Source organism: Polaribacter pacificus (assembly GCF_038024035.1).
In the GTDB taxonomy this organism is placed as follows: Bacteria; Bacteroidota; Bacteroidia; order Flavobacteriales; family Flavobacteriaceae; genus Polaribacter; species Polaribacter pacificus.
The window spans coordinates 2305648-2363318 of record NZ_CP150664.1 but is presented as its reverse complement, the minus strand read 5'-3'; the positions used below and the strand labels follow the sequence as shown (position 1 = coordinate 2363318).

55 protein-coding genes, 1 tRNA gene and 1 pseudogene (2 of these 57 only partly in view) are annotated in these 57671 nt (G+C 35.3%); 24 read left to right on the top strand and 33 right to left on the bottom strand.

What is annotated here, in order from left to right; translation table 11 throughout:
• Nucleotides 1-297: the 5' portion of a hypothetical protein gene (locus WHC90_RS10755; protein WP_188598464.1), read on the bottom strand. 369 nt of this gene lie to the left of the window's left edge; 297 of the gene's 666 nt are visible here — the first part of the coding sequence; the start codon lies at nt 295-297; the stop codon falls past the left edge of the window.
• Nucleotides 298-656: 359 nt separating this feature from the next.
• Nucleotides 657-738, bottom strand: a tRNA-Leu gene (locus WHC90_RS10750).
• A gap of 112 nt (nt 739-850) precedes the next feature.
• On the opposite strand from WHC90_RS10750, the gene WHC90_RS10745 reads away from it, so the two are divergent.
• Both WHC90_RS10745 and WHC90_RS10740 read left to right on the top strand, forming a co-directional pair.
• Complete coding sequence (locus tag WHC90_RS10745; protein WP_188598463.1) at nt 851-2242, top strand: dipeptidase; 1392 nt, start codon at nt 851-853, stop codon at nt 2240-2242.
• A gap of 69 nt (nt 2243-2311) precedes the next feature.
• On the top strand, nt 2312-4642 hold the full coding sequence (locus WHC90_RS10740; RefSeq protein WP_188598462.1) for a S9 family peptidase: 2331 nt from the start codon (nt 2312-2314) through the stop codon (nt 4640-4642).
• Between the two features lie 28 nt (nt 4643-4670).
• On the opposite strand, the gene WHC90_RS10735 is transcribed toward WHC90_RS10740, so the two are convergent.
• The gene (locus tag WHC90_RS10735) at nt 4671-5306 is read right to left on the bottom strand and encodes a peptidylprolyl isomerase (RefSeq protein WP_188598461.1); all 636 of its coding nucleotides are present in this window, start codon (nt 5304-5306) and stop codon (nt 4671-4673) included.
• A 121-nt stretch (nt 5307-5427) separates the two neighbouring features.
• On the opposite strand from WHC90_RS10735, the gene WHC90_RS10730 reads away from it, so the two are divergent.
• The 3 genes from WHC90_RS10730 (at nt 5428) to WHC90_RS10720 (ending at nt 9383) form a co-directional block, all read left to right on the top strand.
• Nucleotides 5428-5793, top strand: a complete 366-nt coding sequence (locus WHC90_RS10730; protein ID WP_188598460.1) for a BlaI/MecI/CopY family transcriptional regulator — start codon at nt 5428-5430, stop codon at nt 5791-5793.
• An 82-nt stretch (nt 5794-5875) separates the two neighbouring features.
• Complete coding sequence (locus tag WHC90_RS10725; RefSeq protein WP_188598459.1) at nt 5876-7885, top strand: M56 family metallopeptidase; 2010 nt, start codon at nt 5876-5878, stop codon at nt 7883-7885.
• Between the two features lie 43 nt (nt 7886-7928).
• Entirely contained in the window at nt 7929-9383 is a 1455-nt protein-coding gene (locus WHC90_RS10720) for a TlpA family protein disulfide reductase (protein ID WP_188598458.1), read from the top strand.
• Between the two features lie 134 nt (nt 9384-9517).
• Here the strand turns inward: WHC90_RS10720 and WHC90_RS10715 are convergent, their stop codons facing one another.
• Nucleotides 9518-10108 carry a PhnA domain-containing protein gene (locus WHC90_RS10715; protein ID WP_188598457.1) on the bottom strand — a complete coding sequence of 197 codons (591 nt, stop codon included), beginning with the start codon at nt 10106-10108 and terminating at the stop codon, nt 9518-9520.
• 62 nt (nt 10109-10170) lie between these two features.
• On the opposite strand from WHC90_RS10715, the gene WHC90_RS10710 reads away from it, so the two are divergent.
• A complete protein-coding gene (locus tag WHC90_RS10710) occupies nt 10171-10674 on the top strand; it encodes a GNAT family N-acetyltransferase (protein WP_188598456.1) in 504 nt (167 codons plus the stop codon).
• A gap of 3 nt (nt 10675-10677) precedes the next feature.
• Here WHC90_RS10710 and ade read toward each other — a convergent pair whose 3' ends face one another.
• Complete coding sequence (gene ade, locus WHC90_RS10705) at nt 10678-12300, bottom strand: adenine deaminase (protein WP_188598455.1); 1623 nt, start codon at nt 12298-12300, stop codon at nt 10678-10680.
• Nucleotides 12301-12484: 184 nt separating this feature from the next.
• On the opposite strand from ade, the gene WHC90_RS10700 reads away from it, so the two are divergent.
• The gene (locus tag WHC90_RS10700; protein ID WP_229664909.1) at nt 12485-15550 is read left to right on the top strand and encodes an aminotransferase class III-fold pyridoxal phosphate-dependent enzyme; all 3066 of its coding nucleotides are present in this window, start codon (nt 12485-12487) and stop codon (nt 15548-15550) included.
• 51 nt (nt 15551-15601) lie between these two features.
• Nucleotides 15602-18886, top strand: coding sequence for an amidohydrolase family protein (locus WHC90_RS10695; RefSeq protein WP_188598454.1), 3285 nt, complete (start codon nt 15602-15604; stop codon nt 18884-18886).
• 48 nt (nt 18887-18934) lie between these two features.
• On the opposite strand, the gene WHC90_RS10690 is transcribed toward WHC90_RS10695, so the two are convergent.
• From WHC90_RS10690 to WHC90_RS10665, 6 genes are all read right to left on the bottom strand, one after another.
• The gene (locus tag WHC90_RS10690) at nt 18935-20149 is read right to left on the bottom strand and encodes a M24 family metallopeptidase (protein ID WP_188598453.1); all 1215 of its coding nucleotides are present in this window, start codon (nt 20147-20149) and stop codon (nt 18935-18937) included.
• A 19-nt stretch (nt 20150-20168) separates the two neighbouring features.
• Entirely contained in the window at nt 20169-21416 is a 1248-nt protein-coding gene (locus WHC90_RS10685) for an NAD(P)/FAD-dependent oxidoreductase (RefSeq protein WP_188598452.1), read from the bottom strand.
• 90 nt (nt 21417-21506) lie between these two features.
• On the bottom strand, nt 21507-22517 hold the full coding sequence (locus WHC90_RS10680) for a 4-hydroxyproline epimerase (RefSeq protein ID WP_188598451.1): 1011 nt from the start codon (nt 22515-22517) through the stop codon (nt 21507-21509).
• Entirely contained in the window at nt 22510-24231 is a 1722-nt protein-coding gene (locus tag WHC90_RS10675; protein ID WP_188598450.1) for a DUF885 domain-containing protein, read from the bottom strand. Before WHC90_RS10675 ends, WHC90_RS10680 begins: the two co-directional genes overlap by 8 nt.
• Nucleotides 24232-24235: 4 nt before the next feature.
• Complete coding sequence (locus WHC90_RS10670) at nt 24236-25819, bottom strand: aldehyde dehydrogenase (NADP(+)) (RefSeq protein WP_188598449.1); 1584 nt, start codon at nt 25817-25819, stop codon at nt 24236-24238.
• A 74-nt stretch (nt 25820-25893) separates the two neighbouring features.
• The gene (locus WHC90_RS10665; RefSeq protein WP_188598448.1) at nt 25894-26850 is read right to left on the bottom strand and encodes a dihydrodipicolinate synthase family protein; all 957 of its coding nucleotides are present in this window, start codon (nt 26848-26850) and stop codon (nt 25894-25896) included.
• Nucleotides 26851-26983: 133 nt separating this feature from the next.
• On the opposite strand from WHC90_RS10665, the gene WHC90_RS10660 reads away from it, so the two are divergent.
• A complete protein-coding gene (locus WHC90_RS10660; protein WP_308421293.1) occupies nt 26984-27868 on the top strand; it encodes an AraC family transcriptional regulator in 885 nt (294 codons plus the stop codon).
• A 47-nt stretch (nt 27869-27915) separates the two neighbouring features.
• Here WHC90_RS10660 and WHC90_RS10655 read toward each other — a convergent pair whose 3' ends face one another.
• Entirely contained in the window at nt 27916-28281 is a 366-nt protein-coding gene (locus WHC90_RS10655) for an MmcQ/YjbR family DNA-binding protein (RefSeq protein ID WP_188598447.1), read from the bottom strand.
• Nucleotides 28282-28423: 142 nt separating this feature from the next.
• On the opposite strand from WHC90_RS10655, the gene WHC90_RS10650 reads away from it, so the two are divergent.
• The 3 genes from WHC90_RS10650 to WHC90_RS10640 all read left to right on the top strand — a co-directional run bounded on the left by WHC90_RS10650 (nt 28424) and on the right by WHC90_RS10640 (nt 30125).
• On the top strand, nt 28424-28975 hold the full coding sequence (locus tag WHC90_RS10650) for an RNA polymerase sigma factor (RefSeq protein WP_188598446.1): 552 nt from the start codon (nt 28424-28426) through the stop codon (nt 28973-28975).
• A gap of 80 nt (nt 28976-29055) precedes the next feature.
• Entirely contained in the window at nt 29056-29658 is a 603-nt protein-coding gene (locus tag WHC90_RS10645; protein ID WP_340819321.1) for a YceI family protein, read from the top strand.
• 11 nt (nt 29659-29669) lie between these two features.
• Nucleotides 29670-30125: a DUF6789 family protein gene (locus WHC90_RS10640; protein ID WP_188598445.1), complete on the top strand. Its 456-nt coding sequence runs from the start codon at nt 29670-29672 to the stop codon at nt 30123-30125.
• A gap of 133 nt (nt 30126-30258) precedes the next feature.
• Here the strand turns inward: WHC90_RS10640 and WHC90_RS10635 are convergent, their stop codons facing one another.
• The 6 genes from WHC90_RS10635 to ruvC form a co-directional block, all read right to left on the bottom strand.
• The gene (locus WHC90_RS10635) at nt 30259-31200 is read right to left on the bottom strand and encodes an alpha/beta fold hydrolase (protein WP_188598444.1); all 942 of its coding nucleotides are present in this window, start codon (nt 31198-31200) and stop codon (nt 30259-30261) included.
• A 55-nt stretch (nt 31201-31255) separates the two neighbouring features.
• Nucleotides 31256-31654 carry a GNAT family N-acetyltransferase gene (locus WHC90_RS10630; RefSeq protein ID WP_188598443.1) on the bottom strand — a complete coding sequence of 133 codons (399 nt, stop codon included), beginning with the start codon at nt 31652-31654 and terminating at the stop codon, nt 31256-31258.
• A complete protein-coding gene (locus WHC90_RS10625) occupies nt 31651-32004 on the bottom strand; it encodes a DUF4260 domain-containing protein (protein ID WP_188598442.1) in 354 nt (117 codons plus the stop codon). The genes WHC90_RS10630 and WHC90_RS10625 overlap by 4 nt, the downstream gene beginning before the upstream one ends.
• 5 nt (nt 32005-32009) lie before the next feature.
• Complete coding sequence (locus WHC90_RS10620; protein WP_188598441.1) at nt 32010-32762, bottom strand: cyclase family protein; 753 nt, start codon at nt 32760-32762, stop codon at nt 32010-32012.
• Between the two features lie 159 nt (nt 32763-32921).
• Nucleotides 32922-34049, bottom strand: coding sequence for a radical SAM family heme chaperone HemW (gene hemW / locus WHC90_RS10615; RefSeq protein WP_188598440.1), 1128 nt, complete (start codon nt 34047-34049; stop codon nt 32922-32924).
• Nucleotides 34050-34086: 37 nt separating this feature from the next.
• Nucleotides 34087-34641, bottom strand: coding sequence for a crossover junction endodeoxyribonuclease RuvC (ruvC, locus tag WHC90_RS10610; RefSeq protein WP_188598439.1), 555 nt, complete (start codon nt 34639-34641; stop codon nt 34087-34089).
• Nucleotides 34642-34758: 117 nt separating this feature from the next.
• On the opposite strand from ruvC, the gene WHC90_RS10605 reads away from it, so the two are divergent.
• Nucleotides 34759-35622, top strand: a complete 864-nt coding sequence (locus tag WHC90_RS10605; protein WP_188598438.1) for a hypothetical protein — start codon at nt 34759-34761, stop codon at nt 35620-35622.
• Entirely contained in the window at nt 35619-36731 is a 1113-nt protein-coding gene (locus WHC90_RS10600; RefSeq protein ID WP_188598437.1) for a glycosyltransferase, read from the top strand. The genes WHC90_RS10605 and WHC90_RS10600 overlap by 4 nt, the downstream gene beginning before the upstream one ends.
• Here WHC90_RS10600 and WHC90_RS10595 read toward each other — a convergent pair whose 3' ends face one another.
• The 4 genes from WHC90_RS10595 to WHC90_RS10580 are packed head-to-tail and all read right to left on the bottom strand — an operon-like array spanning nt 36732 to nt 38494.
• Nucleotides 36732-36866 carry a hypothetical protein gene (locus WHC90_RS10595; RefSeq protein WP_262890148.1) on the bottom strand — a complete coding sequence of 45 codons (135 nt, stop codon included), beginning with the start codon at nt 36864-36866 and terminating at the stop codon, nt 36732-36734.
• 34 nt (nt 36867-36900) lie between these two features.
• Nucleotides 36901-37563, bottom strand: a complete 663-nt coding sequence (mnmD, locus tag WHC90_RS10590; protein ID WP_188598436.1) for a tRNA (5-methylaminomethyl-2-thiouridine)(34)-methyltransferase MnmD — start codon at nt 37561-37563, stop codon at nt 36901-36903.
• Nucleotide 37564: 1 nt separating this feature from the next.
• Nucleotides 37565-37987, bottom strand: a complete 423-nt coding sequence (locus WHC90_RS10585; protein ID WP_188598435.1) for a hypothetical protein — start codon at nt 37985-37987, stop codon at nt 37565-37567.
• A 9-nt stretch (nt 37988-37996) separates the two neighbouring features.
• Nucleotides 37997-38494: a DUF4920 domain-containing protein gene (locus tag WHC90_RS10580; RefSeq protein ID WP_188598434.1), complete on the bottom strand. Its 498-nt coding sequence runs from the start codon at nt 38492-38494 to the stop codon at nt 37997-37999.
• Nucleotides 38495-38616: 122 nt separating this feature from the next.
• Between WHC90_RS10580 and WHC90_RS10575 the strand changes: the two genes are divergently transcribed.
• The 6 genes and pseudogenes from WHC90_RS10575 to WHC90_RS10550 all read left to right on the top strand — a co-directional run bounded on the left by WHC90_RS10575 (nt 38617) and on the right by WHC90_RS10550 (nt 45199).
• Complete coding sequence (locus tag WHC90_RS10575; protein ID WP_188598433.1) at nt 38617-39675, top strand: branched-chain amino acid aminotransferase; 1059 nt, start codon at nt 38617-38619, stop codon at nt 39673-39675.
• Nucleotides 39676-39755: 80 nt separating this feature from the next.
• Nucleotides 39756-40709, top strand: a complete 954-nt coding sequence (locus WHC90_RS10570) for an MBL fold metallo-hydrolase (RefSeq protein ID WP_188598432.1) — start codon at nt 39756-39758, stop codon at nt 40707-40709.
• Nucleotides 40710-40888: 179 nt separating this feature from the next.
• Complete coding sequence (locus WHC90_RS10565; protein WP_188598431.1) at nt 40889-43423, top strand: PAS domain-containing protein; 2535 nt, start codon at nt 40889-40891, stop codon at nt 43421-43423.
• Nucleotides 43424-43435: 12 nt separating this feature from the next.
• A pseudogene (locus WHC90_RS10560) lies at nt 43436-43678 on the top strand (PAS domain-containing protein); the annotation flags it as partial.
• A gap of 51 nt (nt 43679-43729) precedes the next feature.
• Entirely contained in the window at nt 43730-44776 is a 1047-nt protein-coding gene (locus WHC90_RS10555) for a PAS domain S-box protein (RefSeq protein WP_308421297.1), read from the top strand.
• 213 nt (nt 44777-44989) lie between these two features.
• Nucleotides 44990-45199 (top strand): hypothetical protein, encoded by a 210-nt coding sequence (locus WHC90_RS10550; protein WP_188598429.1) that lies wholly within the window; start codon nt 44990-44992, stop codon nt 45197-45199.
• Between the two features lie 94 nt (nt 45200-45293).
• On the opposite strand, the gene WHC90_RS10545 is transcribed toward WHC90_RS10550, so the two are convergent.
• A complete protein-coding gene (locus WHC90_RS10545; protein ID WP_188598428.1) occupies nt 45294-46004 on the bottom strand; it encodes a membrane or secreted protein in 711 nt (236 codons plus the stop codon).
• 43 nt (nt 46005-46047) lie between these two features.
• Nucleotides 46048-46434 (bottom strand): nucleoside triphosphate pyrophosphohydrolase family protein, encoded by a 387-nt coding sequence (locus tag WHC90_RS10540; protein ID WP_188598427.1) that lies wholly within the window; start codon nt 46432-46434, stop codon nt 46048-46050.
• Nucleotides 46435-46504: 70 nt separating this feature from the next.
• On the opposite strand from WHC90_RS10540, the gene WHC90_RS10535 reads away from it, so the two are divergent.
• On the top strand, nt 46505-46696 hold the full coding sequence (locus tag WHC90_RS10535) for a hypothetical protein (protein ID WP_188598426.1): 192 nt from the start codon (nt 46505-46507) through the stop codon (nt 46694-46696).
• Here WHC90_RS10535 and WHC90_RS10530 read toward each other — a convergent pair.
• Complete coding sequence (locus WHC90_RS10530; protein ID WP_188598425.1) at nt 46693-47244, bottom strand: DNA-3-methyladenine glycosylase I; 552 nt, start codon at nt 47242-47244, stop codon at nt 46693-46695. The two genes, WHC90_RS10535 and WHC90_RS10530, sit on opposite strands and share 4 nt — an antisense overlap.
• Nucleotides 47245-48594, bottom strand: a complete 1350-nt coding sequence (locus WHC90_RS10525) for a M24 family metallopeptidase (protein WP_188598424.1) — start codon at nt 48592-48594, stop codon at nt 47245-47247.
• Nucleotides 48595-48691: 97 nt separating this feature from the next.
• Here WHC90_RS10525 and WHC90_RS10520 point away from each other — a divergent pair, with 97 nt between their 5' ends.
• Entirely contained in the window at nt 48692-49099 is a 408-nt protein-coding gene (locus WHC90_RS10520; protein ID WP_188598423.1) for a DUF6146 family protein, read from the top strand.
• On the opposite strand, the gene WHC90_RS10515 is transcribed toward WHC90_RS10520, so the two are convergent.
• The 7 genes from WHC90_RS10515 to WHC90_RS10485 form a co-directional block, all read right to left on the bottom strand.
• On the bottom strand, nt 49091-49588 hold the full coding sequence (locus WHC90_RS10515) for a dihydrofolate reductase (RefSeq protein ID WP_188598422.1): 498 nt from the start codon (nt 49586-49588) through the stop codon (nt 49091-49093). The genes WHC90_RS10520 and WHC90_RS10515 overlap by 9 nt on opposite strands.
• Complete coding sequence (locus WHC90_RS10510) at nt 49581-50024, bottom strand: energy transducer TonB (protein ID WP_188598421.1); 444 nt, start codon at nt 50022-50024, stop codon at nt 49581-49583. Before WHC90_RS10510 ends, WHC90_RS10515 begins: the two co-directional genes overlap by 8 nt.
• A 9-nt stretch (nt 50025-50033) precedes the next feature.
• Nucleotides 50034-50858, bottom strand: a complete 825-nt coding sequence (locus WHC90_RS10505) for a thymidylate synthase (RefSeq protein ID WP_188598420.1) — start codon at nt 50856-50858, stop codon at nt 50034-50036.
• A gap of 169 nt (nt 50859-51027) precedes the next feature.
• Nucleotides 51028-52551, bottom strand: a complete 1524-nt coding sequence (locus WHC90_RS10500) for a NupC/NupG family nucleoside CNT transporter (protein ID WP_188598419.1) — start codon at nt 52549-52551, stop codon at nt 51028-51030.
• A 16-nt stretch (nt 52552-52567) separates the two neighbouring features.
• Nucleotides 52568-53176 carry a bifunctional nuclease family protein gene (locus WHC90_RS10495; protein ID WP_188598418.1) on the bottom strand — a complete coding sequence of 203 codons (609 nt, stop codon included), beginning with the start codon at nt 53174-53176 and terminating at the stop codon, nt 52568-52570.
• A 178-nt stretch (nt 53177-53354) separates the two neighbouring features.
• A complete protein-coding gene (locus WHC90_RS10490) occupies nt 53355-54317 on the bottom strand; it encodes an electron transfer flavoprotein subunit alpha/FixB family protein (RefSeq protein WP_188598417.1) in 963 nt (320 codons plus the stop codon).
• Between the two features lie 67 nt (nt 54318-54384).
• Nucleotides 54385-55131, bottom strand: coding sequence for an electron transfer flavoprotein subunit beta/FixA family protein (locus WHC90_RS10485; RefSeq protein WP_188598416.1), 747 nt, complete (start codon nt 55129-55131; stop codon nt 54385-54387).
• Nucleotides 55132-55337: 206 nt separating this feature from the next.
• Here WHC90_RS10485 and WHC90_RS10480 point away from each other — a divergent pair, with 206 nt between their 5' ends.
• Nucleotides 55338-56315, top strand: coding sequence for a pyruvate dehydrogenase complex E1 component subunit beta (locus WHC90_RS10480; protein WP_188598415.1), 978 nt, complete (start codon nt 55338-55340; stop codon nt 56313-56315).
• A 71-nt stretch (nt 56316-56386) separates the two neighbouring features.
• Nucleotides 56387-57671: the 5' portion of a DUF5686 and carboxypeptidase-like regulatory domain-containing protein gene (locus WHC90_RS10475; protein ID WP_188598414.1), read on the top strand. Its footprint extends 1217 nt past the window's final position; the window shows 1285 of its 2502 coding nt (coding positions 1-1285); its start codon is at nt 56387-56389; its stop codon lies beyond the right edge, outside the window.

Genomic DNA, 57671 nt, shown 5'->3' with positions numbered 1-57671 from the left:
GGTTGGGTTCCACAGTTTTGATGTGGCCTGTACAGCCAAAAGTGCATTGAGAGCAAGAATTCGTTCCTTAAAATTCTCAGGAAATGGATCTACAACTTCTCCATCTTTAGTGATGGTAAACGATACGGTCACTTTTCCGTTAGGGACATCAATATCTTTAATACGACTGAGGATGTCTTCACTTAAAAATTTGGCAAGCGATTCATTTTTAAAAGTAGCTGGGGTTTGTTTAATTTGAGCAGTTAAAGGGGACAAAAAAAGCAACACCAAGCATACCATTGCAAGGTTAGTTTTCATAATTTTTTTTTCTAAATATACTAAAAATAAAAAAAGTCCACTAAAGGCCCTTTCAAAATTTAAAATAATCAAAACAGTTTTAGGCACAAAAAAAGCTCTTCGATTATGAAGAGCTTCTTACTAAGTACAGGCGGAGAGACTCACTTCGACTTCGCTCAGCATAAACTTCTCGTCTCTCCCAAGTTTTTATTAAGTTTTAGGCATAAAAAAAGCCCTTCGATTATGAAGAGCTTCTTACAAAGTACAGGCGGAGAGACTCACTTCGACTTCGCTCAGCATAAACTTCTCGTCTCTCCCAAGTTTTCATTAAGTTTTAGGCATAAAAAAAGCCCTTCGATTATGAAGAGCTTCTTACTAAGTACAGGCGGAGAGACTCGAACTCTCACACCTCGCGGCACTAGATCCTAAGTCTAGCGTGTCTACCAATTCCACCACGCCTGCAGGATTACAGAAACTGTTTCTGTAAAAGGTGTGCAAATATAAACAATCTTCATAAAATGCAAAGAAGTTCTTTAGGAATTTTAGTATTTTTGATAAACAACAAGAAAAACCTATGCAAAACATACAAGACTATATCACAAAAAACAAAGAACGTTTTATAAATGAGCTAATCGAACTCTTAAAAATGCCCTCGGTAAGCGCTGATTCTGCCTATAACCAAGATGTTTTAAATACGGCAGATGCTGTAAAAGAAAGTTTAGAAAAAGCCGGTTGTGACTTTGTTGAACTTTGTGAAACCCCAGGGTACCCGATTGTTTATGGAGAAAAAATAATCGACCCTAAATTACCAACCGTTTTAGTTTACGGTCATTACGATGTTCAACCTGCAGATCCTATTAACTTATGGGATTCTCCTCCTTTTGAACCCGTAATTAAAACAACAAAAAACCATCCACAAGGTGCCATTTTTGCACGTGGAGCTTGTGATGACAAAGGCCAGATGTACATGCACGTAAAGGCTTTAGAATACATGACCTCTACAGGAAATCTACCTTGCAATGTAAAGTTTATGATTGAAGGTGAAGAAGAAGTTGGATCAGAAAGTCTAAGTTGGTTTGTGCCTAGAAATATAGAAAAACTAGCCAACGATGTCATTTTAATTTCTGATACAGGAATGATTGCAAATGATATCCCTTCTATTACCACGGGCTTAAGAGGATTGAGCTATGTAGAAGTAGAAGTGACCGGTCCAAACAGAGATTTACATTCTGGTTTGTACGGAGGTGCTGTGGCAAATCCGATTAATATTTTAACAAAAATGATAGCCTCTTTGCACGATGAAAACAATCATATTACCATTCCTGGTTTTTATGACAAGGTAGAGGACTTATCACTAGAAGAACGAGCAGAAATGGCCAAAGCTCCTTTTTCTTTAGAGAAGTATCAAGATGCATTAGATATTCAATCAGTATATGGTGAAAAAGGCTACACCACTAATGAGCGAAACGCTATTAGACCAACTTTAGATGTGAATGGAATTTGGGGAGGCTATACAGGCGAAGGCGCCAAAACCGTAATTGCCTCAAAAGCCTATGCAAAAATATCGATGCGATTGGTACCAAATCAAGATTGGAAAGAAATTACAAACCTCTTTAAAAATCATTTTGAAAGTATTGCACCCTCAGCCGTTAGTGTTAAAGTAACACCTCACCACGGAGGTCAAGGCTATGTAACTCCAATAGATAATGTTGGTTACCAAGCAGCCAGCAAAGCCTATGAGGCTACCTTTGGCAAAACGCCAATTCCACAAAGAAGTGGAGGAAGTATTCCTATTGTTGCCTTGTTTGAAGAGCACTTAAAAAGCAAAATTATCTTAATGGGTTTTGGCTTAGATTCTGATGCAATTCACTCTCCAAACGAGCATTTTGGTGTCTTTAATTATTTAAAAGGAATCGAAACTATTCCGCTGTTTTACAAGCACTTTACTGAACTAAAAACACAATAATTAACGGTTTTTTAACTAAAAAAAACAGGTCTTTATCCTATTTTTATACACTCAACTAAAACAAAACTAATGAAAATCACAAGCTTTAAGGCTCTAGTCTGCTTTGGACTAACCGCAACCCTACTTAGTTGCTCCTCTACCTCAGAGAAAAAACAATTTACCGTAGAAGAATATGAAAAAGCTGCTTCTTTTATGAGCAGAGATTTAAACAGATTGGTCTACAACCAGGTTAGTGCTACAAATTGGGTTGGTCAAAACGCAATGCTCTATACCACCAACACAAAAGAAGGACCTAAATTTGTATTGGCAAATACACAATCAAAAGAGAAAAAAGCGGCCTTTGATCATGAAAAACTAGCTCAAAGCCTCTCTAAATCTACTGGGAGAACTATCAAAGCAAACAACTTACCTATTTCTAATGTAAAACTTTCAGAAGACTTTAAAACCTTAACTTTTAACATTGCAAGAACAGCATATACCTGTAATTTAAGTAACTATAGCGTATCAGAATTAAAAACAAAAGCCAGTGCTCCGAGAAACAGAAATGAATTTATTTCTCCAAATGGAAAATTGGCAGCTTATATATACAATTACAATCTTTGGGTAAGAGACCTCAACACTAATAAAAAAACTCAGTTAACTTTTGATGGTCAAAAAGATTATGGATATGCAACCAACAACGCTGGTTGGACAAAAAATGACGGACCTGTTTTAAAATGGTCTCCAAATTCTGATAAAATTGCAACTTTTCAACAAGATGCTAGAGGTGTCGGTGAAATGTATTTAACTTCTACAGATGTTGGACATCCTAGATTAGAAGCATGGAAACATCCTTTACCGGGAGATAAAACAATCTTTACCATAGAGCGTATCATTATTCACTTAGGAGCAAGACCCAGAACTGTTCGCTTAAAAATGGGCAAAGATTTCCAAAGAGGAACCACCACAGATCATATCGCTGGTAGAGGCGGTGAATTGCTAGATGCACAATGGAAAGAAGATGGATCTGAATTTGCTTTTGTATCATCTTCTAGAGATCATAAAATTGCGCATTTACAGATTGCAAATGCCTATACAGGTGCTGTAAGATCGATTCACAAAGAAGAGGTTGACACCTATTATGAGTCTGGAGTTAGAGCAGAAAACTGGAGAGTCCTTTTTAATTCTAACGAGTTTATCTGGTATTCAGAAAAATCAAACTGGGGACATCTTTACTTGTATGACCTTACTAGCAAAAAGCTAAAAAATCAGATGACCTCTGGTGATTGGCTCGTAAAACAAATCAAGCATTTGGACGAGAAAAACAGAACAGTTTACTTTACCGCAGGTGGAAAAGAAGCTGGTAATCCATACCACGATTACCTATACAAAGTTGGTTTTGACGGTAAAAACTTAAAGAACCTTACTCCAGATGCTGGAGCACACTCAATAAGCTTTTCTCCGTCTATGGATTATTTTGTAGATACTTATTCTACCACAACAACGCCTCCTGTTTCTGTGTTAAGAAATAGCAATGGAGATAAAATCATTGAATTAGAAACTGCAGACATTAGTGATTTAAAAGCTAAAAACTGGCAAGCTCCTGTAGAGTTTACCACAAAGGCTCGAGATGAAACTACAGATTTATACGGTGTATTATTTTTACCTAGTCACTACAACGAATCTAACAAATACCCTGTATTAAATTATATTTATCCTGGTCCACAATCAGGAAGTGTAGGAAACTATAGCTTTAAGGCTGTTTGGAGAGACTTCCAAGCAGTAGCTGAACTTGGTTTTGTTGTTGTTGCTGTTGATGCCATGGGAACACCTGCTAGGTCAAAATCATTCCATGATGCCTATTACGGAAACATGGGAGATAATGGGTTGCCAGATAATATTACAACCATCAAGCAATTGGCTCAAAGATATAAAGGAATGGACACAGAACGTGTTGGAATCTGGGGACACTCTGGAGGAGGTTTTGCTTCTACAAGAGCTGTGTTTGCTTATCCAGATTTTTATGATGTAGCTGTTTCTGGTGCAGGAAACCACGACAACAGAAACTACGAAGCAGACTGGGGTGAAAAATGGCAAGGTTTATTAGTAGAAGGAAACATGGAAGGAAAAGGAGATGGAACAACCAACTATGACAACCAAGCCAATCAATTAATTGCTAAAGACTTAAAAGGTAAATTATTAATTACTCATGGATCTATGGACAATAATGTTCCTCCATCAAACACCATGTTAGTTGTAAAAGCTTTAATCGAAGCAAATAAAGATTTTGATATGATCTTATTCCCAAACCAAAGACATGGCTATGGAAATATGACCAATTATATGACCAGAAAACGCTGGGATTACTTTGTTACACATCTATTAGATGCTGAGCCTGCCAAAGGCTTTAGTTTAGACTAAACCCAACAAAATACTATTAAAAAAAAGCCTATTTAATCAAATAGGCTTTTTTAATATAGTCTACTTTGGGATAGTTTTCTTTAAGAAAAGCATTTCCAAACTTGTTAATAGAATCTTGTTTTAAGGCAAGGTCATTTCCATAATCTCCATAAAACTTGTGTACGGTTTCCATTCCTTTTATCACTTTTGCAATTACAGGAAACCCAGTCACATCATTATAATGAATACTATCTAATCGATGATTATCCTTTAAGTTGATAAACAATTGAGTCGTTCTACTTTGTTGACCATCTCTTGCAAAAGCAATAGTCATAGAATCATTTTTTTGGAGTACGGGCTCATCTTGATACCCATAGCTGTTCCACCCTTGATTAAGTATACTATCATTATTGATACCAAATTGAACCACAAAATTAGGGACAACACGATATACGGCCATATCTGTATAAAACTCATGAGTGATTAGCTGATACAGACGATCAACCGCCAAAGGAGACCAACTGCGTTTGGCTTCAATCTCAAACGATCCTTGTGTTGTTTCAAAACGCGCCTTAAAATACTCAGGTGCCTTCTCTTTGGTCCAGCTTGCTTTAAATTTTTTAGGAGTACAAGCAGAAATCAGCAATAAACTGAAAATCAAATAGAGAGTAGAACGTAAACGCATATTGTTTTTTTATGTGGTGAGCCCCAAAGATACTTAAAGTTCTCAACTTTTTTAACTCTACATTTGTAGAATTAAAATTTTTGTTCTATGTTTGTAGAGCTAACCGTTAAAATAAAGAAGAATGCAACTATCAAAAGCCGAAGAACAAGTAATGCAATTGCTATGGAAACGCAAAAAAGCATTTATGAAAGATTTGCTAGAAGATTTCCCAGCACCGAAACCTGCTACAACAACAGTTGCTACACTATTAAAAAGAATGAATGACAAGGGTTTTATTGATTATACCTTGCACGGAAAAGCGAGAGAATATTATACTCTGGTAACTAAAAAGGATTATTTTTCAAAGCATGTAAATGGATTGATTAAAAACTTCTTTAATGATTCTGCTCCTCAGTTTGCTTCGTTTTTTACCTCAGAAACGAATCTAACAAAAGAAGAATTAGAAGAATTGCGTACAATTATAGATCATCAAATAAAAAATAAATAAGATGTTTTGGTATTTATTTAAATCAATCTGTTGCTTGCTGCTCTTTCTAGGATTTTACTACCTAGTGCTAGAGCGCGAAAAAATGCACCAATTTAATAGATGGTACTTGTTGGGAAGCATCCTTGTTTCTTTTCTAATTCCTAGTTATATAATATATGTTCCAGCTACCGCAGCTGAAAACTTTATAGGTTTAGAACAGCAGCAACCGCAGCAACAACCTGTTACTGATATCGCATTTTTAAATACAGTCAGTATTGATGCTCCTGCTCAAGTAAACACAATCAATTATGAAGTTTACCTTAGTGGTTTGTATATACTAATTAGCAGTATCCTTGCCTTTATCTTTATAAAAAGCATTTATAAAATCATTGCGAAGGTCAGAAAAAATGAGCGACTAAATTACTATAGTGCAACGGTAATTTTACTTAAAGAAGAGATCTTACCTCATACCTTTTTAAGTTATATTTTTCTGAACAAACAAGCTTATGTTAAAGATCAATCTGAACAGCTAATCTTAACCCATGAGCTGGCACATGTAAAGCAAAAACACTCTATTGATATTATTTTTATAGAGTTGCTACATCTCGTTTTTTGGATAGTTCCAATATTTAAATGGTACAAAAAAGCCATCCAGTTAAATCACGAGTTTTTAGCCGATCAAGCCGTACTAAACACCCATAACAATATTTCCGAGTACCAAAACTTATTACTACAGTTAACCACTCAGAACAACAGCAGTTACTTGGCCAGTAATTTAAATTATTCACTCACTAAAAAAAGATTACTCATGATGACAACACCGAGTTCCAAAACAAAAATCTTGATTAAAAAACTATTGGTAGTACCAGTAGTAGCAGGATTTATCTTTGCCTTTGCACAACGTGTAGAAGCAAAACAAAATGAAAAACCACAAGTCAAAGAAATTAAAAAATTGACTACGAATCTTTCAGAAGAAGATCTATATAGAGACTATGTATATAAAAATGTAATTTTAAAATACACAGATAAAAATGGGAACAAAATTGAAAAATCCTATCCTGAAATGACCCCTGAAGAGAAAAAAATGCTAGGGAGTCCTATGCCTTTGTTGTTTAAAAAGAAGATCCCTTCAGAAAAAATAATATCTGACTTAAAAAATTCAGAAAAATATGCAATCTGGATAAATGAAAAAGTTGTTGACAACAGTATTTTAGATACCTATACCAATTCTGATTTTTCGAGCTACTTTATTAGTTTTGTTTATAAAAATGCACGATCAGAACGATTTCCACAAGAATATCAAGCACATTTAACCACAAATGATTTTTTTGAGACTAGAAATAATAAAAGAGTTCGTGATTTTGAAGATTATAAGGAGAAGAGAAAAAAAGATCCAAATTATAGAGGAGAGACCAGTAAAAAGCAACCAATGATTTTTTTTAAATCGCTTAATTCACCTAAAAAAGAAAAAAAGGAGAATGTTGCTACTGTTAAGAAGAATTTACCACCACCAATGGATACTATTTATACGTATAAGCATTTTGTAAAGAAAATACAAGCTGCTCCAAAAACGGGTAAACCCTATATGACTCGCATTAAACAAATGTATAAGGAGATGACTCCTAAACAAAGGGATCAAGTGATTGAACCATCTTTAGTGTTGCCAAAACCAGAAGTAATAAATGTTAATGGTAATAAAGATTCTAATAAACGTCAGCTTGCAATTTCTATATCACCTGAAGGGTTTTTTTCTATTAACACAGATGATACTTTTAAAACTTTTGAGCCAATCTCTTTAGCATCTATTGAGGAACTACTTTCAAAATTGTCTACAAATGAGATTAAAAACACTTTTGTGTTTGCTAAATCTAAAGACTTAAACAAGTTTCGTTCAAAACCATCAAACTCTAAAGAATACCAAGATGATATTGAGATAAATCTATTTAAATCAAAAATCAAAATAATAACATTAAAAGAAAACGGAAATGATTTAATACAGGTTCCCTATATTCAATATGTTTTAGATAATAAAGACACCAAACTAGTAAAACCTCATGTTCAAAAATTGGCTATTATCTTTAAGAAGTATGGAATCACAAACATGACAATTTAAGCTCTTGATCTAAAAGCAAACCTTAATTAATACCATTTTAAATTTGAAAAAAGCACTTTACGCAATTCTTGTTTTCTCTTTATTATCTTGTAAAAAAGACTTTAAAGAGAAAACAATCATTAAAGAAAATATTGAACCTCTAAAAAAGGAACTTCCGAACGAAGTGACCATTACTGTAAATGACAGCATCGAGAATGCATTCTTTAACGTACGCTACGATGAGTTTCAAGCCATGCCAGATCTTCTTTATTTGGGTAAAAAACATAAACGTTCTAGCATCACGCTATTTGTAGAAAATGAGCTACATGTTTTAGGAGGTAGTCCGATTAAGGCTAGTTTTAAATATGATTTTTGTTTTCAAAAAGGAGACAGCGTTCAAATTGATTTTACCCCACTAACGATACTAGATAAAATTAAGGTTTTGTATCCAACCTATCGAGTTACAAATCGAGTTGCAAATTATTATGAGTTAAATTTTGATTATTTACTCTATCAAAAAAATATAGAAACAAGAGCCTTTGTTGTAGACAAAAAAGCTCCTTTTGTTAGAGCTGCATTAGATATTGAAAAAAATAAGCAAAACACACAGTTATTACTCGATAGTTTAACTAAAAAACAACTCATTTCTTCTGACTTTAAAGAGCAAAAAGAAGTTGAAATCCCATTTATTTATGCCACATCAAGAATATATCAGGCGATCAATGACAAAGTAAGTATTGACATCAATGCTTTGGGAATACCGCTAGATAATGAAAAACTGTCAACAAATGAAACCTATATTGCGTTTTTAAAAAGTGTATTTCGATATCGTTACTTTAAAAACACTAAAGCACGTCTAAAACCTTCAGGATATTATGATTATATACTAAAAGAACCAACCTTTTTAACTGGCAGTTTAAAAACGATGGTTCTGAGAGGCTATTTAGAAGGCATTAAAAATTTAGAAAACAGTAAATTTAACAAGTACTTAGAACATTTTAAAACGATTGCTAAAGAAAAAGAAGATCTAGATTTTATTGAGCGAATCACCGCATATCAAGAAAGCACAAAAAGCGCTATAAAAAATCCAACGGGCAGCTTAACAACAATGCTCTCTGAAAAACCCGTTGACTTTAATGAGATTTTAAAAAAAGAAAAAGGAAAGGTTGTATTGGTTGATTTTTGGGCTAGTTGGTGCGCTCCATGCCGAAGAGAAATGCCTTTTTTAAAAGAATTAAAAAAAGAATTTGATGACTCTAAACTTACAGTCATAGAAATATCAACTGACAAAGATATTTTAGCTTGGAAAAGAGCTTCAAAAATGGAAAAAATAGATCAGTATAAACACAGTTATAGAATTTCTAACTGGGAAAAATCATCCTTGTATCAACAATACAAAATAAAGACCATTCCTCGTTATTTACTTTTCGATAAAAATGGCGTAATAATTGATGATAATGCTCCAAGACCAAGTGATCCAGGTTTAAAAAAATTGATTGCTAGCTATATTAGTAAATAAAACAGCTATTAACTTTCTTTTTCTCTCTTACCAAAAAGAGATTAAAAAGTGATTGGAGTACAAACCTATAGATTTATAAAAACGAAAAACCCTTTGTGATTAACAAAGGGTTTTTAAAATTTAAAGCGTTTATATTATTCTTTTTCAGACATTTTCTTAACATAATCTGTAATGATTACAATTTGTGTAGGCCCTACTTTTCCTTCTATATACTTTGCGTTTTCATGATCCAAAGAAATTCTTCTCACTGCTGTACCTTGCTTGGCAACCATACTAGATCCTTTTACTTTTAAGTCTTTGATTAGCACCACAGAATCACCTGCTTGTAAAATGGCTCCGTTAGCGTCTCTGTGAATTATTTTTTCACTCTCGTCTAAATGGTCACCAGACTCTTTTGCCAAACGCAATTCATCATCTTCTAAATACATCATATCCAACAAATCTTGCGGCCATCCTTCTTTTCTCAAACGAGAAAGCATACGCCAAACAGCTATTTTAACTGGGCTGTGCTCACTCCACATACTATCGTTTAAACAGCGCCAGTGATTTGCGTCTGTAGTTTCTGGATTTTCTATTTGAGAAATACAGGTTTCGCAAGCCAATACAGAACCATCAACACCTCCGGTAGATACTGGTTTTAATTCATAAACTGACAATTGGTTTGTTGCGGCACAAAATTCACATTGATTTCCGCTTCTGTTTTCTAGGTCTTGTAATAAACTCATGAGATTTTTTTTTAATAGCGTAAAAGTACATTTTTATAAATTTATCTCCTTATTTTTAACCAATGATTTTACGAGCAGACCGAATCAACCTACAACCGATTAAACCATCCGACGCAGCTTTTTATTACAACTTGCTTACGGACAAAGATTGGATCGCAAACATTCGAGACAGTAAGTTAGAAAATATTGATGCAGTAGAAGCCTATATAAAAAATACGCTTATCCCAAATTTTAATTACAGAGGTCTTGGTTTTTACGTGGTTAGGATTACCAAAACAGGTGAATCTATCGGCGTTAGTACCCTTATCAAAAGAGAGGCTTTAAAAACGGTAGATCTAGGCTATGGGTTTTTACCCAAAGGCAGAGGCAAAGGCTATGCTAGAGAAGCAACCCTACGCTTAATGAAGTATATTTCAGAAGAGCTCCAATACCCAAAAGTTTTGGCCTTTACAAAACCAAGCAATACACCCTCACAAAATCTCTTAATCAAAATTGGCTTTGAGGCCAAAGGCTTAAAAAAAGTATTTGATGCAGAAGAAGCACTATTTGAATATGTTTTTAAATAAGATTTAATCCTGTATTAGATTTGTAAATGCAAAGGCACGACCATCAAACAAGCCTTGGTCTGATAATTTTAATGAAGGAATGACCAACAGTGCCATAAAGGATAAGGTCATGTAAGGAGCTCTTAAAGTGCTACCCATCTTTTTTGCCATCAAATCTAATTGAGCATAGGCTAACCCAACGTCTTTTGCTGATTGATCACTCATGATTCCAGCAACAGGCAAAGGCACAATCAGTTCTTCTGATTCTGTAATTGCACAAACACCTCCTTTGTGTTTTATAATTAAGTTGACCGCTTTGCAAATAGCCTCATCAGAGACCCCTACGGCTATGATATTATGAGAATCATGTCCTACTGAACTTGCAATGGCTCCCGTTTTTAGTCCAATATTTTTTATAAACGCAATAGATGGTTTACTGTCTTTATAGCGATTGACTACCGTCATTTTTAACAAATCTCTATCGGGATCTGAAACCAAATTTCCTTTAATAATTTTTGCTTTTTCTTGTATGGAATTTGTAATGAGCTCACCATCTAATGCCTCTATCACCTGCATGGTAGTAGCCGTTGTCAAAAACTCAAAATCAGCACTGTTTTTGGGGTTTGTATTAAAGTTATTCAACAGATCAAAAGTGACAGATTGCACAAAGGATTCTCCCTGTTTGGCAACCAAATGACCTTCTATATAGGTTTCTAAAACCTTAAATGATTTTAAATCTTCTACCACAATAAAATCAGCTGCATCGTTTAGCTGCAGCAAACCAACATCCATTTTATAATGTTTTACCGGATTTATACAGGCCATCTCTAAAACCTTAAAAACATCAACTCCTTTAGCTACTGCACGCTCACAAAGTTGATTGATGTGTCCGACTAACAAATCATCAGGGTGCTTGTCATCAGAACAAAACATCATGTTTTTATAATGCTCTGGAGCTAGTGCAATTAAAGCTTCAAAATTCTTTGCCGCACTACCCTCTCTAATGAGGACTTTCATTCCTTTTTCTAATTTCTCTAGAGCTTCATCATAGCTAAAACACTCGTGATCAGTAGAGATTCCTGCTGCGATATACTTGCTTACATCAGCACCTCTCAATCCAGGTGCATGTCCATCGATGGGTTTGTTATTATCTTTTGCATGCTTTATTTTTGCCATCACTTCTGCATCGTCAAAAAGCACCCCAGGATAGTTCATCATTTCTGCCAAATAGTTGATATCTGGATTCTCCATCATTTTTTTTATATCCTCAGAATCAATCACAGCACCAGCACTTTCAAAAGAGGTGGCAGGCACACAACTTGGAGCTCCAAAATGAAATTTTAAAGGCACTTGTTTTCCGTTGGCGATCATAAAATCAACACCTTCTACTCCTAACACATTGGCTATTTCATGCGGATCAGAAACAGTGGCAACGGTACCGTGCAAAACTGCTACTTTAGCAAACTCTGAGGGTACTAGCATTGAACTTTCTATATGAATATGCGCATCAACAAATCCAGGAATGATATAGTTTTCAACCTTATGATTAGACGCTTGTATGCTTTTTATTTTTCCGTTTTCAACGAGTATCTCACCCTTAAAAATTTGTTTGTTTACAATGTCTACTATGTTTCCTTGGATCTTCATAAGTTTCTATTTAGGAACTGTAAAATTACAAAGAATTCTACGGACTCTATTCGCAAGGTTACTTGCATTGCTAATACAATACTAACCAAGATTAGGCTAATCTTAACGAAAAGCAAATTAGACCCTAATTATACTCAAAGATTTAAGTATTTTTAAAGCGTTTATTTTATACATCAGTTGACAGATGTATAAAAAACTAATCGCAACAATGGATATGAATTCGTCTTCTAAAAAAATAACCATAGAACTAGCAGAAAAACTCTTGTTAGAACACTACAACAGTATAGGGTCTGCTAGCAAACTCCCAGGAGAAGTTGATCATAATTTTAAAATAGTGACTACTGAAAACAACTCATATATTTTAAAAATTTCTCATGAAAATGAAGCACTTGATAACCTTGATTTTCAACAAAAACTATTGCAATATGCTAGGGATGCCAATCCAGAAATCTGCATTCCTAAGATTATTTTAGATGTAAAAGGGCAGGCAATTACATCCTTTGTTCATAGTGATGGAACACAAAGATACTTGCGTCTTTTAACATGGATTCCCGGTAGACTTTGGTCTGAGGCAAACCCTCAGTTAGACGAGCTGCGTTTTGGTCTTGGGCAACTATGTGGTCAATTAACAAAATCATTAAAGGGCTTTGAACACCCAAAAGCCAACAGAATATTTGATTGGGATCTTGCACAGGCTCTATGGGTAAAAGAACATTTAGCTGCCTTTACTCCCAAAGAAAAAGACCTAGTCACCTTTTTTTTATCTGATTTTGAAGCTCATCAAAAAACCTATAACCTCTTGCCAAAATCTGTCATTCACAACGATGCCAATGACAATAACATTTTGGTCTCTGATGATTTATTTGCCCCAAAAGTAGTCGCACTTATTGATTATGGTGATGCGGTCTATAGCCAGGTTATCAATGATGTTGCCGTTAGCTGTGCCTATGCAATCATGAATCATAAAGATCCTTTAACAGCAGCACTCCCGATAGTAGCAGGGTATCACAAGAGCTTACCGCTTCTAGAAAAAGAATTGGAATTCCTCTACAACTTAATTGGCATGAGATTGGTGATTTCGGTGTGCAAATCTGCCATCAACAAAATAAAAAACCCAGACAACGAGTATCTTTTAATTAGTGAAAAACCCGCTTGGGAGCTGTTAAAAAAATGGAGAAGCACCCATAAAGATTTTGCGCATTATTGCTTTCGAGCTGCCTGTGGATTTGCTTCACATCCCAACGAAAATGCTTTTAAAGACTGGGCAGCATCTATTCATTTTTCATTGACTGATTTGTTTCCAAGCATTCAAAAGAGCAGCACCTATCCGCTAGACTTAAGCGTGGCTAGTTCATGGATCGGGCATCAGCAAGATTTTAATGACTTGGATTTATTTGCCTACAAACTACAAAAACTACAAAAAACACAGCCTAAATCCATCCTTGCTGGAGGCTATCTTGAGCCAAGACCTTTATATACCTCTACTGATTTTGATGCTATTGGCAATAATGGTAGAATGAGCAGAACCATCCATTTGGGTGTTGACTATTGGCTTCCTAAGAGCACAGCAATTCATGCAATCCTCGATGGAGAAATTGTGGTTGCTACCTATTGTAAAGGTTTTAAAAATTACGGAGGACTTATCATCCTAAAGCATCAAACAGACAGCTTTGACTTTTATTCGCTTTATGGGCATTTATCCAAAGAAAGCATTGACAATCAATCACTTACTGAAAAATTAAAGAAAGGCGATGCCATCGGGTATTTGGGTACTCCCGAAGAAAATGGATCTTGGGCCCCACACCTTCATTTTCAGTTGATGCTGTCTTTATTGGATTTTAAAGATGATTTTCCTGGAGTTGCTTTTTATGAACAAAAAGCTGTTTGGGAGAGTATTTGCCCTGATCCATCCCTGCTTTTTAAAACCAAAGAATCGGTAAAAGAATCTAATAGCACTAATGACAAACTCATAGAGTTTAGGACTGAACACCTCGGGAAAAGCTTAAGTTTACAATACAAAATACCTCTTAAAATGGTCCGTGGTTCTGGTCAGTATTTAATGGATCAAAACGGAAAAAAATACCTTGACACCGTAAATAATGTAGCCCATGTAGGGCATGAGCATTACGCCGTTGTAAAAGCAGGGCAAGAGCAAATGGCCTTGATTAATACCAATACGCGCTATTTACACAAAAACATAAACACACTTGCAAAAGAACTGCTAAAAACCTTACCTAAAGAATTAAGTGTTTTACACTTTGTTAATTCTGGCAGTGAAGCCAATGAGTTGGCACTGAGAATGGCAAAAGCTGCAACAGGACAAAGAGATATCATAGCCAGTGAGTATGGCTACCATGGCAATACCAATGCCTGTATAGACATTAGCTCATACAAATTTGACGGCAAAGGAGGATCAGGAGCACCAGAGCACACCCATATATTTCCACTTCCTGATTCTTTTAGAGGGACATACAAAGGTAAAAATACAGCTACCGCCTATGCCCAAGAAGTTCAAAACTGTATCGATAGAATCTCCAAAAAAGGGAGAGGCGTTGCGGCACTTATCTTAGAACCAATTATTAGTTGTGGTGGGCAAATTGAGCTCCCTCAAGGATTTTTAGAAATTGCCTATCAAAAAACCAGAGCAGCAGGAGGTGTTTGTATTTCTGATGAAGTACAAACAGGTTGTGGTCGAATGGGGAAAACGTTTTGGGGATTCCAACTTCATCAAGTATGTCCAGATATTGTTACCATTGGGAAGCCGCTTGGCAATGGGCATCCTATTGCCGCAGTTGCTTGTACAGCCGAAATTGCAGAAAAGTTTGCCAACGGCATGGAGTACTTTAATACGTTTGGAGGAAATCCTGTTTCTTGTGCCATTGCCACCGAAGTATTACAAACGGTTAGTCGAGAAAAGCTTCAAGAAAATGCTTTTACTGTTGGGGAGTTCTTAAAATCTGAACTCAGAAAACTAGCATTGCGATTCCCTATTATAGGAGATATCAGAGGTGAAGGTTTATTTTTAGGCATTGAATTGGTGGATGCAAAGCTGCGTCCGCTAAGTGAGCAAACAGCTTATCTTATTAACCGAATGAAAGACCACGGCATTCTAATGAGCTCTGATGGACCAGATAACAATGTCTTAAAAATTAAACCTCCATTGGTTTTTTCACAACAAAACGCCGAAGAACTCATAGCTTGTCTAGAGGACATACTTGCTGAAGACCCTTTAAAGCTCTCATTTAAATAGCTTATATTTATACACCTAAAAATTATCAATCAACCATTAAATCATAGCATCATGCGTACTATTTTATCATTGATCTTTGCAATTTTAATTTCTTTTAGTTCTTTTGCTCAAAAGAAAACAGCTGAAAAACCAGAAAAGTGGGATGTAAACAACCCTTATAAAGACTGGAAATACAAATCTTTTCGTTTAAAAACCTCAGAAGGTACTTGGATGAACTTAGATGTAAGCCCGGATGAAAAAACCATCGTTTTTGATTTATTAGGAGACATCTACACCATGCCTATCACAGGTGGAAAAGCAACTCCTTTAAGAACTGGTTTGGCCTATGAAGTGCAACCGCGTTTTAGTCCAAATGGTCAGTATATTTCATTTACCAGTGATGCAGAAGGCGGTAACAATATCTGGATTATGACTGCCGATGGTAAAAATGCAAAATCTTTAACCAAAGAAAAATTTAGACTGCTTAACAATGCCGTTTGGACTCCAGACGGAAAATCAGTAGTAGCGAGAAAACACTATACCTCTACTCGTTCTGTAGGTGCTGGAGAAATGTGGCAATACCCATTATCTGGAGCTGCAGGCCTTAAGTTGACAAGTAGAAAGAACGACCAGCAAGATGTCAATGACCCTTCTATATCATCTGACGGAAGGTATCTTTATTTTGCAGAAGACATGTATCCTGGAGGCGCTTTTAACTACAACAAAGACCCTAACAATCAGATCTATGTCATTAAACAATATGATTTTACTACCGGTAAAATAAAACAGATTACTGGTGGTCCAGGTGGTGCTGCAAGACCCGTTATTTCTAAAGATGGAAAACTTCTCGCTTTTGTTAAGCGGGTAAGAACCAAATCTGTTTTATACATCCACAACTTAGAAACTGGAGAAGAATGGCCTGTGTATTTTGACCTAAACAAAGACCAGCAAGAAGCTTGGGCTGTGTTTGGTGTCTATCCTCATTTTACTTGGCTTAAAAACAACAAAGACTTGATTATTTGGTCTGGTGGAAAAATAAACAAATTAAATATTGATACTAAAAAGCTAACAGAAATCCCTTTTGAAGTGGATGAGAAAATTAAGCTGGCAGAGACCCAAAAAGTAAAAAGACAGGTCTTTAGTAAAAGCTTTACCTCTAAAATGATTAAAGATGCCAAGACCTCTGCAGATGGTAAAACACTCATCTTTACTTCGCTTGGACATATCTACAGAAAAAGTTTACCAAACGGAACCCCACAAAGAATCACCAACCTAACTGATTTTGAAGGAGACCCAAGTTTTTCTTCGGATGGAAAATCAGTGGTATTTGTTACGTGGAACGATGAAAACTTGGGTGCAGTTCATAAAATTGACATCAACGGAAGTAATCATCAACAATTAACCAAAGAAAAAGGGATCTATAGAATGCCTTCATTTGCACCTAACAATCAAAAAATTGTCTATAAAAAAGAAGGAGGAAACGGAGATCAAGGCTATGATTTTACTAAAAAAACTGGAATTTATTTAATGAATGCCAATGGAAGCGAAGCTAAAAAAATTGCAGACGGAGGTGATTTTCCAATCTTTAACGCCAAAGGAGATCGCATTTTTGTTCAAACCGGTGGCTCGTTTATGGGAGGACTAACCAAAACCTTAGTCAGTTTTGATTTAGAAGGTCAAAAAAGACAAAGTCATTTTAGTTCTAAACATGCAAATAGATTGGTCCCTAGCCCTGACAATAAATGGATTTCATTTATTCATTTGCACAAATTGTATGTGGCTCCTTTTGTTCATAACGGAAGTACCATTAACTTAGACACCAATAGCAGTTCTTTTAAAGTCGAAAGCTTATCAGAAAATGCGGGAATCAACTTGCATTGGTCTAACAATAGTAAGCAGGTTCATTGGACTTTAGGTGATGAATACTTTACTAAAAACATCACTGACAATACGCAGAACCCTTTTGCCAACACTAATTTGATTAGCAATGCTCCAGCAGGAATAAAAGTTGGACTCGAGGTTAAAACCGATGTACCACAAGGCAGAATCGCCTTTACCAATGCGCGTTTGATTACTATGGAAAACGATAAAATTATCGAAAGTGGAACCATCATTGTGAATCAAAATGAGATAGAAAAAATAGGAAAATCATCAAGCGTTAAGATTCCGTCAGGAACAAAAATTTATGATATGAAGGGCAAAACCATCATGCCAGGAATGGTAGATGTACATGCCCATGTAGGTGCTTTTAGAAACGGGCTAAGCACTCAAAAACACTGGCAGTTTTACACAAACTTAGCCTTTGGAGTAACCACCTCTCATGACCCTTCTGTAAATACTGCGGCAGCTTTTACACTTGAAGAATTACAACGTAGTGGAGAAATTGTTGGGCCTAGAATGTTTTCTACTGGCTTTATCTTATATGGTGCCGAAGGTGATTTTAAAGCAGTGGTTAACAGCTTAGACGATGCGCGCTTTGCCATTGCAAGAACCAAAGCTTTTGGGGCAAAATCAGTAAAAAGTTACAACCAACCAAGAAGAGAACAACGTCAGCAAATTATGCAAGCAGCAAAAGAACTGGGTGTAAATGTCGTTCCTGAAGGGGGCTCTAACTTCTATTCAAATATGAGTATGATCTTTGATGGTCATACCGGAATTGAGCACAACATACCGGTAGCTCCAGTATATAAAGATGTATTGACGCTCTGGAAAAATAGCGCAACTGGCTATACGCCTACTTTGATTGTAAATTATGCAGGAATGAGTGGTGAATATTACTGGTATCAAAAAAGCAATGTATGGGAAAACAAAACACTCCTTAAGTACACGCCTCGTTATGTGGTTGATACCCGATCGCGTCACAGAACAATGATTCCGGACGAAGAATATGAAAATGGCCATATTTTGACTTCTAAAACAGTAACAGATCTTTCTAAACTTGGTGTCAAAGTAAATTTAGGAGCTCATGGTCAATTACAAGGTTTGGGAGCTCACTGGGAGCTGTGGATGCTACAACAAGGTGGGCTAAGCAATTTAGAAGCCCTAAAAGCTGCCACCATTAATGGTGCAGAATACATAGGTGTTGGAGATGAGTTAGGCTCTTTAAAAGTTGGAAAATTAGCCGATTTAATTGTACTCGACAAAAACCCTTTAGAAGACATACAAAATTCGAACTCTGTTCATTATACTATGGTTAATGGTCGTTTGTATGACATTAACACCATGAATGAAATTGGCAATTACAATAAGCCACGCACAAAGTTTTATTGGGAAAATGGCAAATACAATCAAGGGGTTCCTTTGAATGCAGCCACCAACAGTTTTACCATACCAACCTGTAGCTGTCACGCTAACTAAGTAAACACAAAAAAACCTTAGGCAAACACCTAAGGTTTTTTTATATAATTAAGACGAGTACCCAAACGGGTCTTCGATGGTCTTCATGGGTTCAGTAAACCATTTTGGCCCTGTGCTAGTCATATAAATATGGTCTTCAAATCGAATTCCAAACTCATTAGGGACACAAATCATTGGCTCATTACTAAAGGTCATTCCTGCTTCTAAAATAGTCTGATCGCTGCTAACCAAATATGGCCACTCGTGAATGTCTAAGCCGATTCCATGACCTGTTCTGTGAGGCAGCCCTGGCAATTTGTAATCAGGTCCTAACTTATGTGATTCTAATACACGTCTAGATGCTGCATCTACCATTGCGCAAGTCCCTCCAAGCTGTGCAGCATCAAAAGCTGCCTGTTGGGTTTCTTTTTCGATGTTCCAAATTTTTCGTTGTAAGTCATTAGCTTCTCCAAAAACATAGGTTCTTGTAAGATCAGAAATATAGTGGTGTAGCATACAACCTGTATCAATTAAGACTACTTCATTTTCTTCTAAATTTTTTGGTGATTTTACACCATGAGGAAATGACGAATCTACACCAAATAGTACGATACAAAAATAAGAGCCCGAAGGAATTCCGTATCTAATATGAGCTTGATGAATAAAATCAGTTACTTCTTTGGCAGAAATACCGACCCTTAAAATTCTTGCAGCTGCTTTTTGCACCTCTAAGGTAATGTTCATGGCCTGTTGCATGATGGCAATTTCTGCATCAGACTTTACCATCCTACAGGTTGCTGTAATGCTTTTCGCATTGATAAAATCAAAACGACCTTTGCAGTGCTCAAGACCATCAACAATAAAAAATGGCGTACTCTCATCTAGAGCGATTACTCCCTCTGTCAATGACTTTGAAGTAAGTATATCCATACAGAGTTGATATGGAGACTCATGCTCTTCCCAACAATGAATCTCTCCTTCTATAAGCATAAAATCTAGGATGGTGCCTTTTTCAAATTCTGGAGCTATAAAATGAAGTGATCCGTCTTGAAATAAAAGCGCTCCTACCATTCGTTCACTAGAATTCCATTTCATTCCTGTAAAATAATACAAGTTGGTCCCTGCATTTAAATACAGAACCTTAATGTTTTTAGTTTTCATCAAAGCACAAGCTTTCTGAATTCTCGCTTGATATTCTTCCTTTTTAATGGGCTCAACAAGATGAGCACTGGGTACTATAGCCTTTAATTCTTGATCAATAGTTGATCCTCCTATTCCTATCATTTTTAATGAATTTACTTTTTTAAAATTTTCTATCTGGATGAAACGGAGCTAGGTTTAAAGAACTCTTTTGTCCTGTAATAATCTCTGAAACCATTTTACCTGTTGCGGGCCCTAAGCTCCAGCCCATCATTGCATGTCCTGTTGCAATGGTTAGATTGTTGGCCTTGGATGATTTTCCGATATATGGAATCCCATCTGGTGAACAGGGTCTCAAACCACAAACTGCTGCTGCCTTTTCTTGGGTAGTAATATTAATATCTGGATAATAGCGAGCTGCTGCAGCGGCAATAGCAGCAACGCGAGCTGGATTTATATTGTGGTTGATTCCACCAATTTCCATGGTCCCAGCAAAACGGGTAAATCCATTCATAGGAGTTACTGCTACTTTTGCCTCCGCTAAAATCGCAGGAATATTGATATTCGTTTCTCTTTTTACATTAATTGCGTAGCCTTTACCCGCTTGAATCGGGATTTTTAAACCCAGTTTTTTTGTGAGTAAAGGGCTCCAACTACCAGCTGCCAAAACGTATTCATCAGCTGTTAGCGTTCTTTTATTTGTGATTACTTTGCGAATGCCCTTAGCATCTATCTCTAAGTCTTTAACCTCTTCATTTTCAAAAATCTGCACTCCTTTAGACTTGAGATTCGCCAAGAGCTGTGGCATAAATTCTGTTGGAGTCATATGGGCATCTGAATGAAAATACACAGCGCCTTTAATATCTAGGTTTAGATTGGGTTGTAGTGTTTCTACTTGAGCCTTGCTTAGCAACTCAACTTGTAGACCTTCTTTAATTCCTTGTTGACCGATTGACCATTCTTCTTCTCCAACCTTATCAGATTGATAATACATTAACAAGCCTTTTTTATCAAAACTAAAATCAAATTCATTAGAAGTTTTCATTGCTTGATACAAGTCTCGTCCAAAAAGGTTAATGTCTTTTATAACAGGTATGGCTTGTGCTACTTTCTCTGCTGTTGCTGATTTTTTAAAGGCCCAGGACCATTGCAAAAAATCTGAATCCAAACGTGGCTTTACATAAAAAGGACTCGATGAATTAAACATCCATTTTAGTCCTTTGCTAATCATTCCTGGCGCTGCCAATGGAATAAAATGACTAGGTGTAATATAGCCCGCATTGACATAAGAGGCTCCACTACTAAAATTAGATTTATCAATTATGGTTACCTTACAGCCTTCCTTTTGAAGGTAGTAGGCGGTACACAATCCAATGATACCTCCACCGATAATTACAACACTTTTACTCATTTTGGTTCCAATTAAAATTCCAAATAGGTTTTTGTCTAATTTCCAAAAACACGTTCATTCTTAATGCTAATTTACACTACACTTATGTTGTTAAATTACCTGAAACCCATGTGCATACGGATCATCTTCTTCATCAATAATAATATTGTTATAGCCATATACTTTGGCCCAACCTTCAATGCTTGGAATAATAGCTGGTTTTCCTGCCAAACTTGTTGCTTCTTCTACGCGTCCGATAAATTTGCTCCCGATAAAACTTTCATGTACAAAGGCCTCACCTAGCTGCAACTTTCCTTTTGCGTATAGCTGCGCTAATCTTGCTGATGTTCCTGTGCCACAAGGGCTTCTATCAATGGCTTTATCGCCATAAAAAACAGCATTTCTCCCAGATGATGTTGGGTCAATTGGATTTCCTGTCCAGAGCATATGGGTTACATCTCTAATGGTATCATTTTCTGGATGGATAAATTGATTTGGATATTTTTCATTGATTCTTTGTCTAACTACCTGAGAGTACTGAATAATTTTAGACGCAGTAAAATCATGGACTCCCGAAAAGTTTTTCTGAGGATCTACTATGGCATAGTAATTTCCTCCATATGCCACATCAAAGCTAACCTCTCCTAATTCTGGACAATCAATACTTAGATTTTCTGCCGCCAAATAACTTTTGACATTGGTCAATCGAACCCAATCAACTTTGTTTCCTGTTTGACCATAAGCGATGTCTACTAAACCAGCTGGAGCTTCCATTCTTATTTTTCCTGGCACTTTTGGTGTAATTAAACCCTCTTCTATTGCAATGGTAATGGTTCCGATGGTTCCGTGTCCACACATGGGCAAACAACCCGATGTTTCTATAAACAAAATTGCAAAATCATTGGCTGGATCATGGGGTGGAAACAGAATGCTACCACTCATCATATCGTGACCTCGGGGCTCAAACATTAACCCCTTGCGAATCCAATCATAGTCTTTTAAAAAATGTTGGCGTTTTTCACTCATGGTGTTCCCAACCAAATTTGGACCACCTCCTGCAACTACTCGGACAGGATTTCCACAGGTATGTGCATCAACACAAAAAAAAGTTTTCTTACTCATTTTTTATCTGCTCTATATAACTATTTACTCGTTTCTCTATGATGGATAAGGTAACGGTTCCTTCTCCTAAAATTACTTCGTGAAAGTCTCTAATATTAAATTTCTCACCCAAAGCAGCTTCAGCTTTTTTGCGCATTTCTCGAATCTTAATCTCACCCATCTTATACGATAAGGCTTGTCCTGGCCAAGAGATGTATCGGTCTGTTTCTGTGGTTACTTCATGCATAGACAAAGCCGTATTGGCAGCCATATAATCAATCATTTGCTGACGGGTCCAACCTTTTGCATGTACTCCTGTATCTACAACTAGTCTACAGGCTCTCCACATTTCATAAGTTAGCTGACCAAACTTTTCATAGGGAGTGGTATAAATATTCATTTCATCTGCTAGATATTCTGAGTACAATCCCCAACCTTCTCCAAAAGCAGAAAGATATAAACCTCTTCTAAATCTAGGAAATGTGTCTGGCAACTCATTGTTTAATGAAATTTGCAAGTGATGTCCAGGGACAGCTTCATGCGCAGTTAATGCAGGAATGGTATATAAGGTTCTACTAGGTAAATTATAGGTGTTTACCCAATAAAAACCGGCAGTTGTCTCACCTCTAGATCCTGAATAGCGCCCACTTGTATAATTAGGTGCAATGGCTGCTGGCACAGGAACAACTCCATAAGGTTTTCTTGGGAGGGTTTTAAAAAACTTCGGCAATTCTGCATCAATTCTTTTTGCAATATCACGTGCATACATCAACAGCTCTTTAGGCGTTTTTGCATAAAACTGTTTATCTGTTCTTAAGAATTTTAAAAAATCTGAAAAGCTCCCTTTAAAGCCTAAATCAGTGATAATTTGCTGCATCTCTGCCTTAATTCTAGCCACTTCTTTTAAGCCAATCTGATGAATATCCTCTGCAGTATACTCCTTGCTAGTAGTATAAAAATCAATTCTGTTTTGATAAAATTCTTTACCATTTGGAATTGTACTTACTCCTAATCCTTTTCTGGTATTCGGAAAATATTCTTCCTCAAAAAATGCCTTAATTTTTTTGTATTGATCTATGGCATTGCTTTGCACACTCTTCTTTGCTTCTACAACTAAAGAGTCCTTTAAGCTTTCAGAAAAAGTCTTTGGCAAATTTATAAAAGGCTTGTAAAATTCACTTTGAGTAACATCAGAAACAATATGCTTATCGTAGGTGTTTTCATAGTTGTAAAACACTGCTTTTGGCTGAGAAATCCCTTCTTTAACACCTGCACTTAACAAATTTAGATTATAATCAATTCGTTTTGGCAAATCAGACAGTTGCTTTAGATAAGACAGCGCCTGCTTTTTGTCTTTAAAATTCCTATTTGCCATATTGCTCAAATTTAAATGGAAAGCCGACTCATTAGTAATAGGATTTAGATACATTTTATAGGTGTGTGTATCTACCTTATCTTGTAAGGTAAAGGCTAACAACTCTAAAGAAATTTGATCAGTTTTAGACAAACCAGCAGCGTCAATTTTTGAAAGTTTCTCCAACAATTGCACAGCAAAATCAGATTCCTTTTGATAATACGCTATGGTATTTTCTACTGATTCACTTCTTTTAAAATCATAGGTCCGCTCGGTTTCGTATTCTTTAATCGCCTGTGTTAATAAATCTTTTGAAGATTCTTTTTTACATGCAAAAATGCTCAATATTAAAATGAGCATTCCTAAGATTTTATTTTTCATCTTTTTAAATTTTATCGGTTGTTTTCTGATTATTGACCAAGCGTAAAATACCCAATGGGTTTTCATTTTTCAATTCTAAAGGTAATAATTTATTTGGCCAATCTTGATAGCTAAATGGTCGAACCCATCGAGCAATAGAACTAACACCTACTGCAGTAAATCTAGAATCTGTTGATGCAGGGTAAGGTCCTCCGTGTACCATTGATGGACAAACCTCTACACCTGTCGGAACGCCATTAAAAATAATTCGTCCTACTCTGTTTTGAACTGCTGCAATAACACCTGGATAGTTTGCAGTTTCATTATCGTCTGCGATTACCGTTCCGGTTAATTGTCCTTCTAGTTGCAAAATAAGTTCTTCTAGCTGATTTGCATCATCGCATTGTACCACAATAGAATAGGGTCCAAAAACTTCTTGATGTAATTGTGGATTGGCTAAAAAAGTGGCTCCATTAACAGTGGCAATTGCTTGTTTTGCAAAATTGGTTGCCACATCATTTTGGTAATGAGCAGCAAGTGTTAAACCTTCTTGCGAAATAGCTTTTTCTTTGTTTGCTTCATAAGCTCCCAAAATATTAGGATGCAACATACATCCAGGATCTATGGTCACAATCTCAGATGCTAATACATTTATAAATTCTGTGAGTGCAGCTCCTTTGATTCCTAAAATTAAGCCTGGATTAGTACAAAATTGCCCTGTACCTAAAGTAATCGATTGTGCATAGGTTTTTGCTAAAGCTGCAGCTCTATTTTCTAAAGCTTTTGGCAGTACAACAACAGGGTTTACACTTCCCATTTCTGCAAAAACAGGGATAGGCTCTGGTCTTTTGGCAGCCAAATCATACAAGGCTCTACCTCCTCTAATGCTTCCTGTAAAACCTACAGCTTTTACCTTTGGATGATTGACCAATTGCTGTCCGACTTCGATACCACTACTGTTAAGATTTGAAAAAACACCATTTGGCATTCCTGTGTCTTTTGCTGCTTTGATAATAGCCGAGGAAATTAACTCTCCAGTACCTGCATGCATTGGATGTGATTTGACCAATACCGGACAACCAGCTGCTAAAGCTGCTGCTGTATCTCCTCCTGCGGTAGAGTATGCCAACGGAAAATTACTGGCTCCAAAAACAACGACAGGTCCTAATGGAATATTCATTTTTCGAACGTCGGGTTTTGGCATTGGAGCTCTGTCTGGTTGAGCTGTGTCTATGCTAGCTTCTACCCAAGAACCTTCTAAAACCAACTCAGCAAAACTACGCAACTGCCCCATGGTTCTTCCTCGTTCTCCCATGGCTCTTCCTTGAGGCAATCCAGATTCTGAACAATAGGTTTCTAACAGCTCATCTCCCAAAGCTAAAATCTCATCTGCAATGGCATTTAAAAAGGCTGCTTTTTGCTCTTTAGAAGTGTTTCTAAAACTTGCAAAAGCCTCTGTTGCTAAAAGAACGGCTTGGTCTATTTCTTCTGAAGTTGCTTCTGTAAAAACAACTTTGTTTTCTTGATTGGTTTGCGGATTGAATGTTGTATATGTTTTATTTCCGTTTGCAGAAAGTTGATTTCCGATATAATTTTTTCCTGTAATCATCCTTACTTATTTTTTAAATGTTTTTTTTTCAAATTTACTGGTTTGTAAGCTAGTATTTTTAAGTCTTGAAAAACTTAACCTATTAAGTCCAGAACTTCAAGTCTTTCTTTTGCCAAAATATATCTTGCACGGACATCATCAATTTGCTGTTGGGTTAATTTCTTACCAAAGGTACGCAGCCCTCCAGCAACATCATTATGATGAATTCCCATAGCAAGTTTAAGATATTCCATAAGCAGCGGCTGAGCATCCAGATACGATAAGGAATTTAAAGCCTGAGAAATTTTGTTTGCCTCAGCCCATTCTCCATTTAAAACATACTCCTGCATAGTAACACTTGCTTTTGGAAAGATAGTACCTACACCTGTAACTCCACCGCTTGCTCCAGCGAGTCCTGCATATACAGTGACTGTGTCTACTCCTGCCAAAATTTTTAAATCTTTGTTCTCTAACATCAGCGTTTCAATAATTGAGACATCTATAGTCGATATTTTAAGAGCAGTTACCTTAGGAAGAACTGAAAGTCTTAAAAGAAGGTCGGTTGAGAGTGCATGATAACCGGCTGCATCAGGATTGTTATAAGGCATAATTGTTAGGCCTACATCTTTTGCAGTTGCTTCAGCAAGTGCATAATACTCATACATTTCTTTTTCAGAAGGAACCGCCTTAGTTTTGGGTGGCATGACCATGACTGTATCAACTCCAACTGTTGCAAGCCCTTCAACAATTTTGGCAAGTTCTTCCTTACTTTCTGCAGCTGCTCCGCTAATCAACGGGACATTGTATTCTTTAGCAACCTCAGAAAGGGATCTAAGTAAGGAAAGACGCTGCTTGGTGCTCAGGTAGCTATTTTCACCCAGAGTTCCAGAGCCGACAAGTCCGCTCATTCTGCTTCCGCCCTTTCCTTGAGTTTTTAAAATACCTACTGCCTGTTTTTGTGTTGCATCAAGGTCAATTTCAAGAGCACCTGATTTTGACTCTTTTAACCATGTAAACACGGCTGGCATTACGCCATTCCATTGTATACTCATTATAAATGTTTTTTTTACAAATTTAAACGAGATTTAAGTTTTTCCCATCCTAAATTCTATCTAGTCTTGATACTTTATTAACTCATTTTTCACTTAAAGAAGAATTATAACGAGTATTTTAGCATATATTTGTATGAAATGTACATTAGAATTGGATGCTGAAACAAGTTTTATAGCAATGAAAGTTTTACCCTTTAAAATACCTAAATCTAAAAATATTGCTCTGATATATCAGGAAGACAAAGGAGCTATTTTCTATGACAAACTGCATCAACATGAAGAAATTCAGATTTGCGCCATTGTTAAGGGAGAAGGCACATTGGTAGTTGGAGATACCGTAAACGACTATAAAAGCGGTGATGTTTTAGTGATTGGCAGCAATTTACCGCATGTGTTTAAAAGTGATGTTTCTAGTGAAAAAAAATCACACATGATTTCCTTATTTTTTACAAAAACTTCATTTGGTGATGCATTTTTTTCGTTGGGCGATTTTTCTAAAATTGATACTTTTTTTAAATTAAGTAATACGGGCTGCACGGTCCTATCGCATAAAAAGGAGTTATTAGCCTTATTTGTATCACTAAAAAAAGCCAGTTCTTTTGAGCGATTTATCATCTTTCTAAAAATTATCAATCTTATTTTAAAAGCAGAAACAGCTTCACTTTCTACTTTCGTGTATCAAAAAAAATACACGGATAATGAAGGAAAAAGAATGAGTACCATTATGGATTATACCATGAATCATTTTGACAGTGATATTGATTTGCAAAGCATAGCAGACCTAGCAAACATGACCCCCAATGCATTTTGTCGTTATTTTAAACAGCGAACCAACAAAACTTATTTTCAGTTTCTTATCGAAGTCAAGATAGAACAGGCCTGTCGTTTGTTAAAAAATCAAGAACTATTAATTGCCGAAATTTCAGAAAAAGCCGGATTTAAAAACATTTCTAATTTTAATCGGAAGTTTAAAGAAGTCAAAGGAATCACACCGACTGCCTTTAGACGTTTGCATTAAACACTTTTAAGAGTTCTGGCAATGCGTTCCTTTTTCCAGAATGAGGTTTAAAGATTCTCTAATTCTGCTTTTAACTTTTTTGTGAGTCCACTTACCACCAAATTGTACGAGTGATCTATCAACTCAAAAGCAAAAGCATCAGAAACATCCTTGTTTAAGCTAACGGTATTCCAATGTTTTTTACTCATATGCCAACCTGCGTTGATACTTTCATATTCACCACGCAATTCTTCAGCCCAATCTGGATCGCATTTTAAATTGATTTTGGTTTCTCCTTGTTCCCATTTATTTAAACCAACCAAAGCAAACATCTTTCCCATCACTTTAAAAACCAAGGTAACCTCATCAAACGGAAAATGTTCAGTTACTCCTTTTTTACTGATGCAATACTCTCTAAGTTGTTCTATGTGCATATGTTAAACTTTGCGTTAAAGATAAGATAGTTTTAAAAATTATTTCTGGTAATTTAATTTCTTACCTCATTTATTTTAGAACTAAAGCACTGAATACCATAAAATTTGTAGGCAATTAAAAAAAATTACGACCAATGAGTACATGAATACTATTTTAACCGATTTAAAGACTGACAACAACTTTGCTTTTGGAAAATTGTATCAAGACAATTATGTGAAAATTACAAAGTTTGTAAAAAACAATAGCGGAAATCAATCAGATGCAGAAGATTTATTTCAAGATGCTATGATGGTACTTGTAGAAAAACTTCGCCAAGACGATTTTCAGCTCACAGCTTCTATAGACACCTACGTCTATGCCATTTGCAAAAACTTATGGTTTAAAAAACTACGAAATAAAAACTTTGAGTTATCTGTTGAAGAACTACAATCTTTTGATTTTTTGAATTCAATTAATGAGGCTATTGAGGATGAAAAAACATATTTAGAAAAGCTTAAAGGATACTTACTCAATATTACCGAACATTGTAACAGGCTTATTCAAGACATTTTTTTTAAAGAAAAAGCGATTGAGCAAATTCAGAAAGATTACGGTTACTCCACACGTCATAATGCTCAAAATCAAAAACATAAGTGCGTTGAGCAAATCCGAAAAATCAAAGAAAAAGAAGAAACTTTAAAAAAAATCTATTGACTTGGGTGATTTTTTGAAACCATTGGTATAAAGGTATAGATAGTTCATATTGGCTATCACAACTATAAAATTTAAACAACATGGTTTCAATAATCAAAACAATGGTTTTAGCAGTAGCAATTACTGCGATGAGTACACTTACTACAAATGCACAAACTGCAACAAAATGGAAAATTGACAAAGCACACACTTCAGTCAATTTTTCAATAAATCACTTCTTTTCTGCAGTTACTGGAAAGTTTTCTGACTTTGACGGAACAATACATTTTGACCCAAACAACTTAAACGGAAGCAAGGCCGATTTCTCGGTATCAATCAAAAGTGTAAACACTGATGATGCAAAAAGAGATAGACATTTAAAATCTAAAGATTTTTTTGATGCAAAGACCTACCCTAAAATGGCTTTTAAATCAAGTAAAATTGAAAAAAAATCTGACAAGGAATATTTAATCTACGGTAAACTCACCATTAGAAATAAAACAAAAGACGTTGTCTTGCCTATGAAAATTACAGGTGAAATGGAACACCCAATGATGAAGCGAACTCTTATTTTAGGAGTTGTTATTGATACGACAATTGATAGAACAGAATACGGAGTTGGGACAGGTGACTGGGCTGCTACTATGGTGGTAGGTGATAAGGTTAAGATCCATATTCCAATAGAACTAAATCGTAAAAAGTAAAAGAATAAGTTATGAATACAAAAATTAAAAAATCAATTTTAGCGGGAATTATAGGTACAGCCATAATGACCTTGGTGATAATGATTGCACCCTTGATGGGAATGCCTAAAATGTCTCCACCAAAAATGCTCTCAGAAATGCTAGGCATACCTATTTTTTTAGGTTGGGTAATGCACTTTATGACTGGAATATTATTTGCGTTTGTTTACACCTATTTGTGCATTTTTAAACACAAGATCAAAAACAGTTGGGTAAAAGGTGCCGTATTTGGAATTATTGCCTTTGTTTTTGCGCAAATTATGATGGGAGTAATGGGAATGATGCTTCCGATGCCTAAAATGGAAGGATCTATGGCACTAACTGCAATGGGTAGTTTAGTAGGTCATATCATTTTTGGAATGGTCGTGGCAAAAATCGTTGGTGATACTTATTGTGCTAATGGAACATGTAAAACAAAAACAGCATAAAAAAACAACGTACATCAATGCATAAACGCAATTGCGGTTCTGGTAAAAACTAAAGCCGCAATTGTTTTTATTACTATTTTTTAAATCTCAAAACTGGCCATTTTAAATCCGCAACTGCGCTTATCCCAAGCCCTTAACGATTCTCTAGGAATGCCTTAAAAATTACCAAACTTTCTACCGGATTTTCTTCCATCGACACATGCCCTGAGTTTTTTAAAACCACTAATTTAGAATTTGGCAGTAAAGAATCCATTCGCCTTCCATTGTCTAAGGGAATCCAAGTATCGTTTTCTCCCCAAATCAATAAGGTGGGTGCTTTTATGCTTTTTAACTTCTCGCTGTATTTAGATTCATCAAATTTAAAATCGATTTTTGCTCTATCAATAAAGGCTTGTCTATTACCTGCTCTCAATGCCATATCATGATACCGAGTAACCAATTGATCTGTAATTTTTACATCATCATCATACACCTGCTTTATATTGTCTTTAATGACCATTCTTGGAGTTAGGTATAAAAAAACAGTGCTTAACACTGGTGTTTTTGCCAACTTAAAAATCCAAGGTTGTGGGTTGTTTGTTGGCAAACCGCTTGCATCAACAAGCACTAATTTTTTAATTTTCTGTGGATATTTTGCAGCATACTCCCAAGCGATATTCCCTCCTAAAGAACTTCCGCCTAAATGAAAATCATCCAGCTTAATCTTGGAGGTAAATTGATCTAAAAACTGCACATAATTTTTTATGGAATAATCACCATTTTTATTGGCTCCAGTTAAACCAAAAGCTGGTAAATCCAAACGGATTACTCGGTAATTCTGGGCAAGTTCTTTTGTCCAATCATCCCAAGTATGCAAAGAAGAAGCTGTACCGTGAATCAACAGAATAGGAATTCCTTTGCCCTCATCTCTATAATGCACTTGCATGCCATCTATCTCTAGAAACTTAGAGTATTCATTGGCATATTTTTCCTTTAATTGGGCTACTGGAATATCAGAATACATTCCACCAACTATTAAAAGAACAACCACTAACAAAGCGGCATAAATACTGTACTTAATTTTTTTGTTTTTCATAGGATAGAATTAGACATCTGGTAACAACTTTTTTTAAACCAGTGTTTATTTTTTCTTACAGGAGGCGCTCCATGACTTTGGTCGGATTTTTTAAGTCCGTAAACCCAAATTGCTCATACAACCCATGAGCATCAGAAGTTTTTAACATCCAAACAGTACAGGTCTCTAACTCAGCATCATTGATCAGTGTCTGCATTAGTTGTTTAGAGTAGCCTTTGCCTTGAAATTTTGGCAGAATAAAAACGTCCATTAAATAGGCAAATACGGTATAATCAGTTGCAATTCTTGCAAAACCAATTTGCTTGCCTTCTAGATACACTCCATAACACAAACAGTGGTCAATAGTTTTCTGAACAGCCTCTATACTTCTGCCTTTTCCCCAATAACTTTCTGTTAAATACTGATGAATTACAGCTATTTGAAGCTTGGATTTGTCTTTAGAAATAGTGATCATTCTTTTTTTATTAATCCCAAATGGGTATGATTAAAACTATCGGAGTATTTTAAACCATAACCCAATACTCTATCAAAGGATGAATGACCAAACAAGACGAGTCCGGCAAACTGTAGGGGCTCATTTAAAAAATAAATCCCCAAGAAATAAACAACAATTGCAACCGCTTTGTGATGCAAAAGGTTATAGAAAAATGCTCCAATTTTTGGATTGATGGCGTAGGCAACAAAACTAATATCTGGTGCTAAAAAAAAGATGGCGTACCACCACCAATCATAGCTTAGTAGGTTAAACAAATAAATTGCCAAAAAAAGTGAAGCTAGTTCTTCGAGTTTTAAAAGCAGTTTCATAAGTATTAATTTTTTATAATTTCATACAAGATAGGTTTACTAGGTGTAGCATCGTTTTCAAAAGGGGCAATCATCAAATTTAAAAAGTATGTGCCGTCAAGTACGGTATTGGGTACATAAATAAATTCTGTGATGGTTGCAGATTTACGAAGCTTTCCGTTTGTATTCCAAAAAGCATTGTGAGAAAGCAATAAGCCTTCGTCTTCTTCTCGATCAACAGAAGGCAAGTCTATAAGCAGGTGCTCAATCCCTGCTTCTCTTAAAAACACAGCAGCCTCTTCTAAAAGATATGGTGGATTGCTATGCGAGTAACGAGTCGATTTTTTATCAGCTAAATTAGGCAAGGTTCTAATAACCACAGCATCTCTCTTTTTGGCTCCCAAAGCAAATTGAAGCTGTTTTTTTGTAATTACAAAATCATCATCTACCAAAGCTGGCGCAATGGTAATAAGCTCTGCATAAAAGAAAAACTGATTTAAATTTTTATTGACAGAGTGTACTTTTTTGCTAATATGACCTACACATTCTGTATGAGTAATATGAGAATGTGGATTAAATTCTATCATATTGAAATTGATAGAAGCCCCCTTAGCAACTGTTGCAATCCAATCTTCTATAACAACAGGATAAATTTTAGGATCATCGATATACCAGGCATTAACACCCTTTTTAGCGGGGTCAATAGGTATAGAAATGTCTATAGGCTTTGACAGATCTATTTGATGATTTTTTGAACTGTATTTAATTGTAGCAAGCATGTATACTAAACTTATTTAAGTAAATGACTATTGAAATACGCTAAGTTCAAATATACCTTTTTTATTTGAGGCTTTTATGCATTTATTAAAATCTAGCTCCTTTTTAAAAGCAAATTTATCAACTACAATCCTTACAAATGCATTAAAAAAATAATGAAACTAGTTTAGAATAAAGAGCTCACTAGCTAGGCCATCAGCTAAGAACTTGCCTTTGGCTGTGGTTGTAATTTTACCATCTTTGAGCACAAGCAGCTCTTGATCTATAAATTTTTCTGACATCGCTAGCAATTGTGAGACATAAGAACTACCAAAATTAGCTTCCACAAAATCCAAAGAAATGCCCCAAATGGTTCTCATTCCAGTCATAATGTACTCATTAAATTGATCTGAGACACTCAAGAGTTCTAGTTCTGATGGCAACTTGTTTTGTTTAAGCGCTGCTATGTATTTACCATTATTAGCTACGTTCCAACTTCTATGCGTTTTGTTATAGGAATGTGCAGAAGGTCCAATCCCTAGATATTTTTTTCCTTGCCAATAACTAGTGTTGTGTTTTGAAAAATATGCTGGTTTTCCAAAATTTGAGATCTCATAATGCACAAAACCATTTTTAGAGGTTTCGTCTACCAAGACATCAAAGTGTTCCTTGGCCAAGGCCTCGTCCAAAGTTGGATATTTGCCATTTTTTATAAATGAATCTAGTGCCGTATTTGGCTCTACCGTTAAGGCATAACTTGAGATATGATGAATCCCAAAATCAAAAACTGTTTGTAAATTCTGTTTCCATTTTTCTACAGACATGTTAGGTATTCCGTAAATTAAATCTACGGTAATATTGTCAAAATGTTCCGTAGCCAATGACAAACAATTCATGGCTTCTTTTGCATTGTGCGCGCGATTCATTTGTTTTAAATCATCTTCAAAAAAAGATTGCACACCTATGCTCAACCTATTGACTGGACTTTTTGCCAGTTCTAAAATCACAGCTTCTGAGAGATCATCAGGGTTTGCCTCTAGCGTAATTTCTGGATGCTCTGCCACTTTGTAATGTTGATAAATACTTTTAATAATGCTTTGAAGTTCAGAAATAGTAAGCAAACTTGGTGTTCCACCTCCAAAATAGATGGTCTCGATTAGCGTATCTTGAAGCTCTTCCTTTCTGATTTCAATTTCTTTTATCAAGCAGGCGATTAAGGCTGCTTTCTTTTTTAAAGTTGTAGAAAAATGAAAGTCGCAATAAAAGCAAGCTTGTTTACAAAAAGGGATATGGATGTAAATTCCAGACATAATTCAATGATCATTTATCAATGCTAATTGACAATTGTTAAGATTTAACTTTTTTAGGATTCTGCTTGACAAAACTATCCCAACCTGAATAATTTTTTGAACCTTCAACCTTTCCTGCATTGTAAAAATGACAAACAGCAGCGGCTAATCCATCGGTTGCATCGAGGTTTTTTGGCAAGGTTTTTAAGTTTAACAAAGATTTTAGCATCAATGCAACTTGCTCCTTACTGGCATTTCCGTTTCCGGTGATAGCCATCTTAATTTTTTTAGGCAGGTACTCCGTAATTGGAATCTCTCTAGACAAGCCGGCTGCCATAGCCACTCCTTGAGCTCTACCCAATTTTAACATACTCTGAACGTTTTTACCAAAGAAAGGAGCCTCAATGGCAATCTCATCTGGATGATAGGTTTCTATAAGTTCTATAGTCCTTTCAAAGATAAGTTTAAGCTTTATATAATGGTCATCATATTTTTGCAAGAGCAGCTCGTTCATTTGAATAAACTCCATTTTTTTGCCAACAATCTTAATCAATCCAAAGCCCATAATTGTGGTTCCTGGATCGATTCCTAATATGATTTTTTCTGTGCTCAAATTTTATCGTTCTTTGTACTTATGATTCTCGGTGATTTACACAAAACTAAGCAATTCTTTTGGTTGATACTTAAATTGACCCTTGTAATTGGCTGTGTATATTTTATCTATTTAAGATTGACACAAAATGAGAACTTTAGCCTAAACGAATTTTGGAATACACTTCTAGGGAAACAGTTTTTTTCTATTAAAAACCTAAGCATCTTAATCGGCTTTAGTCTGATCAATTGGATTTTAGAAATTTTAAAATGGCAAAGCTTGGTTTCAAGCATTCAGAAGATTGATTTTTTTGAGGCTGCAAAACAAAGCTTAAGCTCATTAACTTCATCTTTAATAACCCCAAACAGAATAGGTGAATACGGAGCCAAAATTCTGTATTTTAAACCTGAATTTCGATCGAGAGTACTGCTACTAAATTTGTTTGGAAACCTGAGCCAACTTTTTGCTACGCTTTTATTTGGGAGCCTTGGATTTCTCTATCTCAACACCATTAGCAACGATTTTAAAAGCTTTCAGTACAGCCTTTATGCTGCTATGGGCATTGTAATTGTAGGTGGAGTTCTGTATTTTATAATCACAAAAAACAAAACAACATACAAAGGATATTCTTGGCAAAAAATAACATCGTTTGCGAAAGCGCTTCCTAAAAAAATCCTCATACTCAATGTACTATTCGGCTGCCTGCGCTATCTGTTTTTTTCGCATCAGTTTGTGTTTTTATTGGATCTTTTTGAAATTGACATTCCATACCTCATCGCTATTTCTTGTGTTGGTCTTATGTATTTGGTTGCCTCTATCATCCCAATGCTCTCTTTGTTTGATGTGGTTTTAAAAAGCTCCGTTGCCATCGCTATTTTTGGTCATTTTACCCAGAATGAACTTGGTGTTTTAATGGTTTCATTAGTAATGTGGCTCTTAAACTTTGCCATTCCAAGTCTTTTTGGAAGTTATTTTGTTCTTACCTTTAAAACAAAAAAATGATCGTCTTAGCAATTTTTATAGGAATCTATTGTGTCTTGATTGGCTTGCTAATCATAGGGTTTGATAGAATGCCTTATTACAAATTTCAAGAGCAGAAAGCGCAAACGGGCTTTAGTGTGATCATCCCTTTTAGAAACGAAGCCGCTCATTTAAACGATTTACTTAAAAGCATCCAAGAATTAAATTACCCTAATGAATGGGTTGAATTTATCCTGGTGGATGATGCATCTTCAGATCAATCACAAGAAATTATCAACAGTTATACTATTAAAAATCTAAGAAGTATTCAAAACAAACGTTTCTCAGGTTCTCCAAAAAAAGATGCGATCACCACTGCTATTTCAGAAGCCAAACACTCATGGATTATAACTACAGATGCAGATTGCACCTTCCCAAAAAACTGGCTTGCTGTATACAATCAATACCTAATAGAAAACAAATGCAATATGCTAGTTGCACCGGTTAGCTATCATAAAAACAAAGGATTTTTTAAAGAATTTCAATTTGTTGATTTCTTAAGCTTACAAGGCGCAACTGTAGGTGGTTTTGGCTGGCAAAAACCTTTTTTGTGTAATGGCGCAAATTTGGTGTATAAAAAAGATGTTTTTGAACAGTTAAATGGCTTTGACACCAACAATACCATAGCTAGTGGCGATGATTTTTTCTTGTTAGAAAGTTTTTTAACACAGGATAAAGTCAAGGTGCATTACCTTAAATCTAGGGAGGCTTTGGTAAAAACAAATGCTGTTGACTCTCTAAAGCAGTTAATCAATCAGCGAGTGCGCTGGGCTGCAAAAAGCACTCATTACAATTTAGTAGAAGCTAAAATAATTGGCCTGTTTGTACTCTTGGCAAACGCCAGTTTACTTACGCTCCCATTTTTTATTTTAAGCGATCTAATCGCTATGAAAGTTTCTTTAGTTCTCTTTCTGTGCAAATGCAGTATTGATCTAATTTTACTCTTTAAAACTGCACAAATGATGGAGCAAAAAATAGACTTTCCAAGTTATGTGTTGAGTTGTTTTCTTTACCCCTTCTTTAGTTGTTATGTGGTACTAAGAGCTACACTAGGCAACTATCAATGGAAAGACAGGGTCTTTAAAAAATAACTAGCCCAAGAGTTTGTTTATGATACCCTCTGCATTCATCCACAGAAATACCATAATAAAAAGTAAAATAACCAAGTAAACTCCTCTTTTAGGATTGGGTCTTTTTCGTTGACCAAATTTTCTTTTAAATTCCATATTGTTAATTTAATATTGCTAAACTACTAGGTGTTTATTCTTTTATTGCTCGAAGCATTTCTCTCTTTCCGGGAGGTCCTGGCAGGCGCTCCACTAAGAAACCTACTTCTTGCATTGCTCTTCGAACACTTCCTTTGGCAGCATAGGTTGTTAATATTCCTTTGGGCTTTAAAGCTACAAACATTTTTTCAAAAATACTGACCGTCCACAACTCTGGTTGGTGTTCTGCTCCGAAGGCATCAAAATAAATTAAATCATACTTGTTTTGATCAGTGATATCTTTAAAAGACAACTGTTTTTTAGTAAGACTAAATGTAGGGCTAATCTCTTGTTTTTCTTCCCAACTAGTACTGTGTAAACGATCAAAAACTGCTTGGTGTTTTTGAGCAGCTAACAGAGTAGTGTAATTAAGCAGATCTAATTCTTCCTGAACAACAGGGTAAGCCTCTACCCCAACATAATCAATGCTAAGTTGTTGTTTTTGAGCGGCTAAAAAAGTCATAAAACAATTAAGCCCAGTACCAAAACCAATTTCTAAAATTGAAATGTGTTGCAAAGTACAGGCAGCAAGTCCCATTTGCAAAAAGACATGTTCTGCTTCTTGAATGGCACCGTGCTTAGAATGATACTGTTCATCCCAGTCGGGCAAATAGAGTGTCGTAGAGCCATCTAAAGTGACTCTTATTTCTCTTTTCACCTTAAGGAAGTATCAGTTTTTTTATCTTAGAAATTGGACCAGGACAGGTAGTTTGATGACAAGCAATACAACTTTGAATAACATTGTTGTGCTGCTGCTTTAACAAATCATCTTGTGCTTCAAATACTTTTTTGAAATTATCCATATACAAATCTGCATAGGCTTCAAAATTAGGTTTTTCCTCAGTTGGATCTGTAAACTTTGCTGTGTAAATATTAGTAAATTGATTGGGATTCCCTTTAACAGCCTCTCCATTGGATATCAATTCTTTGTGCTGCATATTTACCTCAAACATTTGCAACATCAAAGTTGCCATTTCTGAAGTTTGCCTACTGCTGTTTTTTTCAATAACTACGGTAGGCTTTTCTTGATTCTGTGCACAGGAAACTAAAAGTAATACTGCGATTAAAAAAAAAGTCCTCATAAAAGTGCTTTATTTTTTCATCAAAACACCATCAGCTTCAAAAGCAAAGGTAACTTTAGGTTCAGTAATTTTAGCTATTTCTTCTTTTGATTTCCCTGCATCTTCTGCAAAGTGTCTTAAATCTGCTACAGAAATTTCAGACACAAAAGCTTTCCCATTAACAATCACTTCGCTGTCTTGAGAATCTAAAGGCATAAAAAATTCATAGTCTTTAAAGGTTACCATGGTCTCAGATCCATCAGGAAGAGACAATTTCATCCAACATCCTTTTTTTGAACATACCTCATTAATTTTTGAAGCAAATTTAACTTGGATGGTATCTCCCATCTTTAAATTGCTGTATTTTCCGTACATGGCTTTTTCATCTAAGGCATCTTTTTCATTGATCTCTGCACCAAAAGACTCATAACGCACTACTGATGTCGTTGTATTTTCTGTTGTTTTTGCTTCTTTACAAGCTGCAATTAGCAACAATACAAGCAGACTTAATCGGATACTATTTTTCATAATTTTAATTTTAAACAAATTCATTACAAAGATAGCAATATTAAACACAAAAACCAATCCTATTAGACTCAAACAGCGAGATAAATTCCGTACCTTTGCAGCGAATTAGAAAAGCCTTTAAAATGAGTTCAACACTACAAATACAACGTATTAAAGAATCTAAAAGATCACTTGTAGATTTTGATAATCTACAATTTGGAAGCCAATTTTCTGATCATATGTTTGTATGTGATTATAAAGATGGCTCATGGCAGAACCCAAGTATTGAGCCTTATGCTCCTATTTCTTTAGATCCTTCAGCTAAGATTTTCCACTATGGACAATCTATTTTTGAAGGAATGAAAGCCTATAAAGACGAACAAAAAAACACCTTGTTGTTTAGACCATTAGACAACATCAAACGCTTAAATATTTCTGCAAAAAGATTGGTTATTCCAGAATTTCCAGAAGACCTTTTTATGCAGGGACTTACAGAGCTATTAAAAATTGACGACCAATGGATTCCGACTAAAGAAGGAAGCTCATTATATATTAGACCTTTTATTTTTGCAACAGGTAGTGGCTTTCACGCCTCTCCTTCTACAGAGTACAAACTAATCATTGCAACTGCTCCATCTGGCGCTTATTTTGCCGGAAAAGTTCGAGTTTTGATTGAAGAGCACTATGCTAGATCTGCAAACGGAGGTGTTGGTTTTGCTAAAGCTGGAGGTAATTATGCAGGACAGTTTTACCCAACGCAATTGGCTATCGAAAAAGGCTATAATCAAGTTATTTGGACAGATGACACAAGTCATGAGTACATAGAAGAAGCAGGTGCAATGAATATTTTTATTCGCATCAATGACACACTATTAACTAGCCCAACAAGTGATCGAATCTTAGACGGTATTACACGTAAAAGTATTATTCAGATTGCAAAGGACGCTGGCATCTCTGTTGATATTAGAAAAGTAACCGTTAATGAAGTAATCGCTGCTGCAAAAAGTGGTGAACTAAAAGAATTGTTTGGAGCAGGTACCGCTGCGGTCATCTCTCCCATTGCTGCCTTTGGTTATCAAGGTACAGATTATGATTTGCCTGATTTAGAAAACAGTTACGCGAGTCTTCTCAAGAAAAAAATCACAGATATCCAGACCAATAAATCAGAAGACCCATACGGTTGGCGCGTACTGATTAAGTAAGCATAAAAACAGAACTATATTTTAAAAGCATCACTTTAGTGGTGCTTTTTTTTGTAGTTTTATTGCACAAAACAAACCCTATGAAAGCAATCCTACTCCCGCTGCTCTTTTTAACTTTTTTGTGCTTTAGTTGTAAACAAGAAACACCAAAAGAAGCTAAGCAGCCAATCGCTCTTAAGCGATACATTAGTGTTTTAGGGATTGCACAAGATGGTGGCTATCCGCATATCGGTTGTCAAAAAGACTGCTGTAAAGATTATTACAATGGAACCAACGCTAAAAAAAGTGTTGTTTCTTTAGGCTTGGTTGATTTGGTAAACAAGCAAAAATGGTTGTTTGATGCATCGCCAGACATGTCTACACAACTTGCAAGCTTAGAACAAAATCATATAAAAACCGAAAAAATTATAGATGGCATCTTTTTAACACATGCTCATATAGGACACTATACTGGCTTAATGTATCTAGGAAGAGAGGCCTATGGTAAGCAAGACATCCTTGTTCATGCTATGCCTAAAATGAAAGAATTTATTGAAACCAATGGTCCGTGGAGTCAATTAGTCGGCTTAAAAAATATTAAAATTTCAACATTACAAAACGAAACTCCCTTACGCTTAAACCAACAGTTAAGCGTTACACCTTTTTTGGTTCCTCACCGAGATGAGTTTTCAGAGACTGTTGGCTACCACATTAAAGGCCCAAACAAATCTGCCTTGTATATTCCGGATATTGACAAATGGCATAAGTGGGAAAAAAGCATTATAGAAGAAGTAAAGAAAGTAGATTATGCATTTGTAGATGCAACTTTTTTAAATCAAAACGAGGTTAAAAGAGCCATGACAGAAGTCCCTCACCCGTTTATTAATGAAACTGTTACTTTATTTAAAAACGAATCTTTCAGCACAAAAAACAAAGTGATTTTTATTCACTTTAACCATACAAACCCAGCACTTCAAGACAACAGCGTAGAACGAAAAGAGATTGAAAAATTAGGTTTTCAGTTTGCCTCTGAAGGCACTAATTATGAATTGTAGTTTTTTCTGCAAACACTATTCATCCTCTATACTTAAAATGTAAAAAAGCTCAATTTCAGAAAATTACCTCGTCTTCTTAGTAAAAAAAAGAGAAAGCTAATTTTTTATTATTATCTTTGCCCCTACCGACCCCAAGGTATTTCTAAGTTGTTATTTAATCCTCCCTTTTAAATTTATACATGGAAAAATCTAATAAAAAAGACACGTCTCAAAAAGAACTTAAAGAGCAGCACGACAGGTTTCAGTTGATGTTTAAAACCATGAATTTGGGTGTTACCTACCAAAACTCAAAAGGCCAAATTATTGATATTAACCATGCGGCTTTAAAAGTCTTGGGCTTAACATTAGACCAAGTTCAAGGAAAAACTTCTTTAGACCCTAGTTGGAAAACGATTCATGAAGATGGCTCAGATTACCCTGGTGAAACCCACCCAAGTATGATTGCTTTAAAAACAGGACAACCTGTTTTAAATAAAATTATGGGGGTGATTAACTCTGCAGAAAAAGAGTACCGTTGGATAAAAATAGATGCCTTTCCTCAATTTAAAGATGGACAAAAAGAACCCTTTCAAGTTTTTACAACCTTCGAAGACATCACTGCTATTAAAAAAGCAGATTTACTTTTAAGAGAAAATGAACTCCGATACAGAAAAACTCAACAAATTGGCGAAGTAGGAAATTGGGAATACAATTTTGAGGCAAAGCACCTATGGGGCTCTGATCAAGCTTATAAAATTTTTGGTCTCGATCCAAAAGTTGATCAATTAACATTTGATTTAATCGAGAGTTATCTTGTTGACCCAGATTTTGTTCGTAAATCTAAAATTGAGTTTATAGAAACTGGGGGAAACTACAGCTTAGAATACAGGATTATACCAAAGGGTAAAAATAAAATAAGAACGGTTCATTCTACAGCAGAATTGGTCTGTGATAAAAAAGGAAATCCCATAAAAATAATTGGCGCCATACAAGATATCTCTAAAAAAAAGCAGGCCGAAAATCAATTAAAAGAAAGCGAAGAAAAATTTTTTAAAGTACTAAAAAACAGCTCAGAAGCAATTGTATTTGCTCGCTTAAAAGATTTTAGTATTATAAACTCTAATGAGGCTGCTTCAAAACTTATAGGCTATTCTTTAGAGGAGTTAAAAGACACCAATTTATTGGATTTAAATCTATGGACTTCTAAAAAAGAAAGTGAAATTTTTATTAAATCACTAAAAACTAACGGAAGCATCCAGGGTTATGAAGGTAGTTTTACTTTAAAAAACAAAGAAACTCAAACTTGGTCCCTATCTGGAGAAATCATCCCTATAGACAATGAAGAATTTATTTTACTCATCGTAGAAAATATTACTGAGATAAGAAAAACTCAAGAAGAATTAAAACACCACAGTGATTTTGCATTTGCAATGACAGAAAATCACCCCGCTGGGATTGTTGCTTGTAACACAAAAGGTGAGTTAGTTGTTTTTAACAAGGCTGCTAAAAAGTGGCATGGGGTCGATCTTTTTAAAATTCCACAAGAAAAATGGGCTGCACACTTCGATCTTTATAAAGCAGATGAAAAAACCTTGCTTCAAACAGATGAAATTCCTTTAGTTCAAGCACTTAAAGGAAAAGAAGTGGTTAATCAAGAAATGGTGATTAAACCAAATAATAAAGAACCAAGACATGTTATTTGTAACGGATCCGCATTTTTAGATTCTGATGGTAAAAATTTAGGTGCCTTAATTGTCATGAATGATATGACAGAGTACAGGTTAAAGGAAAAAGAGCTCGATAGAACCCAGCAAAAAATATCAAAAGCGCTTGAGGAAGTTGAAAAAAATAAATTCCTATTAAAAGAATCAGAAAAAATTGTAAATGTAGGCTCATGGGAGCTCAATCTCTCGACACAAAAAGTAACCTGGTCTGATCAAGTTTTTAGAATTCATGGTCTCCCTGTTGGCCAGCACCCTCCACTTGGAACAGCCCTAGATTATTTTATAGATGGGTCTAAGGAGATACTTTCAAAAGCCATTGAACAAAGTATTTCACAGAATAAAAAATACGATTTAGATTTGCGTTTTCAGAATGCACAAAATGAAAAACTTTGGATAAATACCGTTGGCTATCCGGTAACAAACAGTAAAAATGAAGTGATTGGCCTAAGAGGTGTAATACAGGATATCACAGAAAAAAAACTCAGTAGAGAAAAAATTGAAAAGGCATTGAAAAATGTTGAACTAAGTGAAATTCTCTTAAAAGAATCAGAAAAAATAGCAAATGTAGGGTCTTGGGAGATAAATCTCAAAACACAAAAATTAATCTGGTCTGATCAAATTTTTAAACTTCATGGATTGCCTATCGGACAGCTTCCTGATCTTGAAAATGCTATGGACTTTTTTATTGAAGGCTCTAAAGAAATACTAGCCAAAGCTATAGAAGAAAGTATTAGTAAAAAAAAGAAATACGATCTAGAATTGCGATTTCAAAATGCACAGAACCAAAAACTTTGGGTAAATACCATAGGGTTCCCTGTATTGAATGACAAAAATGAAGTTGTCGGTCTAAGAGGTGTTTTTCAAGACATCACTGAGAGAAAAACAAGTAGTGAAAAAATTAAAAAAGCGCTTAAAAAAGCTGAGCAAAGTGAATTTCTCCTAAACGAATCTGGTAGGATCGCTAAAGTTGGTGCTTGGGATTTTGATCTGGCAACCCAAAAATTATTATGATCTAACCAGGTCTTTAAAATTCACGGTCTCCCTGTTGGTGAAGTTCCTTCACTAGAAGATGCCATAAATTATTACGTAGATGGCTCTAAAGAAAAATTAGAAAAGGCTATGGAGAACAGCCTTAAAAACAATAAAAAATTTGATTTGGAACTCCGGTTTCAAAACGTTCAAAAACAAAAAATCTGGGTACACGCTATAGGTTACTCAATTACAAATAACAAAGGAGAGGTCACTGGTTTAAGAGGAGTGATACAAGACGTCACCGAGCAGAAATCAACAAGAGCTAAAATTGAAAAGAGTCAAGAAATGCAGCTGCTATTAGCCAATCATACTGGAGATATTATCTGTTTACAAGAGGAAGATACTACTTTTAGGTATATTACACCCTCTATAAAAAATATTTTAGGCTATGAACAATCTGAGTTTATTGGTGAAAAAATATTTAGAATAGTCCATCCTGAAGATTTCAGAACGCTAAAAAATTTCATGGTAAACAAGATTCTTAAAGACAAGTCTAAAGCAGCTTACTCTTTTAGAGCCCTTCATAAAAAAGGCCACTATGTGTGGTTAGAATTCTTAACCTCTCCAGTCTATAAAAATAAGAAAGTAAAATATTTTGTTACTTCTGCAAGAGATATTACCCAGTGGGTTTTAGCCAAAGAACGGATAGAAAAATACCAAAATTCATTACAAAAACTCACAAATGAGATTATCACTATAGAAGAAAAACAGAAAAAACAAATTGCTTCTAACATCCATGATCACCTCAGTCAATCTTTAGTGATTTCTAAAATGAAAATCAGCGATTTAAAGAAGGAACCTAGTTCAGGAATTACGAACGACGATTTAAAATTTATAGAAGACCATATTTCGGAAGCCTTAGAAAATAGCCGTAAAATTACCTCAGAGCTTTCTCCTCCTGTTTTGTATCAGCTTGGACTTATTGATGCCTTATACTGGCTGACAGATGATTTAGAAACCAAGCATAAAATTAAGTTTAAACTTAACACTAAAAACACAACTTTAAAACTCAGCGAAACAAAATCTATTATTCTTTACAGAAGCATACAAGAAGTGTTAACAAATGCAATAAAGTATGCACAAGCAAATTTAATAACAATAAACATAGGTACTAACAAAAAACAGATTAGCATTAAAGTTATTGATAATGGTTTAGGTTTTGACACTAATTTACTTTCAACCAACAATCATCATCACAAGGATACTAAGGGATCTGGCTTTGGATTGTTTGCAGTTCAAGAACGTTTAAAAAATATCAACGGAACTTTTACTATTGCTTCAGAAATTAACAAAGGAACTACTGTAGAAATCAAATTACCTATCACTGAATAATATACTACTACCAGTATTAGTACCTAAAGTTGAGGTGCACTGAGTACGTCTTAATTATATAAATATAAACCTTTGAGATATGGATAAAAAGGGGTATCTTGTGAGTATAAATATTGTTATTATATTCTATGTGAATACCTTAATTAAATAAGAAATTTACCTATATAAAAAGCAATAAACTTAAGTTATATTTGCTTATATAATTGTACTAAAATGGGAACTAGCTTACATAATTTATTAGTCGTAGAGGACAACCCTTTTATCGGTCAAAAAATAGTTGACGCCGTTAAAAAATTTAGCAGTATACAAACGGTATACAAATCTGAGACGATAGAAGAAGCTTTTGCTTTTTTAAAGAAAACCACATTAAAAAGAAAGTTTTTGTTTTCTCTACACATACCGAGCTTAAACAGGTTTGTTTAAAATATGGTGCGTATGCTTTTTTTGACAAAGCAACAGGCTTTGAAGAATTAATTAAAAGCCTTAGAAACGTTTAAAAAAAAACAACTAGCTATTTTTATTTTCTAATGCTCCAAATTTCAAATAAGGGAGCTCCTTTACTAGAAAAACCACTGTGGTTCCAATCACCATCTTTTAAACTATAATCAAAAGTCAAACTAGCTCCAACTCTAGAATTATCTTTAGAGAAGAACTCTATATTTTCTGTGTATTTACCGTCAATAGTTGTATAAGTTCCTCCTCCTGTACCCATGAATTTTTTAGTTTCTGTATTGTAGGCGATCCACTGAAAACGAGTTCCAGACAAAATTTTCATTGTTTTTCTAGGCTGATTGGTATCTCTAGATTGAATAACATCACCTGATTTTTTACCAGACATTAACCAGGCTCCAGCAAGAGCACCGGGCGCTCCATTGTCTATTCTTTTCCATCTCATAGGCATCCCTTCAATTTCCATTTCTGTATCTGAAAACCTTATAGCAAAGCTTAGCTGTTGACCAACACTTGCTGAATTGTCTGTATCAAACTCAACAGTTTCGGTTACAGTATTCCCATTCAATACCCACTTGCCTCCGTTTGTGCCCAAAAATTCACCTGTTTTTGCTTGGTACCAAGTGACCACCAGATATCTTTTAGAAAAAATAACAACTCCTTTAATGTGCTGACCTTCTTTTGTTGTAGTTTGAGTTTCCCATGCACCAAGTATACTTTGCGCATTTAACGGAACAAAACTCAAGAAGCAAAGTAGCACTACTATGTAATTTTTCATCTGACTAGATTTTAAATGTTGCTATTACGAGACTTTACTCGCCTTATTTATCTAAAATTTCTTTAATATTTGGTTTAAAGTAATTAGGCCCTTTTAATACTTTACCATCTTCTCTGTAAATGGGCTTTCCATCTTCTCCTAGCTTACTCATATTACTTCTTTGAATCTCGTTAAAAACGTCTTCTATTTTATCTTGCATTCCATGTTCTATAATGGTCCCACATAAAATGTACAACATATCGCCTAAGGCATCAGCAACCTCAACCAAATCGTTATTTTGGGCAGCCTCTAAATACTCTTCATTCTCTTCTTTCATTAAATTAAAACGCAACATATTACGATCTTCTCCAATATTTGCAGTGGGTGCATTTTTGATTCCTAATTTAAAGGCAGTATGAAAATCATGGACTGCAGCGATTCTTTTTTTCATGTTAAAAGGCTTGTTATTTTACAGATTGTTTGACTAATTAATTTGTATTTTTGCATAAAAATACGATTTTATGTTTAGTCAGGGTCAATTAATTTTTGCTGGTTTTTTTGTGGTTGCTTTTGTAATTGTGATGATTTGGAGCTATAGAAAGGATATTAAAAACCATAAAATCCACTACAAAAACACTGCTTTAAAAGTTGGTTTTTGGATGTTTGTAGCCATACTCCTTTTTAGCGCTATCCGCATCTACAGCAAAAGCTAATGACAAAAACAATCAGTTGTGTGATCATTGACCATCCCTGTTGCCTGCATAAAGGCATAGATAATGGTAGAGCCCACAAACTTAAAACCTCTTCTTTTTAAGTCTTTAGAAAGAGCATCAGAAATGGGTGTTGTTGCTGGAACTTCGCTGCGATCAGAAAAATGATTTACGATAGGTCTGTCTTGAACATAACTCCAAACATAGGTAGAAAACGAACCAAATTCTTTTTGAATTTCCATAAATAATTGGGCATTTACTACCGCAGCCTTTATTTTTAATCGGTTTCTAACGATACCCTCATTTAAGCGCAACTCCTCCATTTTATTAGCATCATAGGCTGCAATTTTACGATAGTCAAACTGATCAAAAGCAGCCCTAAAATTTTCTCTTTTTTTAAGGATCGTGATCCAGCTTAAACCTGCCTGAAAACTCTCTAAAACCAAAAACTCAAACAAGGTTTCATCATCGTAAACTGGCTTTCCCCACTCATTGTCATGATACGAAATATACAGCGGATCATTTGTAGACCAAAAACATCTTTTTTTCATTTAATAACTAATTTTAATGGGTTTGATAGCCTCTTGTCGTCCGTTGACAAACTGATGTTTGCCTGCACCGAAATAACCTGCTTCCTCTAACATAATCCGAATATCTTTTTGCCATTCTTTAACAGCGACTGTTACGTTTAACTCAATAGCATATACCGTGTTATTATGCAACGGATAATCACCATTGACAGGCACTCCATCTTGTGAATCCCACATGCCAATAGTGGTACCGGCACTGTGCCCGAAATTCCCTAAAGGATGTGAGTAAATTGACGGTTGTAATCCAACTGCTTTTGCTTTTTGTAACGAGGTTGCTAAGATTTGGTTTCCTGTTTTACCTGTTTGCATTTCTGAAGTTAAAATATCTTGTAGTTTGTTACCTTTAGAAAAAGCAGCAACTAAAAAATCTGGCACTTCTTTTTCTGCTTCCCCCAACACATAAGCATGCTGTTGACAATCGGTATTAAGCCCTAAGTAGCTAATTCCAAAATCGCAATGCAACAAATCTTGCGGCATAATAACTTGCTCATTTTCGCCCTTGCTAAAAGAGACAATATGCGATTGCAAAGGTTCTTTATTACGTTGAACATCTACTGTTGGATGAAACCAAGTCTCAAGGCCTAAGTCTGTAACTTTTTGACGCATCCACCAAACAACATCTTCTGTGGTTGTCTTACCGGGAGTAATAACTTTGGCTGAAAAAGCCTCATCAATAATTTCATGCGTAATTTTAACGAGCTTTTTATAAAGCTTCATCTCTTTTTCTGTACGCGTTTCTACCCATCCAATGGCTAGTTTCTCTGCAGAAACAAGCTTCTTTTGATTGGCCACAGACAAGCTAGCTTTAAATTCTTCAAAATCAGTTTTAACCAATCCGTCTGCCAGTGCAAAATACGTAGAACTGTTGATGCCTATCTTAGCTGGGTTTCGCTCTTCAATGATTCTATTTAAAGCAGCCCATTGGTTGGGTTCTTTTTCTTTATCCCATGCTGATTTAATATTATCTCCTACATTATACCTAGCAACAGCTAAGCGTTCTGATGTATTGGTTTGCGCATTTCTATAAAACACCAAAATGGTTCTTCTTCTTGCATTTAACCACTCCGAAGGCAACATGGTTTTTAACACAGGATCTTCATTGTACTCTCTAGAGATAACAACCCACATATCTATCCCAGAATCATCCATTAATTTTGGGAGCAGGTTTTCAAAACGATCCTTAATGAGATCATCTCTAAGCCTTGCTCGATCTCTTTCATTCAAAACTTCATAAGAAATTGTTTGCTCGGTAGTTTCTTGACAAGAAATTAGCAAAATAAAAAGAATGAAAACAGGTACTATTTTACGCATGGTTATTTTTTTTGATGGTGAAAATTAATGTTAAAACTCCAATAAACCTATGTTTTGTTAATTATTTTCACGATATTCACTTACTAAATAACTGATAATGAACTCGCTAAAAACCTATTTCTTTCTTGCAATAAGTAGTCTTTTAATTGCTAGCTGTGGATCTTATACGCAAAAGAAAAGCACCAATATTAAGGAAGAGCCAGTGGTCATTGCCAACGATAGCCTAGAGTATCAAATCATAATTATAGACCAGGGTTTTACCAATTATCTAAAATCTATTGCTAGACCTATGAATTTTTATTCACAGAACTTTTTAGAAAGTAAAAACAAATTCTATGTAATAGAATGGAACAATCGTGCTCGTAACCCCACAAGATACAATGCAAATATTTATGAGAATATAATAGACTATGAATCTAATATCAATTACGGTTTAGAAGTAAATTACAAGCTCTATTGGTATTTTAAATTTGCAGAGCAAAAATACCGGATGAAATTAAATTAATTTCTGATAGCTTATAAAGCTGTAATCGTGTGGGTTTTTTTCATCTGCCATACAATCTTCTCTTGCCACTACACGCCACTCAGTAAGGTCAATTTCTGGAAAATAAGCATCTGCCTCAAAACTTTCATGAACTCTGGTAATGTCTAGTTGATCAACCAAATCAGACGCCATGGCTTCTTTGTAAATTTGCGCACCTCCGATGATAAAAATATGACTATCTGCTTTTGCAAACTCTAAAGCTTCTTGCAGGCTATGAACCACTTTACATCCATCAGCTGTGTAGTCTTTATTTCTGGTAATGATTACAGTGGTTCTATTAGGCAAAGGCTTGCCGATAGACTCAAAAGTATTTCTTCCCATTAGGATATGATGCCCAGAGGTTACTTTTTTAAATCGCTGTAAATCAGCTGGCAAATGCCAAATTAAATCGTTATCCTTGCCTAAGGCATTGTTATCTGCGATGGCAGCTATAATGATAGTTTTACTCATACTGTCTTGTTAAATCAATAGTAATTAAAGGCTCAAAAGTAACCGGAACAATATATTTAATCGCAACGGGTTGAGAATTTTTTTGAGCTGGAGTCATTCTTTTAATCTCTTTAATAGCTCTAACCGCTGCTGCTTTTACCGCTTTGGTTTCTCCCTTAACTCTTAAAATTTCTATGCTTCCGTCTTTTTTTATTAAAAACTCTACATGCACTTTTCTCAGAACGTCATTACTTCTAACAATATCAACATTTCTTATTACCTGGTAAAATAAGTTTTTCTTGAAGTTCTCTTTACTAGATAAAGAATCGACTAGTTTTAATTTTGGAAGCAAAGGAGCAACATCAACTTCTGAGAGTGTGTATACTTTTGTTGCATCGCTTTCTTGTCCAAAAACAGTACACATCCCAAAAAACAACAAAAAAAACAATACTTTCATAGCAAAATATTATACGGCTACTTTTCCTTTGATATGAGGATGCGGATCATAGTTAACCAATTCAAAGTCTTCAAATTTAAAATCAAAAATACTGGTCACTTCTGGATTGATTTTCATCGTCGGTAATGGGCGTAGATCTCTAGACAATTGCAATTCTAATTGCTCTATATGATTGTTATAAATATGAGCATCACCAAAAGTATGAATAAAATCTCCAGCCTGACAACCACAAACCTGAGCGATCATCATGGTAAATAATGCATAGCTAGCAATATTAAAAGGCACACCTAAAAAAATGTCTGCACTGCGTTGGTACAACTGACAAGATAGTTTTCCATCGGCTACATAAAATTGAAAAAATGCATGACATGGAGGTAAAGCTGCTTTGCCATTGGCTACGTTTTCTGAAAACGAAACACTGGTATCTGGCAAGACACTGGGGTTCCATGCAGACACAAGCATTCTCCTACTATTTGGGTTGTTTTTTAAAGTGGCAATTACCTCTTCTAGCTGATCAATATCATCAGAGTTCCAGTTGCGCCATTGATGCCCGTAAACAGGTCCTAAATCACCATTCTCATCAGCCCAATCGTTCCAGATACGAACCCCGTTTTCTTGTAAATATTTAATATTCGTATCTCCTTTTATAAACCACAACAGTTCATAAACAATCGATTTAAGATGTAATTTTTTTGTGGTAACCATCGGAAAACCTTTGCTTAAATCAAAGCGCATTTGATGTCCAAAAACACTTTTGGTCCCTGTACCCGTTCTATCTCCTTTTTCATTTCCGTTCTCTAGAACATGGCTTACTAAATCTAAATACTGCTTCATCGTTGGTTTCTATGTTTGATCTGGACTTCTTACTGTGCTTTTTATAAAATAAAAGCTACATGTTGTAAAAATATAAAAAGCTTCAATGATTTACATTGAAGCTTTAGAATATTCTATTAAAAGTTATTAACGATTTTTAATAAAAACGCTTTTACTTTTTAAGGTAATTTTATCCGATAATCATCCCTGCGATTGCTGCAGACATTAAAGAAGCGATGGTTCCTCCGATTAGCGCTTTCATTCCAAATTCAGAAAGTGTTTTTCGTTGTCCAGGAGCAATAGATCCTATTCCGCCTATCTGAATTCCGATAGAGGCAAAATTAGCAAACCCACATAGCATATAGGTAGCCATGATAATCGATTTATTATAATTTAGGTGAATGATATTGGTCATGTCTTTTAGTTCGGCCAATTGAATATAGCCCACAAACTCACTTGCTGCCAACTTGATTCCTAGCAATTGCCCCATCATAGTCATGTCTTCACTTGCTACCCCTATCAACCACATCAATGGCGCAAAAAGATAACCTAGTATAAACTCTAAAGACAAACTAGAATAAGCCGTATTTGCAGCCAACCATTCATTTAAGCTGGTGATGTCTCCAACCCAACCTAAAATTCCGTTAAGCATGGCTATAAAAGCCACAAAAACCAATAACATAGCCCCGACGTTTACAGCCAATCTCAAACCTTCAGTTGTCCCATTTGCTATAGCGTCTAATACATTTGATCCAATCTTTTCTGAAGAGACATGGACATCACTATTTACTTTTTCTGTTTGTGGATATAAAATTTTAGAAACTACAATAGCACCAGGTGCTGCCATCACAGAAGCTGCTAATAAATGCTTTGCAAACTGCAATCTTAGCACAGGGTCATCGCCTCCCAAAAAGCCTATATAAGCCGCCAAAACAGCTCCAGCTACAGTAGCCATACCACCGATCATCACCAAAAGCATTTCAGACTTATTCATCTTTTCTAAATATGCCTTAATTAATAAAGGCGCTTCTGTTTGTCCTAAAAACACATTTCCGGCAACAGACAAACTTTCTGCTCCAGATATCTTTAAAAACTTAGTCATTATCATTGCCATCAATGAGACAACTTTTTGGATAATTCCTAAATAAAACAACAAAGAAGTTAAGGCTGAAAAGAAAATAATGGTTGGCAATACCTGAAAAGCAAAGATAAATCCAAACTTATCCATATCCATAACCAAGCCTTCAAATAAAAACTTACTCCCTGCTCGGGTAAAGTCTAAGACACTGACAAATAGACCTCCTATCCATTCAAAAATTCGTTGTACAAAGGGTATTTTTAAGACTCCTATTGCAATTAATAATTGCAATGAAAGCCCAATCCCAACGGTTTTCCAATCAATTCCTTTTTTATTGCTTGAAAACAAAAAAGCAATAAACAATAAAGAAACCATTCCTAAGAGTCCTCTCCATAAATTTGAAAAAGAAAACCCTTGACTTGGTATAATTTGTTTGGTTGATTGCTCTTGAACACTAGCATTTTTTTCTGTTGTTTCAGCCGCAAAAGACAGTGATTCATTAGTCAGCTTTTCTACAGAATTTGATTCCGAAACTAAAATCGTATACGCAAAATTGTTGCTTTTAGTGCTTTTAATTGTCGTTGCTTGAGCAAACAAGGTACTTAAACAAAACACTAAGATTAGATATTTTTTCATAAAACGGGATATTGATTTAAGAGCGCTTGTTAATTTCGTCTCTTATTTTTGCAGCTAATTCGTAATCTTCATTTGCAATTGCATCGTCTAATTCTTGATGTAATTCTTTTAGACTCTTCTCTACAAAAGGTTCTTCTGATGACTCGTTTAGTATTTCTGACATCAAATCATCAGAATCAAACTCAGGCCCTTCTATTGATAAATCTTCTTCTATCTTAAGATAAATTCCTGCCTTTTCTAAAATTGATTCATAGGTGTAAATCGGAGCATCAAAACGCACAGCTAAAGCAATAGCGTCTGATGTTCGGGTATCGATCACTTCTTGTTTGCCATCACGCTCAGAAATCAAGCTAGAAAAAAAGACACCATCTACCAATTTATGGATGATTACTTTAGTTACTTTAATTTGGTAACGATCTGCAAAAGTTTTAAACAAATCATGTGTTAGTGGTCTAGGAGGTCTAATTTCTTTTTCTAAGGCAATCGCAATTGACTGCGCTTCAAAAGCACCTATAATTATAGGTAAAGTTCTTTTGCCTTTAATTTCATTCAACACCAATGCATAAGCACCTGTTTGAGTTTGGCTGTAAGAGATTCCTTTGATGGTTAATTGTATCAAATTCATTGTGTATCAATCGTCATAAAAAATAAAAAGGCTGTTTATATTTTAGCTTTTACCAAAAGACAAACAGCCCTTTTCTGGGCACAATTTACTAAAAAAACACTTGCTTTTTAGTTTCTCTTAAAAGAAAATAAAAAAGAAAATCTGTTTTAGCGATTGAAATTCGTTTACGCAGTAAACCTTATGATTGTTTAAAAACTTTTAATTTTTCTATCAAGGCTGGTACTACTTCAAATGCATCACCTACAATTCCATAATCTGCTGCCTTAAAGAAAGGAGCTTCTGGATCGGTATTAATAACCACTTTAACCTTTGATGCGTTGATTCCTGCCAAATGCTGAATAGCACCCGAGATTCCAATAGCAATATACAAGTTAGACGCAACCGGTTTTCCGGTTTGCCCTACGTGCTCACTATGAGGTCTCCATCCTAAATCAGATACGGGTTTAGAACATGCAGTTGCAGCTCCTAAAACATCAGCCAATTCTTCTATCATTCCCCAGTTTTCTGGACCTTTTAATCCACGACCTGCAGAAACAACGATATCTGCATCAGCAATACTCACTTTTCCTTTTGCTCTATCTACGCTTACAGACTTCACTCCAAAATCAGCATCAGAAAGAGCTGGCTCAAAAGCTTCTGTAGTTCCACTCACTGGATTTTCATGAACCCCAAATGAATTCTTAGAAACTCCAACAATTTTATTATCTGTTGCAATTACTGTATTGTTAAACGCTTTGCTTGAAAAAGATTTTCTTTTTACTGTAAATGGGCTAGTGCTACTTGGTAATGCTACAGCATTAGATGCATAACCTGCTTCCATTTTTACTGCAAGCATTGGTGCTAAATACAAACCATCAATACTAGAGTCTATAATAACAACATTTGACGATTCTTTTTGAGCAACCTGATTAATTACAGACGCATAGGCTTTCCCATTAAAGTTTGCTAATGAATCATTACTAACAGTAATTACTTTTTCTGCTCCATAAGCATATAAGTCTTGAGGGCTTTCTGCATTGATGCTAAGCACAACCATAGAACTCCCTAATTGCTCTGCTACTTTTTTTCCGTATGAAACGACTTCAAAAGCAGACTTTTTATATTTTCCTTCCGATGTATCGGCAAAAACTAAAACTGACATATTTTATTAAGATTTTTTTCCAAACAATTAAATTTTGGGTTTGTTAGTGTCTTTATTCTGATAAGCCTTAAATAACTTTGGCTTCATTGTGTAACAAGCTAATTAACTCATCAATTTGATCTGCAGCGACTAACTTAACCGCTCCCTTAGCAGCTGGCTTTTCAAAAGAAGCAGCACTTGTTGCAGCGGCAGCAGAAATACCTGCTACAACAGCTAAAGGTTTCTTTCTAGCCATCATAATCCCTCTCATATTTGGGATGCGCAAATCTTTTTCTTCTACCAATCCTTTTTGACCGGCTACCACTAATGGCAATGAAGTGCTTAATTTTTCGCTTCCACCATCAATTTCTCTGGTTAAAGAAACAGCTGTGCCATCAATTTCCATTCCTACACAACCGTTTACAAAATTATAATCCGTTAAACTTGCCAACATTCCTGGCACCATACCACCATTATAATCAATAGATTCTCTACCTGCTAAGACCAAATCATATGCCCCTTCTTTAACAACCGCAGCTAATTCTTTAGCAACTGCTAATCCATCAGTTGCCTCAACATCAACTCTAATGGCATCATCAGCACCAATAGCAAGCGCTTTTCTAAGTGTAGGCTCAGTGCTTGCATTTCCTACATTCACTACAGTAACTGTAGCACCTTGTTTTTCTTTAAACCACATGGCTCTTGTCAAACAAAATTCATCGTAAGGATTAATAACAAACTGAACTCCATTGGTATCAAACTTTGTATCGTTATCTGCAAAGTTGATTTTTGAAGTGGTATCAGGTACGTGGCTAATACAAACTAATATTTTCATATACTTCTATTTTTATTCTATTTGTAATTTTCTTGGCTACGAATTTATGACTTTTTTTTCTATATTACTATGCGTGCATAGTAAATTTTTAATTCACAAAAACAAAAAAAGCCACAAAAGCAAATCTTTCTAATCTACAAAGCAATTTTTTTCTTTTAAATTTTCATATTTTTGCCTTTCAATATCTTTAAGAAGTAAAATACAGAATGAAAACAGTTCAGTTTAGAGAAGCTATTTGCGAAGCGATGAGCGAGGAAATGCGTACCGACGAAAGCATTTATTTAATTGGTGAAGAAGTTGCAGAGTATAATGGAGCCTACAAGGCTTCTAAAGGAATGCTAGATGAGTTTGGTGCAAAACGTGTTATTGATGCTCCGATTGCCGAATTAGGCTTTGGAGGGATTGCCGTTGGATCTGCCATGAATGGCAATAGACCAATTGTAGAATATATGACCTTTAACTTTGCATTGGTAGGAATCGATCAGATTATCAACAATGCAGCAAAAATAAGACAAATGTCGGGTGGTCAATTTAATTGCCCAATCGTATTTCGTGGTCCTACAGCTTCTGCTGGCCAGTTAGCCGCAACCCACTCTCAAGCATTTGAAAACTGGTTTGCAAATTGTCCTGGTTTAAAAGTAGTGGTACCATCAAATCCTTATGATGCAAAAGGCTTATTAAAAGCAGCTATACGCGATAATGATCCTGTTATTTTTATGGAATCAGAGCAAATGTATGGTGATAAAATGGAGATTCCAGAAGGCGAGTATATTATTCCTATTGGAGTCGCTGATATTAAAAGAGCTGGAACCGACGTAACAATAGTTTCATTTGGTAAAATCATAAAGGAAGCCTATATTGCGGCAGATGAGTTGGCTAAGGAAAACATTTCAGTAGAAATTATTGATTTGAGAACCGTAAGACCAATGGATGAAAATGCAATTATTGAATCAGTCAAAAAAACCAATCGCTTGGTTATTTTAGAAGAAGCATGGCCTTTTGGAAGTGTTAGTTCTGAAATTACGTATAGAGTTCAAGACTTAGCATTTGATTACTTGGATGCACCAATAAAAAGAATTACGACTGCAGATACCCCTGCCCCATATTCTCCGGTGTTATTAGAAGAGTGGTTACCAAATTCATCTGATGTTATAAAAGCTGTTAAAGAAGTATTGTATCTGTAATATGAAAACAAAATAAAACAAAAATCCTTTTTTATAGTTAATGTAATTATAGAAAAGGATTTTTTTATGCTATGAAATTTAGTTTTTCTCTTATCTGTTTATTTTTAAGTTGTGCTAGTTTTGCTCAGCTTAAATTGTCAGGTGTGGTAGTTGACCAAAATAATCAACCCTTACCCTTTGTAAATGTATATATAGAAAACACCACAGAAGGTGATGTGACCAATGAAAACGGTCTATTTTCATTTATCACCACAAAAAAAAGAGGAAACTTAGAGATTTCCTTTATGGGGTACACCGCTCAGTCAATTCGATTTACAGCAAAGAAGAATCAGTTTTCTATAATGCTTGTAGAAGAAAGCAATCAATTGGATGAAATTATTATTGTTTCAAAGCCCAAGAAAAGACTTCGAAAAAAAGAAAACCCCGCCTATCGTATTTTAAAAGAAGTTTGGAAGCGAAAAAAAACCAATGGTTTAAAATTATTTGACGCTTATCAATACACCACGCAAAAAACGACTGAAATTGGCCTAAACAATTTAGATACCTTATTTCTCAAAAAAGTATTTACAGATAAAACAGACAATACCATAACGCGTTTGCCTGTTGATAACAATGGAATTAACTTCTACATTCCATTGTTTATGAGTGAAGATGTTATTGAAGTTTACGGAAACAATATATTAAATAAAGAAAGAGAAGTCATCATCGCCGAAAAAAGCGAAGGCGTTAATAAGAACGGTTTTATATTTGACCGAATGGCAAATACCTTTAATGATATTGACATTTTTAACAACTCTATAGAACTCTTAAAAAAATCATTTGTTAGCCCAATATCTAGTGCTGGTTTTGACTCGTATGATTATGTGCTTCACGACAGCTTGGTTGTTGACGATAAAAAATTCTACTCTATTTATTTTTTTCCTAGAAGAAATGGCGATTTAGCCTTTGAAGGAAATATGGTTATTGCAGATAAGAATTTTTCGATTTCAAAAATTAAAATGAAGGTCAACAAAGAAATTAATTTAAACTTTGTGAGAGGCGTTTCTTTTGAAAAAGAATTTTTTGTCAAAGATGACAGCATCTACTTGCCAAAAAAAGACAAATACATGGGGGATTTTGTCTTTGTCGATAAAGACGATTCAAACAAAGGCTTGACCATCAAAAAGACCCTGTTGTATTCTGATTATGTGTTTGACAAAGCACTTGATAACAAATTTTACGATACTGAAGTTATTCGTTATAAGCCCAATCAGTTTGAGCAAGATCAGGCCTACTGGGATTCAATCAATACATCAACAGATAAAAAAAGCACCTACACCTTAATAGATGATGTAAAGAACAATAAAAAAATAAAAC

Coding starts and splice junctions, on each gene's coding strand:
- WHC90_RS10745 (WP_188598463.1), top strand. CDS start 851: ATGCAAAACATACAAGACTATATCACAAAAAACAAAGAACGTTTTATA.
- WHC90_RS10740 (WP_188598462.1), top strand. CDS start 2,312: ATGAAAATCACAAGCTTTAAGGCTCTAGTCTGCTTTGGACTAACCGCA.
- WHC90_RS10735 (WP_188598461.1), bottom strand. CDS start 5,306: ATGCGTTTACGTTCTACTCTCTATTTGATTTTCAGTTTATTGCTGATT.
- WHC90_RS10730 (WP_188598460.1), top strand. CDS start 5,428: ATGCAACTATCAAAAGCCGAAGAACAAGTAATGCAATTGCTATGGAAA.
- WHC90_RS10725 (WP_188598459.1), top strand. CDS start 5,876: ATGCACCAATTTAATAGATGGTACTTGTTGGGAAGCATCCTTGTTTCT.
- WHC90_RS10715 (WP_188598457.1), bottom strand. CDS start 10,108: ATGAGTTTATTACAAGACCTAGAAAACAGAAGCGGAAATCAATGTGAA.
- WHC90_RS10710 (WP_188598456.1), top strand. CDS start 10,171: ATGATTTTACGAGCAGACCGAATCAACCTACAACCGATTAAACCATCC.
- ade (WP_188598455.1), bottom strand. CDS start 12,300: ATGAAGATCCAAGGAAACATAGTAGACATTGTAAACAAACAAATTTTT.
- WHC90_RS10700 (WP_229664909.1), top strand. CDS start 12,485: ATGTATAAAAAACTAATCGCAACAATGGATATGAATTCGTCTTCTAAA.
- WHC90_RS10695 (WP_188598454.1), top strand. CDS start 15,602: ATGCGTACTATTTTATCATTGATCTTTGCAATTTTAATTTCTTTTAGT.
- WHC90_RS10690 (WP_188598453.1), bottom strand. CDS start 20,149: ATGATAGGAATAGGAGGATCAACTATTGATCAAGAATTAAAGGCTATA.
- WHC90_RS10685 (WP_188598452.1), bottom strand. CDS start 21,416: ATGAGTAAAAGTGTTGTAATTATCGGTGGAGGTATCATTGGATTGTGT.
- WHC90_RS10680 (WP_188598451.1), bottom strand. CDS start 22,517: ATGAGTAAGAAAACTTTTTTTTGTGTTGATGCACATACCTGTGGAAAT.
- WHC90_RS10675 (WP_188598450.1), bottom strand. CDS start 24,231: ATGAAAAATAAAATCTTAGGAATGCTCATTTTAATATTGAGCATTTTT.
- WHC90_RS10670 (WP_188598449.1), bottom strand. CDS start 25,819: ATGATTACAGGAAAAAATTATATCGGAAATCAACTTTCTGCAAACGGA.
- WHC90_RS10665 (WP_188598448.1), bottom strand. CDS start 26,850: ATGAGTATACAATGGAATGGCGTAATGCCAGCCGTGTTTACATGGTTA.
- WHC90_RS10660 (WP_308421293.1), top strand. CDS start 26,984: ATGAAATGTACATTAGAATTGGATGCTGAAACAAGTTTTATAGCAATG.
- WHC90_RS10655 (WP_188598447.1), bottom strand. CDS start 28,281: ATGCACATAGAACAACTTAGAGAGTATTGCATCAGTAAAAAAGGAGTA.
- WHC90_RS10650 (WP_188598446.1), top strand. CDS start 28,424: ATGAATACTATTTTAACCGATTTAAAGACTGACAACAACTTTGCTTTT.
- WHC90_RS10645 (WP_340819321.1), top strand. CDS start 29,056: ATGGTTTCAATAATCAAAACAATGGTTTTAGCAGTAGCAATTACTGCG.
- WHC90_RS10640 (WP_188598445.1), top strand. CDS start 29,670: ATGAATACAAAAATTAAAAAATCAATTTTAGCGGGAATTATAGGTACA.
- WHC90_RS10635 (WP_188598444.1), bottom strand. CDS start 31,200: ATGAAAAACAAAAAAATTAAGTACAGTATTTATGCCGCTTTGTTAGTG.
- WHC90_RS10630 (WP_188598443.1), bottom strand. CDS start 31,654: ATGATCACTATTTCTAAAGACAAATCCAAGCTTCAAATAGCTGTAATT.
- WHC90_RS10625 (WP_188598442.1), bottom strand. CDS start 32,004: ATGAAACTGCTTTTAAAACTCGAAGAACTAGCTTCACTTTTTTTGGCA.
- WHC90_RS10620 (WP_188598441.1), bottom strand. CDS start 32,762: ATGCTTGCTACAATTAAATACAGTTCAAAAAATCATCAAATAGATCTG.
- hemW (WP_188598440.1), bottom strand. CDS start 34,049: ATGTCTGGAATTTACATCCATATCCCTTTTTGTAAACAAGCTTGCTTT.
- WHC90_RS10600 (WP_188598437.1), top strand. CDS start 35,619: ATGATCGTCTTAGCAATTTTTATAGGAATCTATTGTGTCTTGATTGGC.
- WHC90_RS10595 (WP_262890148.1), bottom strand. CDS start 36,866: ATGGAATTTAAAAGAAAATTTGGTCAACGAAAAAGACCCAATCCTAAA.
- WHC90_RS10585 (WP_188598435.1), bottom strand. CDS start 37,987: ATGAGGACTTTTTTTTTAATCGCAGTATTACTTTTAGTTTCCTGTGCA.
- WHC90_RS10580 (WP_188598434.1), bottom strand. CDS start 38,494: ATGAAAAATAGTATCCGATTAAGTCTGCTTGTATTGTTGCTAATTGCA.
- WHC90_RS10575 (WP_188598433.1), top strand. CDS start 38,617: ATGAGTTCAACACTACAAATACAACGTATTAAAGAATCTAAAAGATCA.
- WHC90_RS10570 (WP_188598432.1), top strand. CDS start 39,756: ATGAAAGCAATCCTACTCCCGCTGCTCTTTTTAACTTTTTTGTGCTTT.
- WHC90_RS10565 (WP_188598431.1), top strand. CDS start 40,889: ATGGAAAAATCTAATAAAAAAGACACGTCTCAAAAAGAACTTAAAGAG.
- WHC90_RS10555 (WP_308421297.1), top strand. CDS start 43,730: ATGCAGCTGCTATTAGCCAATCATACTGGAGATATTATCTGTTTACAA.
- WHC90_RS10550 (WP_188598429.1), top strand. CDS start 44,990: ATGGGAACTAGCTTACATAATTTATTAGTCGTAGAGGACAACCCTTTT.
- WHC90_RS10545 (WP_188598428.1), bottom strand. CDS start 46,004: ATGAAAAATTACATAGTAGTGCTACTTTGCTTCTTGAGTTTTGTTCCG.
- WHC90_RS10540 (WP_188598427.1), bottom strand. CDS start 46,434: ATGAAAAAAAGAATCGCTGCAGTCCATGATTTTCATACTGCCTTTAAA.
- WHC90_RS10535 (WP_188598426.1), top strand. CDS start 46,505: ATGTTTAGTCAGGGTCAATTAATTTTTGCTGGTTTTTTTGTGGTTGCT.
- WHC90_RS10530 (WP_188598425.1), bottom strand. CDS start 47,244: ATGAAAAAAAGATGTTTTTGGTCTACAAATGATCCGCTGTATATTTCG.
- WHC90_RS10525 (WP_188598424.1), bottom strand. CDS start 48,594: ATGCGTAAAATAGTACCTGTTTTCATTCTTTTTATTTTGCTAATTTCT.
- WHC90_RS10520 (WP_188598423.1), top strand. CDS start 48,692: ATGAACTCGCTAAAAACCTATTTCTTTCTTGCAATAAGTAGTCTTTTA.
- WHC90_RS10515 (WP_188598422.1), bottom strand. CDS start 49,588: ATGAGTAAAACTATCATTATAGCTGCCATCGCAGATAACAATGCCTTA.
- WHC90_RS10510 (WP_188598421.1), bottom strand. CDS start 50,024: ATGAAAGTATTGTTTTTTTTGTTGTTTTTTGGGATGTGTACTGTTTTT.
- WHC90_RS10505 (WP_188598420.1), bottom strand. CDS start 50,858: ATGAAGCAGTATTTAGATTTAGTAAGCCATGTTCTAGAGAACGGAAAT.
- WHC90_RS10500 (WP_188598419.1), bottom strand. CDS start 52,551: ATGAAAAAATATCTAATCTTAGTGTTTTGTTTAAGTACCTTGTTTGCT.
- WHC90_RS10495 (WP_188598418.1), bottom strand. CDS start 53,176: ATGAATTTGATACAATTAACCATCAAAGGAATCTCTTACAGCCAAACT.
- WHC90_RS10490 (WP_188598417.1), bottom strand. CDS start 54,317: ATGTCAGTTTTAGTTTTTGCCGATACATCGGAAGGAAAATATAAAAAG.
- WHC90_RS10485 (WP_188598416.1), bottom strand. CDS start 55,131: ATGAAAATATTAGTTTGTATTAGCCACGTACCTGATACCACTTCAAAA.
- WHC90_RS10480 (WP_188598415.1), top strand. CDS start 55,338: ATGAAAACAGTTCAGTTTAGAGAAGCTATTTGCGAAGCGATGAGCGAG.